The organism is Pseudomonas sp. 22072 (assembly GCF_052046095.1).
Taxonomy (GTDB): Bacteria; Pseudomonadota; Gammaproteobacteria; order Pseudomonadales; family Pseudomonadaceae; genus Aquipseudomonas; species Aquipseudomonas paracarnis.
In genome coordinates this window covers 113924-171594 of the sequence record NZ_JBQEQE010000003.1, presented here as the reverse complement: position 1 = coordinate 171594, position 57671 = coordinate 113924, and the positions used below count along the sequence as shown (strand labels likewise).

46 protein-coding genes and 1 tRNA gene (1 of these 47 cut by a window edge) are annotated in these 57671 nt (G+C 61.5%); 28 read left to right on the top strand and 19 right to left on the bottom strand.

Going from position 1 to position 57671, the window contains the following annotated elements; genetic code table 11:
- Both ACTJLA_RS04430 and treR read right to left on the bottom strand, forming a co-directional pair.
- Positions 1-521: the 5' portion of an APH(3')-II family aminoglycoside O-phosphotransferase gene (locus ACTJLA_RS04430; RefSeq protein WP_089042367.1), read on the bottom strand. It extends 250 nt beyond the left edge of the window; 521 of the gene's 771 nt are visible here — the first part of the coding sequence; it begins with the start codon at positions 519-521; the stop codon falls past the left edge of the window.
- Between the two features lie 14 nt (positions 522-535).
- Positions 536-1240, bottom strand: a complete 705-nt coding sequence (gene treR / locus ACTJLA_RS04425; protein ID WP_034128011.1) for a trehalose operon repressor — start codon at positions 1238-1240, stop codon at positions 536-538.
- A 254-nt stretch (positions 1241-1494) separates the two neighbouring features.
- Here treR and treP point away from each other — a divergent pair, with 254 nt between their 5' ends.
- The 5 genes from treP to ACTJLA_RS04400 all read left to right on the top strand — a co-directional run bounded on the left by treP (position 1495) and on the right by ACTJLA_RS04400 (position 9120).
- Complete coding sequence (treP, locus tag ACTJLA_RS04420) at positions 1495-2937, top strand: PTS system trehalose-specific EIIBC component (protein ID WP_440840691.1); 1443 nt, start codon at positions 1495-1497, stop codon at positions 2935-2937.
- 122 nt (positions 2938-3059) lie between these two features.
- On the top strand, positions 3060-4706 hold the full coding sequence (gene treC / locus ACTJLA_RS04415) for an alpha,alpha-phosphotrehalase (RefSeq protein WP_054897801.1): 1647 nt from the start codon (positions 3060-3062) through the stop codon (positions 4704-4706).
- A gap of 168 nt (positions 4707-4874) precedes the next feature.
- The gene (locus ACTJLA_RS04410; protein ID WP_054897800.1) at positions 4875-6095 is read left to right on the top strand and encodes a maltoporin; all 1221 of its coding nucleotides are present in this window, start codon (positions 4875-4877) and stop codon (positions 6093-6095) included.
- Between the two features lie 209 nt (positions 6096-6304).
- Positions 6305-8839: a phosphoenolpyruvate--protein phosphotransferase gene (gene ptsP, locus ACTJLA_RS04405; RefSeq protein ID WP_252949943.1), complete on the top strand. Its 2535-nt coding sequence runs from the start codon at positions 6305-6307 to the stop codon at positions 8837-8839.
- A gap of 2 nt (positions 8840-8841) precedes the next feature.
- Positions 8842-9120, top strand: coding sequence for a PTS transporter subunit EIIB (locus tag ACTJLA_RS04400; RefSeq protein ID WP_034128006.1), 279 nt, complete (start codon positions 8842-8844; stop codon positions 9118-9120).
- A 104-nt stretch (positions 9121-9224) separates the two neighbouring features.
- Here the strand turns inward: ACTJLA_RS04400 and mltF are convergent, their stop codons facing one another.
- A complete protein-coding gene (mltF, locus tag ACTJLA_RS04395) occupies positions 9225-10685 on the bottom strand; it encodes a membrane-bound lytic murein transglycosylase MltF (protein ID WP_060763567.1) in 1461 nt (486 codons plus the stop codon).
- A 286-nt stretch (positions 10686-10971) separates the two neighbouring features.
- Between mltF and purL the strand changes: the two genes are divergently transcribed.
- From purL to ACTJLA_RS04380, 3 genes are all read left to right on the top strand, one after another.
- Positions 10972-14868: a phosphoribosylformylglycinamidine synthase gene (gene purL / locus ACTJLA_RS04390; protein ID WP_034128004.1), complete on the top strand. Its 3897-nt coding sequence runs from the start codon at positions 10972-10974 to the stop codon at positions 14866-14868.
- A 4-nt stretch (positions 14869-14872) separates the two neighbouring features.
- Positions 14873-15184: a hypothetical protein gene (locus ACTJLA_RS04385; protein ID WP_054897795.1), complete on the top strand. Its 312-nt coding sequence runs from the start codon at positions 14873-14875 to the stop codon at positions 15182-15184.
- Between the two features lie 309 nt (positions 15185-15493).
- Complete coding sequence (locus ACTJLA_RS04380) at positions 15494-15787, top strand: DUF6124 family protein (RefSeq protein WP_229999976.1); 294 nt, start codon at positions 15494-15496, stop codon at positions 15785-15787.
- A 246-nt stretch (positions 15788-16033) separates the two neighbouring features.
- Here ACTJLA_RS04380 and nagE read toward each other — a convergent pair whose 3' ends face one another.
- From nagE to ACTJLA_RS04345, 7 genes are all read right to left on the bottom strand, one after another.
- Entirely contained in the window at positions 16034-17731 is a 1698-nt protein-coding gene (gene nagE / locus ACTJLA_RS04375) for an N-acetylglucosamine-specific PTS transporter subunit IIBC (protein WP_259037996.1), read from the bottom strand.
- Positions 17732-17757: 26 nt separating this feature from the next.
- The gene (ptsP, locus tag ACTJLA_RS04370) at positions 17758-20271 is read right to left on the bottom strand and encodes a phosphoenolpyruvate--protein phosphotransferase (RefSeq protein WP_440840751.1); all 2514 of its coding nucleotides are present in this window, start codon (positions 20269-20271) and stop codon (positions 17758-17760) included.
- A gap of 30 nt (positions 20272-20301) precedes the next feature.
- Entirely contained in the window at positions 20302-21324 is a 1023-nt protein-coding gene (locus ACTJLA_RS04365) for an SIS domain-containing protein (RefSeq protein WP_087149524.1), read from the bottom strand.
- Entirely contained in the window at positions 21305-22411 is a 1107-nt protein-coding gene (nagA, locus tag ACTJLA_RS04360) for an N-acetylglucosamine-6-phosphate deacetylase (protein WP_440840686.1), read from the bottom strand. The genes ACTJLA_RS04365 and nagA overlap by 20 nt, the downstream gene beginning before the upstream one ends.
- 22 nt (positions 22412-22433) lie before the next feature.
- The gene (locus tag ACTJLA_RS04355; protein WP_032895423.1) at positions 22434-23180 is read right to left on the bottom strand and encodes a GntR family transcriptional regulator; all 747 of its coding nucleotides are present in this window, start codon (positions 23178-23180) and stop codon (positions 22434-22436) included.
- Positions 23181-23442: 262 nt separating this feature from the next.
- Complete coding sequence (locus ACTJLA_RS04350) at positions 23443-23946, bottom strand: L,D-transpeptidase family protein (protein ID WP_014719790.1); 504 nt, start codon at positions 23944-23946, stop codon at positions 23443-23445.
- A gap of 36 nt (positions 23947-23982) precedes the next feature.
- Positions 23983-24531 (bottom strand): NUDIX hydrolase, encoded by a 549-nt coding sequence (locus ACTJLA_RS04345; RefSeq protein ID WP_034128643.1) that lies wholly within the window; start codon positions 24529-24531, stop codon positions 23983-23985.
- A 147-nt stretch (positions 24532-24678) separates the two neighbouring features.
- On the opposite strand from ACTJLA_RS04345, the gene ACTJLA_RS04340 reads away from it, so the two are divergent.
- The 5 genes from ACTJLA_RS04340 (at position 24679) to purT (ending at position 27921) form a co-directional block, all read left to right on the top strand.
- Complete coding sequence (locus tag ACTJLA_RS04340; protein ID WP_032895425.1) at positions 24679-25281, top strand: CoA pyrophosphatase; 603 nt, start codon at positions 24679-24681, stop codon at positions 25279-25281.
- A gap of 35 nt (positions 25282-25316) precedes the next feature.
- The gene (locus ACTJLA_RS04335; protein ID WP_034115859.1) at positions 25317-25841 is read left to right on the top strand and encodes a gamma carbonic anhydrase family protein; all 525 of its coding nucleotides are present in this window, start codon (positions 25317-25319) and stop codon (positions 25839-25841) included.
- Positions 25838-26053, top strand: coding sequence for a DUF1289 domain-containing protein (locus tag ACTJLA_RS04330; protein WP_054898907.1), 216 nt, complete (start codon positions 25838-25840; stop codon positions 26051-26053). The genes ACTJLA_RS04335 and ACTJLA_RS04330 overlap by 4 nt, the downstream gene beginning before the upstream one ends.
- A gap of 148 nt (positions 26054-26201) precedes the next feature.
- On the top strand, positions 26202-26669 hold the full coding sequence (locus ACTJLA_RS04325) for a preQ0 transporter (protein ID WP_440840682.1): 468 nt from the start codon (positions 26202-26204) through the stop codon (positions 26667-26669).
- Positions 26670-26739: 70 nt separating this feature from the next.
- Positions 26740-27921, top strand: coding sequence for a formate-dependent phosphoribosylglycinamide formyltransferase (purT, locus tag ACTJLA_RS04320; RefSeq protein WP_054898906.1), 1182 nt, complete (start codon positions 26740-26742; stop codon positions 27919-27921).
- A gap of 121 nt (positions 27922-28042) precedes the next feature.
- Here the strand turns inward: purT and ACTJLA_RS04315 are convergent, their stop codons facing one another.
- From ACTJLA_RS04315 to ACTJLA_RS04305, 3 genes are all read right to left on the bottom strand, one after another.
- A complete protein-coding gene (locus ACTJLA_RS04315; protein WP_003193968.1) occupies positions 28043-29353 on the bottom strand; it encodes an MFS transporter in 1311 nt (436 codons plus the stop codon).
- A gap of 365 nt (positions 29354-29718) precedes the next feature.
- A complete protein-coding gene (locus ACTJLA_RS04310; protein WP_440840679.1) occupies positions 29719-30957 on the bottom strand; it encodes a transporter associated domain-containing protein in 1239 nt (412 codons plus the stop codon).
- A gap of 12 nt (positions 30958-30969) precedes the next feature.
- Entirely contained in the window at positions 30970-31782 is an 813-nt protein-coding gene (locus tag ACTJLA_RS04305) for a cytochrome C assembly family protein (protein ID WP_003193966.1), read from the bottom strand.
- Between the two features lie 232 nt (positions 31783-32014).
- On the opposite strand from ACTJLA_RS04305, the gene ffh reads away from it, so the two are divergent.
- The 6 genes from ffh (at position 32015) to ACTJLA_RS04275 (ending at position 36083) form a co-directional block, all read left to right on the top strand.
- Positions 32015-33391 (top strand): signal recognition particle protein, encoded by a 1377-nt coding sequence (ffh, locus tag ACTJLA_RS04300; protein WP_003193965.1) that lies wholly within the window; start codon positions 32015-32017, stop codon positions 33389-33391.
- Positions 33392-33642: 251 nt separating this feature from the next.
- On the top strand, positions 33643-33894 hold the full coding sequence (rpsP, locus tag ACTJLA_RS04295) for a 30S ribosomal protein S16 (RefSeq protein WP_003175899.1): 252 nt from the start codon (positions 33643-33645) through the stop codon (positions 33892-33894).
- A gap of 5 nt (positions 33895-33899) precedes the next feature.
- Positions 33900-34436 carry a ribosome maturation factor RimM gene (gene rimM / locus ACTJLA_RS04290; RefSeq protein ID WP_003175898.1) on the top strand — a complete coding sequence of 179 codons (537 nt, stop codon included), beginning with the start codon at positions 33900-33902 and terminating at the stop codon, positions 34434-34436.
- A complete protein-coding gene (trmD, locus tag ACTJLA_RS04285) occupies positions 34418-35191 on the top strand; it encodes a tRNA (guanosine(37)-N1)-methyltransferase TrmD (RefSeq protein ID WP_153475158.1) in 774 nt (257 codons plus the stop codon). The genes rimM and trmD overlap by 19 nt, the downstream gene beginning before the upstream one ends.
- Positions 35192-35236: 45 nt before the next feature.
- A complete protein-coding gene (gene rplS / locus ACTJLA_RS04280) occupies positions 35237-35587 on the top strand; it encodes a 50S ribosomal protein L19 (protein ID WP_003175895.1) in 351 nt (116 codons plus the stop codon).
- A gap of 82 nt (positions 35588-35669) precedes the next feature.
- A complete protein-coding gene (locus ACTJLA_RS04275; RefSeq protein WP_003193963.1) occupies positions 35670-36083 on the top strand; it encodes an acyl-CoA thioesterase in 414 nt (137 codons plus the stop codon).
- Here the strand turns inward: ACTJLA_RS04275 and ACTJLA_RS04270 are convergent, their stop codons facing one another.
- Positions 36084-37892: a cation:proton antiporter gene (locus tag ACTJLA_RS04270; RefSeq protein ID WP_034128639.1), complete on the bottom strand. Its 1809-nt coding sequence runs from the start codon at positions 37890-37892 to the stop codon at positions 36084-36086. It abuts the gene before it with no gap.
- 107 nt (positions 37893-37999) lie between these two features.
- Between ACTJLA_RS04270 and xerD the strand changes: the two genes are divergently transcribed.
- The 6 genes from xerD (at position 38000) to ACTJLA_RS04240 (ending at position 48037) form a co-directional block, all read left to right on the top strand.
- Positions 38000-38896, top strand: a complete 897-nt coding sequence (gene xerD / locus ACTJLA_RS04265) for a site-specific tyrosine recombinase XerD (protein WP_020301360.1) — start codon at positions 38000-38002, stop codon at positions 38894-38896.
- A gap of 148 nt (positions 38897-39044) precedes the next feature.
- Entirely contained in the window at positions 39045-39776 is a 732-nt protein-coding gene (locus ACTJLA_RS04260) for a thioredoxin fold domain-containing protein (RefSeq protein WP_005791088.1), read from the top strand.
- 128 nt (positions 39777-39904) lie between these two features.
- The gene (locus ACTJLA_RS04255) at positions 39905-41209 is read left to right on the top strand and encodes a homoserine dehydrogenase (protein WP_003193959.1); all 1305 of its coding nucleotides are present in this window, start codon (positions 39905-39907) and stop codon (positions 41207-41209) included.
- A gap of 67 nt (positions 41210-41276) precedes the next feature.
- On the top strand, positions 41277-42686 hold the full coding sequence (gene thrC / locus ACTJLA_RS04250; protein WP_072447188.1) for a threonine synthase: 1410 nt from the start codon (positions 41277-41279) through the stop codon (positions 42684-42686).
- Between the two features lie 265 nt (positions 42687-42951).
- Entirely contained in the window at positions 42952-46524 is a 3573-nt protein-coding gene (locus ACTJLA_RS04245; RefSeq protein ID WP_252950018.1) for a transporter substrate-binding domain-containing protein, read from the top strand.
- A 268-nt stretch (positions 46525-46792) separates the two neighbouring features.
- Positions 46793-48037 (top strand): EAL domain-containing response regulator, encoded by a 1245-nt coding sequence (locus ACTJLA_RS04240; RefSeq protein ID WP_181123957.1) that lies wholly within the window; start codon positions 46793-46795, stop codon positions 48035-48037.
- On the opposite strand, the gene ACTJLA_RS04235 is transcribed toward ACTJLA_RS04240, so the two are convergent.
- Positions 48006-48668 (bottom strand): response regulator transcription factor, encoded by a 663-nt coding sequence (locus ACTJLA_RS04235; protein WP_181123955.1) that lies wholly within the window; start codon positions 48666-48668, stop codon positions 48006-48008. The genes ACTJLA_RS04240 and ACTJLA_RS04235 overlap by 32 nt on opposite strands.
- A 207-nt stretch (positions 48669-48875) precedes the next feature.
- On the opposite strand from ACTJLA_RS04235, the gene ACTJLA_RS04230 reads away from it, so the two are divergent.
- On the top strand, positions 48876-49160 hold the full coding sequence (locus ACTJLA_RS04230) for a DUF3509 domain-containing protein (protein WP_020301357.1): 285 nt from the start codon (positions 48876-48878) through the stop codon (positions 49158-49160).
- A 172-nt stretch (positions 49161-49332) separates the two neighbouring features.
- Here ACTJLA_RS04230 and ACTJLA_RS04225 read toward each other — a convergent pair whose 3' ends face one another.
- Entirely contained in the window at positions 49333-50532 is a 1200-nt protein-coding gene (locus ACTJLA_RS04225) for a CaiB/BaiF CoA transferase family protein (RefSeq protein WP_057975079.1), read from the bottom strand.
- A 137-nt stretch (positions 50533-50669) separates the two neighbouring features.
- Between ACTJLA_RS04225 and ACTJLA_RS04220 the strand changes: the two genes are divergently transcribed.
- Both ACTJLA_RS04220 and recJ read left to right on the top strand, forming a co-directional pair.
- Entirely contained in the window at positions 50670-51212 is a 543-nt protein-coding gene (locus ACTJLA_RS04220; protein WP_314545222.1) for a YaeQ family protein, read from the top strand.
- A 127-nt stretch (positions 51213-51339) separates the two neighbouring features.
- A complete protein-coding gene (gene recJ, locus ACTJLA_RS04215; RefSeq protein WP_440840671.1) occupies positions 51340-53049 on the top strand; it encodes a single-stranded-DNA-specific exonuclease RecJ in 1710 nt (569 codons plus the stop codon).
- A gap of 136 nt (positions 53050-53185) precedes the next feature.
- On the opposite strand, the gene ACTJLA_RS04210 is transcribed toward recJ, so the two are convergent.
- The 3 genes from ACTJLA_RS04210 to ACTJLA_RS04200 form a co-directional block, all read right to left on the bottom strand.
- The gene (locus tag ACTJLA_RS04210; RefSeq protein ID WP_314545217.1) at positions 53186-54466 is read right to left on the bottom strand and encodes a virulence factor family protein; all 1281 of its coding nucleotides are present in this window, start codon (positions 54464-54466) and stop codon (positions 53186-53188) included.
- Complete coding sequence (gene mprF, locus ACTJLA_RS04205) at positions 54466-57108, bottom strand: bifunctional lysylphosphatidylglycerol flippase/synthetase MprF (protein ID WP_014719775.1); 2643 nt, start codon at positions 57106-57108, stop codon at positions 54466-54468. The genes ACTJLA_RS04210 and mprF overlap by 1 nt, the downstream gene beginning before the upstream one ends.
- 280 nt (positions 57109-57388) lie before the next feature.
- Positions 57389-57465: transfer RNA gene (locus ACTJLA_RS04200), tRNA-Met, on the bottom strand.
- Positions 57466-57671: the final 206 nt, after the last annotated feature.

Below are 57671 nucleotides of genomic sequence, written 5' to 3'. Positions count from 1 at the left end.
GTCTTTGGCTGAGTTGCCACCAGTTCAGCAAACACATCCTCAGCGCTTTGCCCCAGTCGCTCGTCGTCGAAGTCTGTCTCGTCCACGAGGCCGGCACTGACGTGCTGCTGTGCGCGTGCGATGCGCAGCTGGAGGGAGTGATCGAAGGGGCACAGTGCCACGGGTAACTGGTGCAAAGTACGCAGCGCGGTCGCCAGGATGTTGATAATTTGCTCGGCTGAAAGCTCGCTGGCGCTGGCCAGGTCCTGTCCCGGTACGGTGGTCATCAGCAACCAATGGCGGTGGGCCGCTGTAACTTCATCCAGGACCACAGGCGCAGGCAGACCCATTTGCTGCAGCCATCTGAGTCGATCAATTTCGTCTGCCAACTCACTGTGTTCCTCCAGGAGCTCGGATTTCAGGAACAGATCCGTGCCGCCGTCATGGCGCAGGCGAAAGACGTCAGCGCGCGATTCACCAATGGCCTGTTGTTCAATCAGTGCATGGGGAAATTGTTCCCGCCATTTGTGGGGAATATTCATCGTTGTCTCCGGCGTCAGCGCCGCGCCACATCAGAAAAATAAAACTTATCCAACGTATGCCGCGACTCGGTGTACTCGAACTGCCTTCCATCCTGCAAAAACGTCTGGTTACTCACCACAATCACATGGCTTTGCCCCTCCAGATCCAGATGCGCCTGGTCGTCCTTGCTGCGTGGCAGGGCTTCGATGGTGCGTTGCGCGTAGCTGATCTGCAGCTGCAGCGTTTGCTCGATAAACGCGTAGATCGACTGCTCGGCGATGTCGCGGTCCAGGCCGGGAATCAGGTCGCTGATGAAGTGGTTGATGTCCAGAATCACGCGTTTGCCGCCGATGCGGCGCACCCGTTTGATGCGCGTGATCAGGGTGCCGGGTTCGGCCTCGATGTGTTGCAGCAGTGAGCCTTCCAACGGGATCTGGGTGAACTCGACCACGTCGGTACGTACATCATCGCCCAGGTCAGCGTGGGTTTCGTGGAAGCTGACGATGCCGCCCAGTTGGAACTCGATCGGGTTGGGCGACAACACAAAGGTGCCCTTGCCGTGGATCTTTTGCGCAAAGCCACGTTCCTGCAACTGCTCGATGGCGCGCCGCACGGTGCCACGGCTGGCCTGGTAGGCGTCCATCAGTTCGGTTTCGGAGGGAAGGCGCGTACCGCGTTGCAGGCGCTCGGTGGTGATGCTGGCAAGCAGATCCGTATAGATCTGGTTGTATTTGCTCATGGGATGGCTCTTGCCCGGCGTTATGAAGGTGGACTGCGCGTTCAAGGCAGGAACCTTAGTGGCAGAGGTTGGGTTTGTCCATTGGACACCCGTGCCCGTAGGTGAAAAACCTGACGGAAAGATCGTATGAATAAACAAAAGTGTAACTCGTACAGACGAGTTGTTGATTTAACTCGTACAGACGAGTACTTTTCCCTCCTCGGCGTGCTGCCAACGACTGCCACCCATAAAAACAATCACAGTGGAAAACGAGCATGAGCCACGACTATTCAACGATTGCCCGCGAGATCCTCGACAACCTCGGAGGCCGCGAAAACCTTGAGCAGGCTGCCCATTGCGTGACCCGCCTGCGCCTGGCGCTCAAGGACCCCAGCCTGGTCAACAGCAGTGCCCTGAACCAGGTCGATCTGGTCAAGGGTTCGTTCTTTACCGGCGGCCTGTTCCAGGTGGTGATCGGTCCCGGCGAAGTGGAGAAGGTCTACGCCGCCCTGCGCGAACTGACCGGCCTTGCCGCTTCGACCATTGCCGACGTCAAGAAAGCCGGCGGCGACAAGGCCAACCCCATGCAGCGCCTGGTGCGGGTGTTCTCCGATGTGTTCATGCCGATCCTGCCCGCGCTGATCATTGCCGGCCTGTTGATGGGCGTGAACAACCTGATGGGCGCCAAGGGCATGTTCATCGAAGGCCAGACGCTGCTGGAGGCCTACCCGAATCTGGATGGCCTGTGGAGCCTGATCAACCTGATGGCCAACACCTCCTTCGTGTTCCTGCCGGCACTGGTGGGCTGGTCGGCGGCCAAGCGGTTCGGCGGTAGTGAAATCCTCGGCATCGTGCTGGGCCTGATGCTGGTGCACCCGAACCTGCTCAACGCCTGGAACTACGGCAAGGCGGTAGCCGGCCTCGACGGCCAGAGCCTGCCGTACTTCGATATCTTCGGCTGGTTCCAGATCGAGAAGGTGGGTTACCAGGGGCAGATCCTGCCAATCCTGATGGCGGCCTTTGTCATGAGCGTGATCGAGAAGTGGCTGAGGGCGCGGGTGCCGAATGCCATTCAACTGCTGGTGGTGCCGATCACCACCATCGTGGTCACTGGTGTGCTGGCCCTGGCAATCATCGGCCCGGTGACGCGTCACCTCGGCATCCTGATTACCGAAGGCCTGGTCACCCTGTTTGAAATCGCACCTATGATCGGCGGCGCGATTTTCGGCCTGCTCTATGCGCCGCTGGTGATCACCGGTATGCACCACATGTTCCTGGCCGTCGACCTGCAGCTTATTTCCACCCAGGGCGGCACCTTTATCTGGCCGATGATCGTCATGTCCAACCTGGCCCAGGGCAGCGCCGCGCTCGGGGTGTTCTACATGACTCGCAATGCGCGGGACAAAAGCATGGCCTCGACCTCGGCCATTTCAGCTTACTTCGGCATCACTGAGCCGGCGATGTTCGGGGTGAACCTGCGTTTCAAATTCCCGTTCTATGCCGCTCTGCTGGGCTCGGCGCTGGGCAGCATTTTCCTGTCGTTGAACAAGGTGCAGGCCTCGGCCATTGGCGTCGGTGGGCTACCCGGGTTTATCTCGATCGTACCGAGCGCCATTCCGATGTTCGTGATTGGCATGGTCGTGGCGATGGTCGTGCCGTTTGCGCTGACGTGCATGTTGAGCATGAAGATCGTTCGGCCTGGTTACCGGGTCGCCTGAAGATCGCTATCGCAGGCAAGCCAGCTCCCACNGTGATGTGTGAACACATTCAAATGTGGGAGCTGGCTTGCCTGCGATGAGGCCGGAAGGGCCAACACCCAACTCTACTGAAGGAATCCACCATGCAAACCTGGCAACACTCGGTGATCTACCAGATCTACCCCAAAAGCTTCCACAGCCACGCGGGTAACGCCACCGGTGACCTGCTGGGCATCGTGGACAAACTCGACTACCTCAAGTGGCTGGGCGTGGACTGCCTGTGGGTTACTCCGTTCCTGCGCTCGCCCCAGCGCGACAACGGCTACGACATCAGCGACTACTACGCCATCGACCCCAGCTACGGCACTATGGCCGACTGCGACCTGCTGATCAGCGAAGCCGCCAAGCGTGGTATCAAGCTGATGCTCGACATCGTGGTCAACCACACCTCCATCGAACACGAATGGTTCCAGCAGGCGCGCAGCAGCCTCGACAATCCCTATCGTGACTTCTACATCTGGCGTGACCAGCCGAACAACTGGGAATCCAAGTTCGGCGGCTCGGCCTGGGAATACGAAGCGCAGACTGGCCAGTACTACCTGCATCTGTTCGACCATACCCAGGCCGACCTCAATTGGGATAACCCCAAGGTACGCGCCGAAGTGTTCAAGATGATGCGCTTCTGGCGCGACAAAGGCGTGGGCGGCTTCCGCCTGGATGTGATCAACCTGATCTCCAAGCCCGCCGATTTCCCCGAAGACAACAGCGACGGTCGCCGTTTCTACACCGACGGCCCGAACGTGCACCAATACCTGCAGCAAATGCACCGCGAGGTCTTTGAAGGCCATGACCTGATCAACGTGGGCGAGATGTCATCCACCCGCCTGGAACACTGCATTCGCTACTCGAATCCAGCGTCGAAAGAGCTGTCGATGACCTTCAATTTCCATCACCTGAAAGTCGATTATCCGAACCTGCAGAAGTGGGTGAAGGCCGATTTCGATTTCCTGCAACTCAAGCAGATTTTCTCCGACTGGCAGGTGGGCATGCAGGCCGGTGGCGGCTGGAACGCGTTGTTCTGGTGTAACCACGACCAGCCACGGGTGGTCTCGCGCTTTGGTGACGACGGCGAATACCGCGTGGTCTCGGCCAAGATGCTCGCCACGGCGCTGCACTTCCTGCAGGGCACGCCATATGTGTATCAGGGCGAAGAGCTGGGCATGACCAACCCCGGCTTCGACAGCATTTCGCAATACCGCGATGTGGAAACCCTGAACATCTTCCGCCTCAAGCGCGACGCGGGAGAGTCCGAAGCTTCGAGCATGGCGGCGATCATGCAGAAGTCCCGCGATAACGGGCGTACGCCCATGCAGTGGAGCACCGAAGCGAACGCCGGGTTCAGCCGCGGTGAACCCTGGATCGGCATTCCCGCGAATGCTGCGCAGATCAATGTCAACAGCCAGATGGATGACCCGGATTCGGTGCTGCATCACTACCGCAGGCTGATCGACCTGCGCCGTCGCGAGCCGCTGATACAGCAAGGCGTTTACCGTGCGTTGCTGCAAGACCATCTCCAGGTCTGGGCGTACCTGCGTGAAGGTCATGGCGAGCGCCTGTTGGTACTCAACAACTTCTATGGATCGTCGTGCGAGATCCAACTGCCCGAAGGCGTGATCAACGCCGCAAACGAGCAACGCCTTCTGATCAGCAACTACCCCGATTGCCCGCTGCGCACGAGCACGATGGTGCTACGCCCTTATGAATCCTTCGTGCTGCACCTGACTGGTTGAAATGCCCCCTGTAGGAGCGAGCTTGCTCGCGAAGATCGCCAACGCTAACGCGNGCCCCTCCAGGTGTTGCGTGGAGGTTGCAAATTCTTCGCGAGCAAGCTCGCTCCTACAGGTGATCGCGTCACGCAAGACAGCAAGAAAAAACAATAAAAATAAAAGGAGCACTTCATGAAAACAACAATAAAACTGGGCCTTATTGCTTCCTGCCTCACGGTGCCTTTCGGCGCCCAAGCCCTGGAATTTGCCGGGTATTTGCGCAGCGGCGCGGGCACGTCAACGGGCAGCGGCAAGCAGCAATGTTTCCAACTGCCGGGTGCGCAAACCAAGTACCGCTTGGGCAACGAATGCGAGCAGTACGCCGAGCTGGAACTGCGTCAGGATTTGCTGACCCTCGATGACGGTTCGGTGTTCAGCGTCGATGCCATGGCTTCCCTCTATAACAAGTACGACCGTGCCCTGAAGTTCCAGGGTGAAAACAATGGCTCGGCGCGCATGCCGCAGATGTATGCGCAATGGTCCAACCTGCCCAGCCTCAATGGCGGTTCGCTGTGGGCCGGGCGGCGTTACTACAAACGTAACGACATCCATATTTCCGACTTCTACTACTGGAACCAGAGCGCCACCGGTGGCGGGATCGAGGACGTGTTGATCGGCGGCTTGAAATACAGCTACGCCCTGTCGCGCAAGGACAACCTGTACCAGAAGGAGTACGCCACCCGTCACGACTTCAACGTCGCAGGTTTCAAGACCAACCCCGGTGGCGAACTGGAACTTGGCTTGAGCTACATCGCCAAGGCCGGTGGGCGTGACACCAACAGTGGCTGGGCGCTGACGGCGCAGCATGTACAAGCGGCCTTCCTGGGTGGCAAGAACAAGTTTGCCCTGCAGTACGGCGAAGGCCCCGGCACCGGTCTGGGTTACACCGGCAATACCACGTTGGACAAAAGCAGCAAAAGTTACCGCGCCGTGGAGTTCTTTGATTGGCAAGTGACCCCGCGTTTCGGCGGGCAAGTCGAGGCGGTGTACCAGAAAGATGTGCGCCCGGGGCGCCAGGACCAGAACTGGATGTCGCTCGGTGTGCGTCCTGCGTATGCGCTCAGTGAGCAATTCAAACTGGTCACTGAGCTGGGGCACGATCAGGTCGAGGCCACCGGCGGTACGCGCAAATTGAGCAAATTTACCTTCGCCCCGACCTGGTCGCCCAAAGGCCCTGAGTTCTGGGCGCGGCCGGAAGTGCGGTTGTATTACACCTATGCGTCCTGGAACAAAGCGGCCAAACGTGCGGCCAATGAGCTGGCGGCGGGCTCGGCGTTGTCCGACACCGGCGCCTATGGCACGGCGCGGCATGGGTCAAACGTCGGTGTGCAGGTCGAATATTGGTGGAAGTAAGCCGGGCTCGTGTGGGAGCGGGCTTGCTGTGGCGAGGGAGCTTGCTCCCGCTCGACTGCGCAGCAGTCGCAGGCTTTTGGGGGCGCTTCGCACCCCAGCGCAAGCAAGCTTGCTCGCCACAGCAAGCCCGCTCCCACCTTTGATCTTCGTCATCCTCAACCTTGCATCGACTCAATGATTTTTAAAGAACAACACAAACAGGTGAAGTCATGACCACATCTCAACCCCTGGAACTGCTGGCACCCTTGTCCGGGGTTTTGCTGGCGCTGGATCAGGTCCCCGACCCGGTATTTTCCGGCCGCGTGATTGGCGATGGCCTGTGCATCGACCCCACCTCGCAGACCCTCTGCGCGCCGTTGGCCGGGGTGATCAGCAATATTCAGGACAGCGGACACGCCGTCAGTGTCACCGCCGATAACGGAGTGCAGGTGCTGCTGCATATTGGCCTGGACACCGTGAACCTGGCAGGCCAGGGCTTCACCCGGCTGGTCGAGGAGGGCCAGCGGGTGGAGGCCGGGCAGCCGCTGATCGAGTTCGATGCCGATTATGTGGCGCTCAATGCACGTAGCCTGCTGACCTTGATGCTCATTGTGAGCGGCGAGCCGTTTGTGCCATTGGTGGCCGGTCAGGCGCTGGTCGAGTCCGGCCAGCCTCTGGTGCAGGTCTCACCGGGGCCGATGCCCGCTGAGGTGGACGAGGAAGAGGGCAATGCGCTGTTTTCCAAGCCAGTGACATTGCCCAATGCCAGCGGCCTGCACGCCCGCCCTGCGGCGGTGTTTGCCCAGGCGGCGAAGGGGTTCAGTTCCAGCATTTTCCTGCACAAGCAAACCCTGAGCGCCAATGCCAAGTCGCTTGTGGCGATCATGGCGCTGCAGACCTCCCAGGGCGACAGCGTGCAAGTGAGCGCGGCGGGGGAAGATGCCGAGGCGGCAATCCAGGCGCTGGTGGCGTTGCTGCTCGACGGCTGTGGCGAGACGCTGCCGGTAGCGGTCGAGGCGATCAACGAGCCCGCCACGCCTGCGTCTTCTGCGTCCGTGTTGCGAGGCGTCTGCGCGTCGCCGGGCTCGGCGTTCGGCCAGGTTGTCCAAGTGGCTGAACCGGCGCTTGAGATTCCCGAAGCCGGTGCCGGAGAAACCTTCGAACGTACCGCATTGGCCCGTGGCCTGCGGGCGGCAAACGAGGCGCTGCAAGCGTTGCAGGCCAAGGCGGCCGGCAGTGCCCAGGCCGAGATCTTCCGCGCCCACCAGGAACTGCTTGAAGACCCGACCCTGCTTGAACAAGCCCATAGCCTGCTGGCCGAAGGCAAGAGCGCGGCCTTTGCCTGGAATACGGCCACGGTGGCGACCGCCAGGCTCTTCGAAGGCTTGGGTAAAACGCTGCTGGCTGAGCGTGCGGCGGATTTGGCCGACGTCGGCCAGCGCGTGCTCAAGTTGATCCTGGGGGTGCCGGAGCGTTCCATGGAGCTGCCGGAGTGCGCCATTCTGGTCGCCGAACAATTGACCCCCTCACAAACCGCCGGCCTGGATACCAGCAAAGTGCTGGGCTTCGTCACGGTCGCCGGTGGCGCTACCAGCCACGTGGCCATCCTCGCCCGGGCCCTCGGCCTGCCATCCCTTTGCGGTGTACCCAGTCAAGTATTGGCCTTGGCCAACGGCAAGCGGGTACTGCTCAACGCCGACAAAGGCGAGCTGCAGTTGGAACCGAACCTGGCTGAAATCGAGCAACTGCAGGCGGTTCGTCAACAGCAAAAGCTACGGCTGCAGCGTGAAGTGGCACAGGCCTCACAGGCGGCGGTCACCCGCGACGGTCATCACGTCGAGGTCACAGCCAACGTCGCCTCATTGCAGGAAGTGGAACAGTCACTGACCCTGGGCGCTGAAGGCGTGGGTCTGCTGCGTTCGGAGTTCCTCTATCTGGAACGCAACCGTGCCCCGAGCGCAGAGGAGCAGGCCGACACCTACAGCGCCATCGCCCGCGCCCTTGGCACCGAGCGTAATCTGGTGGTACGTACCCTGGATGTGGGCGGCGATAAACCCTTGGCCTATGTGCCGATGGAAAACGAGACCAACCCATTCCTTGGCCTGCGCGGTATCCGCCTGTGCCTGGAACGCCCCGAACTGCTGCGTGAACAGTTGCGTGCGATTCTTGCCAGTGCAGGCTTGGCGCGGCTGCATATCATGTTGCCGATGGTCAGCCTGCTGTCGGAGCTGCACCTGGCGCGCAAAATGCTCGAAGAGGAAGCGCAGACGCTTGGCCTGAGTGAACTCCCCAAGCTGGGCATCATGATCGAAGTGCCGAGCGCAGCGCTGATGGCGGATGTATTCGCGCCCCATGTGGATTTCTTCTCCATCGGCACCAACGACCTGACCCAGTACACCCTTGCCATGGACCGCGACCACCCGCGCCTGGCCAGCCAGGCCGACAGTTTTCACCCGGCCGTCCTGCGCCTGATCGACATCACCGTCAAGGCGGCCCATGCCCATGGCAAGTGGGTGGGCGTATGTGGTGCGCTGGCGTCCGAAACCCTTGCTGTGCCGGCGTTGATCGGCCTGGGTGTGGATGAGCTGTCGGTCAGCGTGCCGCTGATCCCCACCATCAAGGCCACCGTGCGCGAACTGGACCTGCACGACTGCCAGATCATTGCCCGCCAAGTGCTGGGCCTGGAAGAAGCCGATCAAGTGCGCGAGGCCCTGCGCCTGTACCACGCGGCCACCGTTGAAACCTCACCTGTCGTGGAGCACTGAGCATGTTCGAGAAATTGCAGCGGGCGTTCTGGAAAGCCCTGACGCCTGATTTGGTGGCCGAGACGGTCGCACCGACGACGCCGAGCCTGTTGTCGGCCGATGTGGTGAGTGCATTGGGCGGGGAGGGCAATGTCACGTCACAGCAGCGCGTGGCACTCACGCGGGTGCGCGTGCAATTGAAGGAGGTGGGTGGGTTGGATGAGTCGGCGTTGAAGGCTGCCGGTATACCCGCAGTGATGGTACTGCCGGGCGGCGTGGTTCATCTGCTCACCGGCCTATAAGGCGACGATGATCAGATGTGGGAGCCGGGCTTGCCCGCGATAGCGGTGTGTNTCGCGGGCAAGCCCGGCTCCCACAGGGATTTGCAGTGTGCGGGCTGTCGTGATCAGAGTTGTGGGCTGTCTTGCGGTGGCTTGGTCTTGTCCACGCCCGGCACATGCAGGTTGCCTTCCACCACCTGGTTACCCTCCAACTGCGGTTGGGTCACCCAGGTGAGGATGTCGTAGTAACGTCGGATGTTCGCCACAAAATGCACCGGCTCGCCGCCGCGGGCGTAGCCGTAGCGGGTCTTGCTGTACCACTGCTTCTGCGACAGGCGTGGCAACATCTTCTTCACGTCCAGCCACTTGTTCGGGTTCAGGCCTTCTTTCTTCGCCAGGAGGCGCGCGTCGTCCAGGTGGCCGGTGCCCACGTTATAGGCAGCGAGGGCGAACCAGGTGCGGTCGGGCTCGGCGATCTTGTCGTCCAGCTCATCCTTGATTCTGGCCAGGTACTTGGCGCCGCCCATGATGCTCTGCTTGGGGTCCAGGCGGTTGGACACGCCCATGGCTTGCGCGGTGTTCTGGGTCAGCATCATCAGGCCGCGCACGCCGGTCTTGGAGGTGACCGTCGGTTGCCACAGCGATTCCTGGTAGCCGATGGCTGCCAGTAACCGCCAATCGACTTTCTCGGCCTTGGCATAGGCGCGAAAGTGCTTCTCGTACTTGGGCAGGCGTTGTTGCAAGTGCTGGGCAAAGGTGTAGGCGCCGACATAGCCGAGGACATCGACGTGCCCGTAGTAGCGGTCCTTCAGGCGTTGCAGGGTGCCATTCTTCTCGACCTTGTCCAGGTAACTGTTGATCTCGTTGAGCAGGCTGTTGTCGTCGCCTGCTGCTACGGCCCAGCTTTGATTGCTGGCATTGCCGAGGTCGAAGGCCACGCGCACGTTGGGGAAGTACACCTGGTTCATGGCCACTTCGTTGGAGTCCACCAGGGTCAGGTCGATTTGCCCTTCGTCGACCATGCGCAGCAAATCCACCACTTCCACCGCGTCGGATTCTTCGTACTCAATCGCCGGGTTCTGTTTTTTCAGCGCCGCCAGTTGCTCGGCGTGGGTGCTGCCCTTGAGCACCATGATCTTCTTGCCCACCAGGTCGGCGGCGTTGGTCGGGCGCGATTGGCCGTTGCGGTAGATGATCTGCGGGGTGACTTCAAGGTACGGGTGGGAGAAGCGCACCTGCTGCTGGCGCTGGTCGCTGCTCACCAGGCCGGCGGCGGCGAGTACCGGGCCGTTGGGTTTGCCCAGCCGGCTGAACAGGTCGTCGAGGTTGTCGGCCGTCTCGATTTCCAGCTTCACCCCCAGGTCGTCGGCAAAGCGCTTGACCAGTTCGTATTCGAAGCCGGTTTCACCGTTGCGATCCTGGAAATACGTAGCGGGACTGTTGCGAGTGACCACCCGCAATACGCCATCCTCCTTGATTCGCTCCAGTGTGCTGGGTTTATCAACACAGGCACTGAGCATCAGGAAGAGCAAGGTGGCGATGAGCCATTTGGCGCATCGCAGGCGCGAAACAGTTGGGAAGAACATCTGCGCAGTATACGCAAACGGCTCACGGCGCCATATCTCGACAGCGGTGCACTTGTCTGCTAGCCAGCCTGAAACTGTGCTGCAACCCGCAGAAACGGGGCTTGGCGAGCGATTGTGACGGTTAAAATAACTGCGCCGAATGCCCTGGATAACGCCGTGATCGCAGGCAAAGCGTGCCAACTGACGTTCGGCGGCGGCCACCGGTAGCGTTTCGGGTGCCGTTGGCGAAGGTTTACGCTAGAATGCACGGCCTCAAAGCACACCCCTTCCCGAGGCTGTCCCGAAGATGTTGATCCTGCGCGGCGCTCCTGCCCTTTCTGCCTTTCGCCACAGCAAACTCCTTGAGCAACTGAGCCAGAAGGTTCCAGCTGTTACAGGCCTGTACGCTGAATTTGCTCACTTCGCCGACGTAACCGGCGTCTTGACCGCCGACGAACAGCAAGTGCTGGCACGCCTTCTGAAGTACGGCCCAAGCGTTCCCGTTCAAGAGCCGACTGGCCGCTTGTTCCTGGTTCTGCCACGGTTCGGCACCATCTCGCCCTGGTCGAGCAAGGCCAGCGACATCGCCCGCAACTGCGGCCTGGATAAAATCCAGCGCCTGGAGCGTGGGATCGCCTTCTACGTCGCCGGCCAGTTCAGCGACGCCGAGGCCGAGCTGATCGCCAGCAGCCTGCACGACCGCATGACCCAGATCATCGTCAGCCAGCTGGAACAGGCTGCCGGCCTGTTCAGCCACGCCGAACCCAAGCCGCTCACCGCGATTGACGTGCTGGGCGGTGGCCGCGCCGCCCTCGAGAAGGCCAACACCGAGCTGGGCCTGGCCCTGGCCGAAGACGAGATCGACTATCTGGTCAACGCCTTCACCGGCTTGAAGCGCAACCCCCACGACATCGAACTGATGATGTTCGCCCAGGCCAACTCCGAGCACTGCCGTCACAAGATCTTCAACGCCAGTTGGGACATCGACGGCCAAAGCCAGGAAAAAAGCCTGTTCGGCATGATCAAGAACACCTACGTGATGCACAGCGAAGGCGTTTTGTCGGCTTATAAGGACAACGCCTCGGTGATCGTCGGCTCCGTCGCCGGCCGCTTCTTCCCGGACCCGGAAACCCGCCAGTACGGCGCGGTGCAGGAGCCGGTGCACATCCTGATGAAGGTTGAAACCCACAACCACCCGACCGCGATTGCCCCGTTCCCGGGCGCAGCCACCGGTTCGGGCGGCGAAATCCGTGACGAAGGCGCCACCGGCCGTGGTGCCAAGCCCAAGGCGGGCCTCACCGGTTTCACCGTGTCCAACCTGCAGATCCCGGGCTTTGAACAGCCGTGGGAAGTGCCGTATGGCAAGCCTGAGCGCATCGTCACGGCGCTGGACATCATGATCGAAGGCCCGCTGGGCGGCGCCGCGTTCAACAACGAATTCGGGCGCCCAGCGCTCACCGGCTACTTCCGGACCTTCGAGCAGTCCATCACCACCCCGCGTGGCGATGAAGTGCGCGGCTACCACAAGCCGATCATGTTGGCCGGCGGCATGGGCAACATCCGTGAAGAACACGTCAAGAAAGGCGAGATTCTGGTCGGCTCCAAGCTGATCGTGCTCGGCGGCCCGGCGATGCTGATCGGCCTGGGCGGCGGCGCGGCCTCTTCCATGGCCACCGGCACCAGCTCGGCAGATCTGGACTTTGCTTCCGTACAGCGCGAAAACCCTGAGATGGAACGCCGTTGCCAGGAAGTCATCGACCGTTGCTGGCAGTTGGGTGACAAGAACCCGATCAGCTTCATCCACGACGTCGGCGCTGGCGGTTTGTCCAACGCCTTCCCGGAACTGGTCAACGACGGCGACCGTGGTGGCCGTTTCGAGCTGCGCAACATTCCAAACGACGAGCCGGGCATGGCCCCGCACGAAATCTGGAGCAACGAATCCCAGGAACGCTACGTACTGGCCGTCGGTCCTGAAGACTTCGCACGCTTCCAGGCCATCTGCGAACGCGAGCGTTGCCCGTTTGCCGTGGTCGGCGAAGCCACTGCCGAGCCGCAACTGACCGTCACCGACAGCCACTTCGGCAACAGCCCCGTGGACATGCCGTTGGAAGTGCTGCTGGGCAAGGCCCCGCGCATGCACCGTTCGGCCAACCGTGAAGCTGAACTGGGCGATGATTTCGACCCAAGCACGCTGGACCTGGCCAACAGCATCGAACGCGTGCTGCACCATCCGGCCGTGGCGAGCAAAAGCTTCCTGATCACCATCGGCGACCGCACCATCACCGGCCTCGTTGCCCGTGACCAAATGGTTGGCCCATGGCAAGTGCCGGTGGCTGACGTTGCCGTCACCGCCACCAGCTTCGACGTGTACACCGGTGAAGCCATGGCCATGGGCGAGCGCACGCCGCTGGCCCTGCTGGACGCACCGGCGTCGGGCCGCATGGCCATTGGTGAAACCCTCACCAACATCGCCGCCTCGCGTATCGGCAAGCTGTCCGACATCAAGCTGTCGGCCAACTGGATGTCCGCTGCCGGTCACCCGGGTGAAGATGCACGCCTGTACGACACGGTTAAAGCCGTCGGCATGGAGCTGTGCCCGGAACTGGGTATCACCATTCCGGTGGGCAAGGACTCCATGTCCATGGCCACCCGTTGGAACGAAGACGGCACCGACAAGAGCGTCACGTCGCCGCTGTCGCTGATCGTCACCGGTTTTGCGCCGGTCACTGACATCCGCCAGACCCTCACCCCGCAACTGCGCATGGACAAGGGCACCACCGACCTGATCCTGATCGACCTGGGCCGTGGTCAGAACCGCATGGGCGCCTCGATCCTGGCGCAAACCCACGGCAAGCTCGGCAAACAGGCTCCGGACGTCGACGACGCCGAAGACCTCAAGGCCTTCTTCGCCGTGATCCAGGGCCTGAACGCCGACGGCCACCTGTTGGCTTACCACGACCGTTCCGACGGTGGTTTGCTGACCAGCGTTGTCGAAATGGCCTTCGCCGGTCACTGCGGCTTGAACATCGTGCTCGACAGCGTTGCCGAGGATGCTGCCGAAATCAACGGCATCCTGTTCAACGAAGAGTTGGGTGCGGTGATCCAGGTGCGCCAGGACGCTACCCCAGACGTGCTCGCGCAGTTCAGCGCCGCTGGCCTGGCCGAGTGCGTGGCGGTGATTGGCCAGCCGATCAACAACGGCGAAGTCAATATCTCCTTCAACGGCGACACGGTCTTTACCGGTCAGCGCCGCTTGCTGCAACGCCAGTGGGCCGAGACCAGCTACCAGATCCAGCGTCTGCGCGACAACGCCGACTGCGCCGAGCAGGAATTCGACGTGATCCTGGAAGAAGACAACCCGGGCCTGAGCACCATGCTCAGCTTCGACGTCAACCAGGACATCGCCGCGCCTTACATCAAGAAGGGCATTCGCCCACAGGTTGCCGTACTGCGTGAGCAGGGCGTCAACGGCCAGGTGGAAATGGCAGCAGCGTTCGACCGCGCCGGCTTCAATGCGATCGACGTGCACATGAGCGACATCCTCGCCGGTCGCGTTGACCTCAACGAGTTCAAAGGCCTGGTTGCCTGCGGTGGTTTCTCCTACGGCGACGTGCTGGGTGCCGGTGAAGGCTGGGCCAAGTCGGCCCTGTTCAACAGCCGTGCCCGCGACGCGTTCCAGGGCTTCTTCGAACGCAACGACAGCTTCACCCTGGGTGTGTGCAACGGTTGCCAGATGATGTCCAACCTCAGCGAACTGATCCCGGGCAGCGAGTTCTGGCCGCACTTTGTGCGTAACCGTTCCGAGCAGTTCGAAGCCCGTGTTGCCATGGTGCAGGTGCAGGAGTCCAACTCGATCTTCCTGCAGGGCATGGCCGGTTCGCGCATGCCAATCGCCATCGCCCACGGTGAAGGCCACGCCGAATTCAGCAGCGAAGAAGCGCTGCTTGAAGCCGACCTGTCCGGCACCGTGGCCCTGCGTTTCGTCGACAACCACGGCAAGGTCACCGAAAGCTACCCGGCCAACCCGAACGGCTCGCCACGCGGGATCACCGGCCTTACCAGCCGCGACGGTCGCGTGACCATCATGATGCCGCACCCGGAACGCGTATTCCGCGCCGTGCAAAACTCGTGGCGCCCGGAAGAGTGGAGCGAAGACGGCGCCTGGATGCGCATGTTCCGCAACGCTCGCGTGTGGGTGAACTAAGGCCGTGTACAAGCTCGCCTTCTTCGTGCCCGACAGCCATGTGGAGACGGTAAAAACCGCCGTCTTCGCAGCCGGCGGCGGGCGCATCGGCGACTACGACAGCTGCGCCTGGCAAGTGCTGGGCCAGGGCCAATTCCGCGCGTTGGACGGCAGTCAGCCGTTTATCGGGCAGGTGGGCCAGGTTGAAGTGGTTGAAGAGTGGAAGGTTGAGTTGGTGGTGGCAGATGAATTGATCGTGGCCGCTGTGGCTGCTTTGAAACTCAGTCACCCGTATGAGACTCCGGCGTATGAGGTGTGGCAGTTGGCGGATTTTTGATTCGTGGGCTGTATAAACAAGAAACCCGCTGGGCCCGTTTGGTCAGCGGGTTTTTTGTTGGTTTTAAGTGCCAATCGCAGGCAAGCCAGCTCCCACATTTGACCCCGTTGTCAGACCGTACATCAATCCCATGTGGGAGCTGGCTTGCCTGCGATGGCGTCGGCGCAAGCGCCTCAGAACTTTCCGACAAGCCTTTCAGGTTGTCCGTCGGAACTCGCACAACTAACCTTCTCGAGTCGCTGCCAATTCAGTGACCGGGACTGCAAGCCTGAAAAGTCACTAGGAGCCTATTCCATATGGAGTTTAATGATGATCAGCGACAACTTGCTAACTGGTTCAATCTCATCTCAAGCCGAGTCCCGCCAAGCTGGTGATTCACCGTCCGACCAGATCTTCACCGTACTACCCAGTCTGAACACCGAAACCCTGCTCGCCAATGCCTCCCAAGACCTGGCATCCGTACAGGCACTGGCGGGTAATCTGGCTTTTGAAATCGACGGCCCGCACCGTGATGCGGTGCTGGGGATTCATCGGATGGTAGAGGGTATTCAGTTGATGGTGGATCGAGTACTGGATCTACACGAAGTACCCACCAGTAACTGAATACACCACACTCTGTGGCGAGGGAGCTTGCTCCCGCNCCCTCGCCACAGGGGAAATCAGGCGTTGATCCGGCGAGTCACCAACCGCTCCAACGCTTCACCCAACCCGGACGCCTTGTCACCCATAACTGATCGTTCCCACGCTCCGCGTGGGAACGCATCCTGTGACGCTCAGCGTCACCCTTGCGCAGGGCGGGACGCAGAGCGTCCGGGGCGGCATTCCCACGCAGAGCGTGGGAACGATCGGTCAGGCGTTGATAGGGCGGGTAACCAACCGCTCCAAAGCCTCACCCAAACCTAAAGCCTTGTCACCAATCAACAAGTGCCAAACCCCGCTATCCAGCTGGCTCACACCCTTGCAACCCAGCGCAGTGAGGTCCGCTTCAGACAGCACCGAATCATCCCCCAACTCCACCCGCAACCGGGTCATCGCTACCGCTTCCAGTTGGCGCACATTCTCTCGGCCACCCAGGGCATTCAGCCACTTTTCGGCCTCGTGTACATTCACCGCCACCGGCTTATCCACAGGCGCAACCGCTGCAGGCTTTGCGGCAACAAACCCCGGCATCGCCAAGCGGATTTCATCAGCAATGCTATCGGCCATCGGCCCGACCACCACCTGCAAACTCCCACCATTCCCCGGCCGCACCACAGCCATGGCACCCAGCGCTTTCAACTCTGCATCCACCGCCTTGTTGCGATCCACCATGTCCAAGCGCAGCCGCGTGGTACAAGCACCCACACTCAGCAAGTTCTCGGCGCCTCCCAACGCCTGGATATAAGCCGTCGCACGCTGGTTATCGCTCATCGCTTCAGCCTGCACCACCTGGATGTCTTCACGGCCCGGCGTCTTCAGGTTGAAGCGGCGGATGCAGTAGCTGAACACCGTGTAGTAGATCACCGAGTAGGCCAGGCCTACCGGTACCACCAACCAGCCATTGGTGGACTTGCCCCAGCCCAGCACCATGTCGATAAACCCACCGGAGAAGGTAAAGCCCAGGTGGATATTCAGCAGGTCGGTGACCGCCATCGACAGGCCGGTGAGCAGCGCGTGAATCAGGTACAGGAAGGGCGCCAGGAACATGAAGGCAAATTCAATCGGCTCGGTCACCCCGGTGAGGAACGAGGTCAGCGCCATCGACAGGAAGATCCCGCCCATCACTTTGCGCCGCTCAGGCAAAGCATTGCGGTACATCGCCAGACACGCCGCGGGCAGGCCGAACAGCATCACCGGGAACATGCCGGTCATGAACTGGCCGCCTTTGGGGTCGCCGGCAAAGTAGCGGGTCAGGTCGCCCGTGACCACCGCGCCGGTTACCGGGTCGGTGAAGCTGCCGAACACGAACCACGCCATATTGTTGAGGATGTGATGCAAGCCAGTGACGATCAGCAGGCGGTTGAACACGCCAAACACGAACGCACCGAGGCTGCCGCTTTCCATCAACAGCACGCCGAAGCTGTTGATGCCGTGCTGGATCGGGGGCCAGATCAGGCCGAAAATCACGCCCAGGCCCACCGCGCTGAACCCGGTGACAATCGGCACAAACCGCCGCCCACCGAAGAACGCCAGGTATTCCGGCAACTTGATGTCCTTGAAGCGGTTGTACAGCCCACCGGCCATCAAGCCGCTGGCGATACCGGCGAGCATGCCCATGTTGATGGTGGTGTCCATCACCTTGAGCGTGGAGATCATCACCAGGTAACCAATCGCCCCGGCCAGGCCCGCAGTGCCGTTGTTGTCACGGGCAAAACCCACGGCGATGCCGATGGCGAAGATCAGCGCCAGGTTGGCGAAGATCGCCTGGCCGGCGTCGTGCATCACCGCGATGTTGAGCAAGTCGGTGTCGCCCAGGCGCAGCAGCAAGCCGGCGATCGGCAGGATCGCAATCGGCAGCATTAGGGCGCGGCCCAGGCGTTGCAGGCCTTCGATAAAGTGTTGGTACATGGCGTGTCTCCCTATTCTTGTTGTTTTCAGCTCAGCGGCCAGTGGTGTTGACAGGCTTGGCGAACGGCCTGGGCGCTGCTCAGGTTGAGCAGTTCCTGGCTCAGCTGCCGGCATTGCGCCGCGTCCAGATGGCGAACGCGGTCCTTGATCTCTCCGACCTGCGGCGGGCTCACCGACAGCTCGGTGACGCCCAGGCCGACCAGTACCGGCGTGGCCAGCGGGTCCGACGCCAGGGCACCGCACACGCCGACCCAACGCCCGTGCTTCGCCGCACCGGCGCAGGTGTGCGCGATCAGTCGCAGCAAGGCCGGGTGCAGCGCATCGACGCGCGCGGCCAAGCCTGCGTGGTCGCGGTCCATGGCCAGGGTGTACTGGGACAGGTCATTGGTGCCGATGGACAAAAAGTCCGCATGTTCGGCCAGCTGTTCAGCCATCAGCGCAGCGGCGGGCACTTCGATCATCACCCCCAGTTCGGGGCGCTGGCTCAAACCCAACTCGGCGCACAGTTCATCCAGGCGCTGGCGAATCTGCAGCAGTTCATCCACCTCGCTGACCATCGGCAACAGGATGCGACAACGCGCCAGCGGCGAGACTTGCAGCAGGGCACGCAGTTGCTGGTCGAGCAATTCCGGACGCACTTGGGCCATGCGAATGCCGCGCAGGCCCAACACCGGGTTGGCCTCGATCGGCAGCGGCAAATAGTCGAGCTGCTTGTCGCCGCCCACGTCGATGGTGCGGATGATCACCGACTTGTCGCCCATGGCATCCAATACGGCCTGATAAGCCTGACGCTGTTCCTGCTCATCCGGCGCGGTACGGCGGTCGACGAAGAGGAATTCGGTGCGTAGAAGGCCGACGCCATCGGCACCGTTTTCAAACGCCACTTGGGCCTCGCTGCTGGAGGCAACATTGGCGGCGATTTCAATGTTCACACCGTCGCGGGTGCGTGCCGGTTGTTGCGCCTGGGCCTGCTGTTGCTGGCGACGCAGTTTTTGCGCGTCGCGTATCTGGTGCACTTCAGCATGGCGCGCATCGGTAGGGGCCAGTTCCAGGCGGCCATTGATGGCGTCCAGCACCACGCGTTGGCCCTGAGGCACATCCAGTACCTCGGCACCGAGTGCGACCACGCAGGGCAAGCCTTTACCTCGGGCAAGAATCGCGACGTGGGACGTGGCGCCGCCTTCGGCCATGCAGATACCGGCGGCCTGCTGTTCACTCAGTTGCAGCAAGTCTGACGGGGTCAGTTCATGGGCGCTGACAATCGAACCGGCGGGTAACTCAAAGTGCCAGGCCTCACCCAGCAAGGCCCGCAATACGCGTTGTTGCAGGTCGCGAAGATCGTTGGCGCGCTCGGCAAACAACGGCTTGCCCAACGCCAACAGCACGGCGCACTGGGCCTGGATCGCATCACGCCAGGCGTGGGTGGCAGCGCTGCCGTGGGTGATGGAGTCGGTGGCCGCTTCCAGCAGCGCCGGGTCTTCGAGCAGTGCAAGGTGGGCGGCAAATATGTCTTCTTCCTCGACATTCTTGCGTTGGCGGGCATGGTCGAGGGTGCTGCGGATTTCGTCGCGCACCTGCTCCAGTGCCGTGTCGAGGCGCTGCTGTTGTTCGTCGGCGCTATGGTCGCCGGTGTCTACGGGCAGCTCGATGCCGGACAGGCGGAACAGTGGCCCGCACACCAGGCCGGGCGCTGCACACACGCCTTGCAGCACATCGGCTTCCACACTGGCGCGACGTGGCGCAGCAGTGGCTACCGGGGCGTGATGGGCTTCGCTGACCGCCACGGATAGCGCCGCGACCAGCCCTTGCAACGCCGCCTCTGCGTCTTGGCCACGGCAACTCACTCGTACTTCGTCGCCTTCGCCAATGCCCAGGCCCATCAAGCCAATCAAGCTGTCGCACGACGCCGATTTGTCAGCGAAGTGCAGGTGCGACTGGCTGCTGAAACCCTGGGCGGTCTTGCGGATCAGGGCGGCAGGGCGGGCATGCAAACCGCCTCGATGGGTGATGCGCACGCTGGCGCTGGCCTCGAAGCTGGAGTTATCCACAGCTGCTTGGGCGGTGGCGGTGGTGCGCGCAGCAATCTGCAACAACGGCTCACCGATCTTGACCGTCTTCAGCGTCACGGGCGTCAGCTCAAAGCGGTCACTGTTGGTCAGGATGATCAGGCTCACCAGGCTCTTGCACTGGCGCGCGATGCGGTCCAGATCAAACTGCACTAACGGCTGACCCTCGCTCACCCGTGCGCCGTCCTTCACCAGCAAGGCAAAGCCTTCGCCATTGAGCTCCACGGTGTCGATGCCCACATGCATCAGCATCTCAGCACCGTTATCGGCGCGGATGGTCAGGGCGTGCCCGGTGCGGGCGACGTGGATGATCACGCCGTCACAGGGCGCCTGCAGGCAATCGTTCAACGGGTCGATAGCGAGACCGTCGCCCATGGCGCCGCTGGCGAACACTTCGTCGGGGACGCGGTTCAGGGCCAGCACCGGCCCACTCAAGGGGGCGCTAAGGGTCAATGGATTATTGTTGTTGGGCATGGGCACGGTACTCATCAGGAAAACGCCGCTTTAGTGCGTGCGGGTGACTTTGCTCAGGTGGCGCGGCTGGTCCGGGTCCATGCCCCGTGCCTCAGCAAGGCCTGCGGCCATCACGTAGAAGCTCTGGATAGCCAGGATCGGGTCCAAGCTCGGGTGTTCGGCGCGGCTCAGCGTCAGGTCGCGTTCGGCGATATCGTCCGGCGCAGCCAGCAACACGCGAGCACCGCGTTGGCGCATATCGGCGGCCAGGCTCAGCAGGCCGGCCTGCTCGGCGCCGCGGGGGGCGAACACCAGTAGGGGGTAGTTCTCGTCGATCAAGGCCATCGGCCCGTGGCGCACTTCGGCGCTGCTGAAGGCTTCGGCCTGGATCGCCGAGGTTTCCTTGAGCTTGAGCGCGGCTTCCTGGGCGATGGCAAACCCGGCGCCACGGCCGATCACCATCAAGCGCTGGCTGCCTTTGAGGGCGTCGACGGCCAGGCGCCAATCCTGTCTGGCGGCGTCACGCAGTCCCTCGGGCAGGGCCTGGCAGGCTTGCAGCAAGTCGGCTTCTTGATTCCAGTGGCCGATCAACTGTGCACTGGCGCTCAGGGTGGCGATAAAGCTCTTGGTGGCGGCCACGCTGAGTTCCGGCCCGGCGCACAGCGGCACGTGGAACTCGCAGGCGGCTTCCAGCGGTGAGTCTTCGGCATTGACCAGGGAGATGCTCAAGGCACCACGCTTGCGCAACAAGCGCAGACTGTTGACCAGGTCCGGGCTCTGCCCCGATTGGGAGAAACCAAACGCCACCTGGCCGCTGACTTTCATCGGCGCCTGCAACAGGGTCACCACCGACATCGGCAGCGACGCCACCGGAATGCCCACGTGTTGCATGGCCAGGTAGGCGAAGTAACTGGCGGCGTGGTCGGAGCTGCCGCGGGCGATGGTCATCGCCACTTGCGGCGGCTGGCGGCGCAGGCGGCCGGCGACTTCTTCCAGCATCGGGTCCAGGCGCTGCAGTTGGGCCGCGACGGCGTCGCAGGAGGCCAGGGCCTCTTCAAGCATTTTTGAAGTCAATGGTTTCTCCTTCGACCATTACGTCGGTGAGTGTCAGGGAGCGGTCCAGACGCACGCAGTCGGCAAAGCTGCCCGGTTGCAGGCGGCCGCGTTCTTCCAGGCCCAGGTAGTCCGCAGGAAATTGCGACAGGCGTTGTGAGGCTTCACTGATTGGCAGGCCGATTTTCACCAGGTTGCGCAGCGCCTGATCCATGGTCAGCGTGCTGCCGGCCAGGGTGCCGTCGGCCAGGCGCACGCCGCCCAGGCATTTGGTCACGGTGTGGCTGCCCAGCTTGTACTCTCCGTCGGGCATGCCGGCGGCGGCGGTGGAGTCGGTGACGCAATACAGGCACGGGATCGAGCGCAACGCCACGCGCATGGCGCCGGGGTGCACATGCAGCAAGTCCGGGATCAGCTCGGCGTACTGGGCGTGGGCCAGCGCGGCGCCGACGATGCCGGGTTCGCGGTGATGCAGCGGGCTCATGGCGTTGTACAAATGGGTGAAACTGGTGGCGCCAGCGGCCAGGGCGGCAACGCCTTCTTCATAGCTGCCCAGGGTGTGGCCGATCTGCATGCGCACGCCGCGTTGGCTGAGGGCGCGAATCAGGCCGTCGTGGCCGGCGACTTCCGGGGCGATGGTGATCACCCGGATTGGCGCCAGGCGCAGGTAGGCTTCCACTTCCTGCATCAACGCGGTGTGGGCGAAGTTGGGTTGGGCGCCGAGTTTTCCCGGATTGATGTAGGGGCCTTCCAGGTGCACGCCGAGTACGCGGGCGCTGCCGGCTGGCCGCTGTTCGCAGAACGTGCCGAGCTCACCGAGCACGCGGGAAATTTCTTCCACCGGCGCCGTCATGGTGGTGGCCAGCAGCGAGGTGGTGCCAAAACGCACGTGGGTACGGGTAATGGTCTCGAAGGCGCCCGCACCTTCCATGATGTCGGCGCCGCCACCGCCATGCACATGCAGGTCGATAAAGCCCGGCAACAGGTAGGGCAGGTCGTTGTCGGCCGGGTCGCACGGCGTGCCGTCAATGGCGACAACCTTGCCGTGCTCATGCACCAGGCGACCACGCATCCAGCCGCTGGGCGTGAGGATATTGTCTTCAGTCATGGGCAGTTCTCTAAGTTCGCATTCAGGCGGAGTAGTCATGGCGGCGCAGCTCTGCGACAAAGTCGTAGTAGTCGTTGCGGCAGTAGGTGTCGGTGATCTCAATCGGCGTGTTGTCGGCGGTGTAGCCCACGCGGGTCATCAGCAGCATGGCGGTGCCGGGGGCGATGCCGACCAGCGCGGCGAACTCATCCGAGGCATTGATCGCCTGGATATGCTGCAAGGCGCGCACGATGGGCTTGCCGATGCTTTCCAGGTATTCGTACAACGAATTGCCTATGGCTTGGGGATGGGGCAGCACCGAGGCCGGCATGGCGGTCATTTCAATCGCCATCACCGTGTCGTCGGCTTTGCGCAGGCGCTTGAGGCGCGCCACTTTGTCGGTGGGCGACAGGCCCAGGCGGATCAGTTCTTCATGGGTCGGCGGGGTGATGTCGCGCTCCAGCCACTGAGACGTCGGCACAAACCCCTTGAGCCGCAGCATCTCGCTGAACCCCGACAGGCGCGACAAGGGTTGTTCCAGGCGCGGCGTGATGAAAGTGCCGGAGCCTTGGCTGCGACGGATCAGCCCTTGAGCCAGCAACACTTCCAGCGCTTTACGGGCGGTGACCCGCGAGATGCTCAATTGCTCGCTGAGGGCGCGTTCCGAAGGCAGGGCCTGTTCGGATTTCCACTGGCCGGCATGGATCGCTGCTTCAAGGCTGCGGGCCAGTTGCAGGTACAGCGGCGTGGATTGCTTGTCGTCGGGGCGCAGGGCCAGGATGGGATTCATCTGTCAGGTTTCCGATGCGTTATTGGAATGTTGTCGCCCGGTAATGGCCGAAAACTAATACCACTTAAATACCATGTCAATGCTGCCAAAACGGTGAAAATCCCGGTTTCAGGGCACTTTAATGGGGCTTGGTATCAAGTGGTATTAGAGAGGTCTTTGTGGCACGCACAAGTGCAGGGTCCCGCGCGGTGAACTGGTATTCACCGGCAGGCGCTGCCTGGGGCAGGAATTATTTTCGAATTATTTTACGAACGGCACGCGATTACGGCCGAATCTCGATGAGGGTGCCGTCTTTGACCAGGTTCCACACTTCGCGCATATCCACATTGCGCATGCCGATGCAGCCGTCGGTCCAGTCCAGGGTGTGGAACCACTGTTCCGGGTAGTCTTCGGTGTCGGGGGTGCCGTGGATCATGATCATGCTGCCCGGCTTTACGCCTTCGCGGCGGGCGCGGGCGGCGTCGCTGATGTTCGGGTAGGAAATGTGCATGGCCAGGTTGAAGCGGTCGCTGGTCTTGCGCCAGTCGATCCAGTAGAGGCCTTCGGGCGTGCGGCGGTCACCTTCGATCAGCTTGTGGCCCTTGGGGTTCTTGCCCAGGGAGATGCGATAGGTCTTGAACGGCTTGCCGTCGTTGATCAGCTGCAGCTGGTGGGCGGACTTGAGCACCAGGACTTTCTCGACCGTTTTACCGCCAAGGGTTTGCACCGTGGAGGCCGGGGACAGCGTGGCGAACGACAGGCAGATCAGAGCAAGCAACCAACGCATTGAAACGGTATCCCTTTGGCGACATTGGCCGGCTTGTTATTGGGCGGGCTTGGACAGCGGTGGCACAGATTCGCTACGTACCGGGTATGCCTGTTGGCGACGGTCAGCGAAGAAGCATTCTAAGGTACGCCCGACCGTGCGGAAAGCCAGCTCGGACCAAGGGATATCGGCTTCGTCGAACAGCCTCACTTCCAGGCTTTCCTGGCCAGCGGCAAAGTCCAGGTCGATCAGTTCGGCGCGGTAGAAGATATGCACCTGGCTGATGTGCGGCACATTGATCAGGGTATAGAGGCTCAGGTTGCGCACCCGGGCGCAGGCTTCTTCCAGGGTTTCACGCATGGCCGCCTGCTCGACGGTTTCGCCGTTTTCCATAAAGCCTGCGGGCAGGGTCCAGTAACCCAGGCGTGGCTCGATGGCGCGGCGGCACAACAGCACTTGGTCGCCCCATACCGGCAGGGTACCGGCGACAATATTGGGGTTCTGGTAATGAATGGTCGAGCAGTGGTCGCATACATAGCGCAGGCGTGCGTCGCCTTCGGGAATGCGTTGGGTCACCGGTTTGCCGCACTGGCTGCAGAAATTCATGCTGGGGTTCCTGGACAATGGGCACATCTTGGCTTGGTGCCGGGCGTTCCTGCAAGTTGTCGTTTAGCGACAGCCCTGCGGTTTTGGGGTTGGGCGCGTGCACGCTTTGGTGCATGATGCAAGGTAGCCAACAGACCGAGATGACTCATGCTGGACGAGCTACTTCGCCGGGTAAGCAACCACACCCCCCATACCCTGGAAACCGACGGGCGTTTCCCCGAGGCTGCGGTGCTGGTGCCGATTACCCGCAGTGACGAACCCGAGCTGATCCTGACCCTGCGCGCCAGCGGCCTGTCGACCCACGGTGGCGAAGTGGCCTTTCCCGGCGGGCGCCGCGACCCTGAAGACCCGGACCTGATCTTTACCGCCTTGCGCGAAGCCGAAGAAGAAATCGGCCTGCCGCCGGGGCTGGTTGAGGTCATAGGCCCGTTGAGCCCGCTGATTTCCCTGCACGGCATCCGCGTAACGCCCTATGTAGGTGTGATCCCCGATTACGTCGAATACCTGGCCAACGACGCCGAGATTGCCGCCGTTTTCAGCGTGCCTTTGGATTTTTTCCGACAGGACCCACGCGAACATACCCACCGCATTGATTACCAGGGCCGTAGTTGGTACGTGCCAAGCTACAGGTTCGGCGAATACAAAATCTGGGGGCTGACAGCGATCATGATCGTCGAGCTGATCAACCTGCTCTATGACGATGCCAAGATCAGCCTGCACCAGCCGCCCAAGAGCTTCATCAATCTATAAGCCATCGTTCAAATGGCATGCCGTGAGGAAAAACCATGAAATACCGCCTGGGCGACGCCCGCGTCGAGACCCATCCCGACAGTTGGGTTGCACCGAATGCCACGCTGGTGGGCAAGGTCAAGCTGGAGGAGGGCGCCAACGTCTGGTTCAACGCGGTGTTGCGTGGCGATAACGAGCTGATCCTGATCGGCAAGAACAGCAACGTGCAGGACGGCAGCGTGATGCACACCGACATGGGCTACCCGCTGACCCTCGGCACCGGCGTGACCATTGGCCATAACGCCATGCTGCATGGCTGCACCGTTGACGACTACAGCCTGATCGGTATCAACGCAGTGATCCTCAATGGCGCCAAGATCGGCAAGCACTGCATCATCGGCGCCAACTCGCTGATCGGTGAGGGCAAGGAAATTCCTGACGGCTCGCTGGTCATGGGCTCGCCAGGCAAGGTGGTGCGTGAGCTGACCGAGGCGCAAAAGCGCATGCTCGAAGCCAGCGCCGCGCACTATGTGCATAACTCGCAGCGTTACGCGCGGGATCTGGTTGAGCAGGAAGAATGAGTACGGTTGAACGGCCTGTTGCCTCGCCGTGCGTGAGTATTTGCGCACTGGACGACGACGATATCTGCACCGGCTGTCAGCGCAATGTGGATGAGATTACGCGCTGGAGCCGCATGGACAACGCCGAGCGCCGGCTGGTGCTGGGGTTGTGCCATGAGCGGGCGGTGGCGAGTGGGATAGTGTGGATGACCCCTGGGAAATCTGGCGCCTGACAGGCCGCCATCGCAGGCAAGCCAGCTCCCACCCTTGATGTGTGAATACCTTCAAATGTGGGAGCTGGCTTGCCTGCGATGAGGCCCTGCCAGACGACATCCTTGTAATTGTGTACCCTGTGCGGCATTGCCCACAGGTCCATCCTCCATGTTTTTCCTGATCGCCTATATCAGCAGCGTCGTGCTGATCAACTTCGCCTTCTCCACCGCCCCACACCTGGACGTCATCTGGTCCGCCTGGGGTGGCCTGGTATTTATCCTGCGCGACATGGTGCAAATCCGCTTCGGCCATGGCGCAATCATCGCCATGCTCGCGGCGCTGGTGCTCTCCTATATCACCTCCGACCCGTCCATTGCCCTGGCCAGTGCCACGGCGTTTGCGGTGTCCGAGTGCATCGACTGGCTGGTGTTCAGCGTCACCAAGCGCCCGCTGCATGACCGCCTGTGGATAAGTTCGGCGCTGAGCATTCCCCTCGATACCTTTATCTTTTTCGGCCTGATCGGCGCACTGACCCCAGCGGTGGCGGGCACGGCGTTGGTGTCCAAGTTCGCCGGTGTCACCGTGGTCTGGCTGATCATGGCCTGGCGCATCCGCCGGCGGGCTGTCGCCAACTGAGGCCAATTTTTACAGTTCATGTAAAATGCCCGCCTTTCTCCCCCATGATCCGCTCCCCTGAGGACCTGAGATGACCCGAATCGGAACTCCATTGTCGCCAACCGCGACCCGCGTTTTGCTGTGTGGCTGCGGTGAGCTGGGCAAGGAAGTGGTAATCGAACTGCAGCGCCTGGGCGTTGAAGTGATTGCCGTGGATCGCTACGCCAATGCGCCGGCCATGCAGGTGGCGCACCGTAGCCATGTGATCAACATGCTCGACGGGGCCGCATTGCGTGCGGTGATCGAGGCGGAGAAGCCGCATTTCATCGTGCCGGAAATCGAAGCCATCGCCACCGCCACTCTGGTGGAACTGGAGGCCGAAGGCTTTACCGTCATCCCGACCGCCCGTGCCACGTCGCTGACCATGAACCGTGAAGGCATCCGTCGCCTGGCCGCCGAAGAACTGGACCTGCCGACCTCGCCGTACCACTTCGCCGATACCTTCGAAGATTACAGCAAGGCCGTCCAGGACCTGGGCTTTCCGTGCGTGGTCAAGCCGGTGATGAGTTCGTCGGGCAAGGGCCAGAGCCTTTTGCGCAGCGCCGACGACGTGCAGAAAGCCTGGGACTACGCCCAAGAAGGCGGGCGTGCCGGCAAGGGTCGGGTGATCATCGAAGGCTTTATCGACTTCGACTACGAAATCACCCTGCTGACCGTGCGCCACATCGGCGGTACCACTTTCTGCGCGCCGGTGGGCCATCGCCAGGAGAAGGGCGACTATCAGGAGTCCTGGCAGCCGCAGGCCATGAGCCCGATTGCCCTGGCAGAGTCCCAGCGCGTTGCCAAAGCCGTGACCGAAGCCTTGGGCGGCCGTGGCTTGTTTGGCGTGGAATTGTTCATCAAGGGCGATCAAGTGTGGTTCAGCGAAGTGTCGCCGCGCCCCCATGACACTGGTTTGGTGACCCTGATTTCCCAGGACCTGTCGCAGTTTGCCTTGCACGCGCGCGCCATCCTCGGCCTGCCGATCCCGTTGATCCGTCAGTTCGGGCCTTCGGCGTCGGCGGTGATCCTGGTGGAAGGGCAGTCGACCCAGACGGCGTTTGCCAACCTCGGCGCTGCGTTGAGCGAGCCGGATACGGCGTTGCGTCTGTTTGGCAAACCTGAAGTGAATGGCCAGCGCCGCATGGGCGTGGCACTGGCGCGGGATGAGTCGATTGAAGCAGCTCGGGCCAAGGCGACCCGTGCTTCCCAAGCAGTTGTTGTAGAGCTCTAGGCCGCCACGCTCGTTCCCACGCTTTGCGTGGGAATGCCTCTTGTGACGCGCTGCGTCGCGCTTGGGGACGCAGAGCGTCCCTAACTGCATTCCCACGCAGAGCGTGGGAACGAGCATGGGGTCAGGCGACCTTGTTCAAGTCGTTATCCCGCGTCTCTTTCAGGCACAGCACCGCAATCAAACTCAGCAACGCGGCCGCCGATACATATCCCCCGACATAACTCAAACCACCCATCGCCACCAGCTTGGTCGCGAAGAACGGCGCCGCCGAGGCCCCCACGATCCCACCCAGGTTATACGCTGCCGATGCACCGGTATAACGCACGCGGGTCGGGAACAGTTCTGGCAGCAGCGCGCCCATCGGTGCGAAGGTCACGCCCATCAAAAACAGCTCCAACGCCAGAAACAGCGCCACGGCCCAGGTCGAGCCATGGGTCAGCAGCGGCTCCATGGTAAAGCCCGACAGAATCGCCAGGACCGCGCCTACAATCAGCACCGGCTTGCGCCCGTAGCGATCACTGGCCAGGGCGGCCAGCGGTGTCGCCAGCCCCATGAACAGCACCGCGAAACACAGCAGGCCGAGGAAGGTTTCACGGCTGTAGCCCAAGGTGGAAACGCCATAGCTCAACGAAAACGCCGTGGTGATATAGAACAGCGCATAGCACACCACCATCGACGCGGCGCCCAGCAGTACCGGCAGCCAATGCTGGCTGAAGAGTTCCACCAGCGGCACTTTCACTGGTTTTTCCTTGGCCACTGCATTGGCGAACACCGGCGTCTCATGCAGTTTCAGGCGCGCATACAGGCCCACCATCACCAGCGCAGCGCTGAGGATGAACGGAATGCGCCAGCCCCAGCTGCGAAATTGCTCGTCATTCAGGCTCATGGCCAAAATCAGGAACAAACCGTTGGCCGCCAGGAAGCCTATCGACGGGCCCAGTTGCGGGAACATGCCGAACCAGGCGCGCTTGCCCTTGGGAGCGTTCTCGGTCGCCAGCAAGGCCGCGCCGCCCCATTCTCCGCCAAGGCCCAGGCCCTGGCCGAAGCGCAATACGCACAAGAGGATCGGTGCCCAGGCACCGATGCTGTCGTAGCCCGGCAGCAAGCCGATCAAGGTAGTACATACACCCATCAGTAGCAGTGAAGCCACCAGGGTTGATTTACGGCCGATACGGTCACCGAAGTGACCGAACAACGCCGACCCCAGAGGGCGGGCGATAAAAGCGATACCGAAGGTCAGGAACGATGCCAGCATCTGCGCGGTGCCGGAGGTCTGTGGGAAGAACACCGGGCCGATCACCAGGGCGGCAGCCGTGGCGTAGATGTAGAAATCGTAGAACTCAATGGCGGTGCCGACGATGCTCGCGGTGGCGACGCGGGCGGTCGAGTTGGCAGGTGCGGCGCTCGCAGCCTCTTGGTAGGTGGTGCTCATGACGTTATCCCTGACGGTTATTGCGCGTTTGGACGCGGATTATTATTGGTCGAACACCCATGGATCAGGGCTGTGCGCGGGGCGGCTCGGGATGGGAGCAAACACCGGTCGGACATGGTAAGGCAGTGCCAGGACACGCTGGGTGCGGATAGCACGCGGTCTGGCGGGGCTTGGGTAAGCCGCAGGGATTATAGGAAGGGGCCTAAGGATCCAACAAGGGGCTGGCGAGGATCGATGGCCTGGAACTGGATCAATGTGGGAGCTGGCTTGCCTGCGATAGCATCACCTCGGTTCAACTGAAGGACCGAGTCGCCTGCATCGCAGGCAAGCCAGCTCCCACATTGACCGGGTTGAGCCTGCTGAGGTCAGGCAGCGACTGGCACGTGGCTGGTATGCCAGATCAATACTTTGCTCACCCGGTTGTCTTCGGTCTCGAGGATTTCCAGGCGATAGCGGCCGACTTTCAGGCAGACCGCGCAATCGGGGATGGTTTCCAGCGCTTCGGTCACCAGGCCGTTGAGGGTTTTGGGGCCGTCGCTGGGCAGGTGCCAGCCCAGGCTCTTGTTCAGTTCGCGGATCGAAGCGGCGCCATCGATGATGTAGCGACCATCGGGCTGGGCTTCGATATGCGGGTTATCCACCGCCTGATCGCTTTCGAATTCGCCGACGATCTCTTCCAGAATATCTTCCAGGGTGACAATGCCCAGCACTTCACCGTACTCGTCCACCACCATGCCCAGGCGCCGCTGCTGTTTGTGGAAATTCAGCAGTTGCAGCTGCAACGGCGTGCTTTCCGGCACAAAGTAAGGCTCGTGGCAGGCGGCGAGCAGGGCCTCTTTGGTCAGGCTGGCGTCGGGCAGCAGGTGTTGGATCTGCCGGGTATTGAGCACGGCCTGCACCTGGTTGATGTCGCTGTGAAACACGGGCAGGCGGGTGCGCGGCGAGGTGCGCAACTGTTCGATGATGTCTTCTATCGACTCATCAAGGTTGATGCCGTCCACTTCGCTGCGCGGCACCAGGATGTCGTTGACCGTGATGTTGTCCAGGGCATGGATACCTGGCAGGCCGGGAGTGCGGTCGGCGTCGGTGTCGGGCTCTGGGTCGTCATCATGGTCGGGCAGGGGCTCGTCGCTGTTTTTCACCACGCCGGATTTGCGCGCAAACGGGCGCAATAACAGCTGGCTGATGCCATTGAGCAACCAGGCCAGCGGGTAAAGGATTTTCAGCGGCACGCCCAGCAATGTATTGCCAAAGCCCAGCACTGCTTGGGGGTGACGGGTAGCCAGGGTGCGAGGCAGGTAGTCGGCCAGCACCAGCAGCCCTGCGCAGGAAATCAGCCAGCCTAGCCAGGGCCCGTTCTCTGCCCAGGCATAGATCGCCAGCAGGGTGCAGAGAATCACCACGGCGGCGCGGCACAGGCTGTTGCACAGGATCAGGCTATGGCGCGGGAAACTCAGGCGTGCGGCCGCCTTGTCGCCCTGGCGTGTGCCAGGGCGCAGGGCCAGCAGGTGTTGTTGCGCGGCTTCAATGGCGGTAAACAGTGCTGCCCATAGAATCAGCAGGGCAATTACGGCGAGCATCGGCCCTAAGGGCAAGTTGTCCATGATCACTGCCCGTCAGATATGCAGGATGTATTCGCGAACCAGCTTGCTGCCGAAATAGGCCAGCATCAACAGGCAGAAACCGGCAAGGGTCCAGCGGATGGCCTTGTGCCCACGCCAGCCGAGGCGGTTGCGCCCCCACAGCAGCACGCTGAACACGACCCAGGCCAGGCACGCCAGCAAGGTTTTATGGACCAGGTGCTGGGCAAACAGGTTTTCGACGAACAGCCAGCCGGAGATCAGCGACAGCGACAGCAGGGTCCAGCCGGCCCACAGGAACCCGAACAGCAGGCTTTCCATGGTTTGCAGCGGCGGGAAGTTCTTGATCAGCCCGGACGGGTGCTTGTGCTTGAGCTGGTGATCCTGCAGCAGCAGGAGCAGGGCCTGGAACACCGCGATGGTGAACATGCCGTAGGCGAGGATCGACAACAGGATGTGGGCGAGGATGCCCGGCTCCTCGTCGATCACCTGTACGGTGCCGGTGGGGGTGAACTGCGCCAGCAGCACCGTGAGCATTCCCAGGGGGAATAGCAGCACCAGCAGGTTCTCCACCGGAATCCGGTAGCAGGCCAGCAGCGTCAGCGCGATGACGGCCGCGGCGATCAGGCTGGCGGCGCTGAAAAAGTCCAGGCCCAGGCCGACCGGGGTCATCAGGTGGGTGAACAGGCTGGCGGCATGGGCCAACAGAGCCAGCACGCCAAGGCCGACGAGCAGACGTTTGTCCGCTTTGGCGCCTTGGGCCAGACGAGTGCCCTGATAGAGGGTCGCAGCGGCATACAGGATGGCGGCGGCGAGGCTGGGTAGCAAACTGGGTGACAAGGGGAGCATAAATCCTGGTAGGCAAGCCCGAAAGGCGTTGAGTTTGGCACACACCTGCGCTGCAAGAAAGACTCCCGGGCCAGACAGCGGGTGTGCATGGGCGCAGTCTTCGCTATAATCCGCGACCTGCCCATGCCGCAGGCTCGCCGAGCGCTGTGATTAATAGCGATTTGCCAGAGCCTGGGCCGCCATTACCTCGGTCTACCTGCATTTCGATGAGTAGGGCCTGAAAGGATCGCGCATGTTTGAAAACTTGACTGACCGTCTCTCGCAGACGCTGCGCCACGTTACCGGCAAGGCCAAGCTGACCGAGGACAATATTAAAGACACCCTGCGTGAAGTGCGCATGGCGTTGCTGGAAGCCGACGTGGCTTTGCCGGTGGTGAAGGACTTCGTCAACTCGGTCAAGGAGCGTGCGGTCGGCACCGAAGTGTCCCGCAGCCTGACCCCGGGCCAGGCCTTTGTGAAGATCGTCCAGGCCGAACTCGAAAGCCTGATGGGCGCGGCCAACGAAGACTTGAACCTCAGTGCCGTGCCGCCAGCCGTCGTGCTGATGGCGGGCCTGCAAGGTGCGGGTAAAACCACCACCGCCGGCAAACTGGCGCGCTTCCTTAAAGAGCGCAAGAAGAAATCCGTGATGGTGGTATCGGCCGACGTGTACCGTCCGGCGGCCATCAAGCAGTTGGAAATGCTCGCGGGCGAAGTGGGCGTGACCTTCTTCCCGTCCGACCTGAGCCAGAAGCCGGTCGACATCGCCAACGCGGCTATTAAAGAAGCCAAGCTCAAGTTCATCGACGTGGTCATCGTCGATACCGCCGGTCGCCTGCACATCGACGAAGAGATGATGGGCGAGATCAAGGCGCTGCATGCCGCGATCAACCCGGTCGAGACCCTGTTCGTGGTCGACGCCATGACTGGCCAGGATGCGGCCAACACCGCCAAGGCTTTTGGTGACGCACTGCCGCTGACCGGCGTGATCCTCACCAAGGTCGACGGCGACGCCCGTGGCGGTGCCGCGCTGTCGGTACGTGCCATTACTGGCAAGCCGATCAAGTTCATCGGTATGGGCGAGAAGAGCGAAGCGCTCGAGCCGTTCCACCCTGAGCGTATCGCCTCGCGCATCCTTGGCATGGGTGACGTGCTCAGCCTGATCGAGCAGGCCGAAGCCACGCTCGACAAGGACAAGGCCGACAAACTGGCCAAGAAGCTGAAGAAGGGCAAGGGCTTCGATCTCGAAGACTTCCGCGACCAGCTGCAACAGATGAAGAACATGGGCGGCCTCGGCGGCCTGATGGACAAGCTGCCCAACATCGGCGGTGTGAACCTGGCGCAAATGGGCAACGCCCAGGGCGCGGCAGAGAAACAGTTCAAGCAGATGGAAGCCATCATCAACTCTATGACCCCGGCCGAGCGCCGCGACCCTGAGCTGATCAGCGGTTCGCGCAAGCGCCGGATCGCCATGGGTTCCGGCACCCAGGTGCAGGACATCGGTCGCTTGATCAAGCAGCACAAGCAGATGCAGAAGATGATGAAGAAATTCTCCGCCAAGGGCGGTATGGCCAAGATGATGCGCGGCATGGGCGGTATGTTGCCCGGCGGCGGCATGCCTAAAATGTAAAGTATTCGAGTGGGAGCCCAGCTCCCGCTCCGACCCACAGGGATGTGGGATCTCCAGCAAACCCGCCGTTGGCGGGCGCTGACTCGCCGTTTTAACCGACGGCTCTATAGCAGATCTGAATGGCACGCTGATAGGCGCCAGAAAAAGACATTTGCAAAAGTCCGGATATTCCTTAGAATATGCGGCCTTTCGGGCACCTATGCCCGCTGTGCATTTAGATTTGCAGCACCGACTACAGGAACGATGTTCACATGCTAACAATCCGTCTTGCCCTTGGCGGCTCCAAAAAGCGCCCGTTTTACCACTTGACCGTAACCGACAGCCGCAACCCGCGTGACGGTTCGCACAAGGAACAGGTTGGTTTCTTCAACCCTGTTGCTCGTGGTCAAGAAGTTCGTCTGTCCGTGAACCAAGAGCGCGTAGCCTACTGGCTGAGCGTTGGCGCACAGCCATCCGAGCGCGTTGCAAAACTGTTGAAGGACTCGGCTAAGGCCGCAGCCTGAGCAATATGAACGCGACGCCAGCTGTTGCTGATGATTTGATCGTTATCGGCAAGATTTACTCTGTTCATGGCGTTCGCGGCGAAGTGAAGGTGTATTCCTTTACGGATCCGACTGAAAACCTGTTGCAGTACAAAACCTGGACGCTCAAGCGCGAGGGTAGTGTGAAGCAGGTTGAGCTGGTCAGTGGACGCGGGAGCGACAAGTTCCTGGTCGCAAAGCTCAAGGGTCTTGATGATCGTGAAGAAGCTCGTCTTCTGGCCGGTTATGAGATCTGCGTGCCGCGCAACCTGTTCCCTGAATTGACCGACGGCGAGTACTACTGGTACCAGCTGGAAGGTCTGAAGGTTATTGATCAACTCGGGCAATTGCTGGGGAAAATCGATCATCTTCTGGAAACCGGCGCCAATGATGTAATGGTGGTCAAGCCTTGCGCTGGCAGCCTGGATGACCGTGAACGCCTGTTGCCCTATACCGAGCAATGCGTGTTGGCCGTCGACCTGGCCGCGGGCGAGATGAAGGTGGAATGGGACGCGGACTTCTAAGCGTGGCTAATTTGCGCATTGAAGTGATCAGTTTGTTTCCCGAGATGTTTTCCGCCATCAGCGAGTACGGCATCACCAGTCGGGCGGTGAAACAGGGGCTGTTGCAGCTCACCTGTTGGAACCCGCGAGACTACACGACGGATCGACATCACACTGTGGACGATCGCCCATTTGGCGGTGGCCCGGGCATGGTGATGAAGATCAAGCCCCTGGAAGACGCGTTGGTTCAGGCCAAGGCAGCCGCCGGGGAGAAGGCGAAGGTAATTTACCTGTCCCCTCAAGGCCGTCAGCTGAAACAGGCGGCGGTACGCGAACTGGCGAATGAGGAAAGTTTGATCCTGATTGCCGGTCGCTATGAAGGCATTGACGAGCGTTTTATTGAAGCTCATGTCGATGAAGAGTGGTCGATTGGGGACTATGTCCTGTCTGGCGGCGAGCTGCCGGCGATGGTCCTGATAGATGCGGTTACACGACTGCTGCCCGGAGCTTTAGGGCATGCGGACTCCGCGGAGGAAGATTCCTTCACGGATGGTTTGCTGGATTGCCCGCACTACACCCGTCCGGAGGTGTATGTGGATCAGCGTGTTCCCGACGTATTGCTAAGTGGCAATCACGCACACATCCGGCGTTGGCGTTTACAGCAGTCCCTTGGTCGGACCTATGAACGACGCGCCGATCTTCTGGAAAGCCGCTCGCTTTCTGGAGAAGAGAAGAAGCTGCTCGAGGAATACATCCTCGCGCGGGACGATAGTTAACAACGTATCGATGGTAGGTCCATTGACTTACCTTAGGAGCACAGCATGACTAACAAAATCATCCTTGCACTCGAAGCAGAGCAGATGACCAAAGAGATCCCTACCTTTGCCCCGGGCGACACCATTGTCGTTCAGGTGAAAGTGAAGGAAGGCGACCGTTCGCGTCTGCAAGCGTTCGAAGGCGTGGTAATCGCCAAGCGTAACCGTGGTGTGAACAGTGCTTTCACTGTTCGTAAAATCTCCAACGGTGTTGGCGTAGAGCGTACTTTCCAGACCTACAGCCCGCAAATCGACAGCATGGCCGTCAAGCGTCGCGGTGACGTACGTAAAGCCAAGCTGTACTACCTGCGTGACCTGTCCGGTAAAGCAGCTCGCATCAAGGAAAAACTGGCTTAAGTCCAGCTTCCCGATGCAGAAAAAAGCAGCCTACGGGCTGCTTTTTTGTGCCTGAAATTTGCCTATCTGCCGGTATTGACCCATGACCACCCGCCTCGAAGAAATCCAACGCCGTACCGACCTGTCCGTCACCCACGTGACCAAGGCCGTGTTCCCGCCCACCACCAACCACCACAACACCCTGTTCGGCGGCACCGCCCTGGCATGGATGGACGAAGTGTCGTTCATCACCGCCACGCGTTTCTGTCGCTTGCCTTTGGTGACGGTCTCCACCGACCGTATCGACTTCAACCACGCGATCCCGGCCGGCTCTATCGTTGAGCTGATCGGTCGGGTGATCAAGGTCGGCAACACCAGCCTCAAGGTCGAGGTTGAAGTGTTCGTCGAGAGCATGAGCGCTGATGGCCGTGAAAAGGCGATCCAGGGCGTGTTCAGCTTCGTCGCGATTGACGCAGATAAACGCCCTGTCCCGGTACTGCCTGGCTTTGTTGACTGATTACTCGGTGGTGCTGGCCTGCGGTTGAATGACCGCCAGCAAGGTCCAGCCCGCTACAGGCTTCAAATTGCTCTCGGGCGAGACCACATGCACCCAGCCGCTGGTGTCCCGGGCAAACAGCAAGGTAGCCCGCTCGCCGTGCAACGCCTGGTACTGCTCCCAGCCAAAGCCGTCGGTGAGGTTGGTGCTATACAGTTCGGCGCCCTGGCCCAACAGGCTGGCCAGTTTGGTGTAGCTCAAAGGTTGGCTGCCCAGCAAATGGCCACGGTGTTCATGGCTGGCCTTGTGCTTGTCGGTGCGACGGTTTTCCTGGCTGCTGGCCAGGGCGAACAGGCGATGGCCGAAGTCATGGCGAAAACGCATGGTGGCCAGGGCATTCAGTTCGCCAGAAGGCGAGAGCGCGAGCAGATGCCCCAGGCCGACCAGGTCCAGATGGGACTCGGCATGCTGGGAGGCCGGGTTACCGAAGTAGGTGGGCAAGCCTTCCATACGACTGGCGCGGATGTTTTCCCAGCTTGAGTCGGTCAGCAGTACGCGGCTGCCCAACTGCTGCAACGCCTTGCCGAGCGCCCGTGCCGGGCCGTTCGCACCCACGATCAGGAAGCCGCTGGGCGCCGGCTCGGCGACTTTCAGCAGGCGGGCCAAGGGGCGTGCCGTGGCGCTTTGCAGCACCACGGTGCCGATGATCACCGCGAAGGTTAGCGGAACGAGCAACAACGCGCCTTCGTGGCCAGCCTCATCCAGACGGATCGCAAAGATCGCTGACACCGCCGCCGCCACAATGCCCCGTGGGGCGATCCAGGCCAGCAGTGCGCGTTCGCGCCAGTTCAACCCCGAGCCAAAGGTCGAAAGCGCCACGTTCAACGGGCGTGCAATGAATTGGATGATCAACAGCAGGATCAACACGAACGGGCCCAGGGCGATCATGGCGTTCAGGTCCAGGCGTGCCGCCAGCAGGATAAACAGCCCGGAAATCAGCAACACACTGAGGTTTTCCTTGAAGTGCAGGATGTGCCGTACATCCACGCCTTTCATGTTCGCCATCCACATGCCCATCAGCGTGACCGCCAGCAGGCCGGACTCATGCATCACCTGGTTGGAGGCGATGAAGATGCCCAGCACGCCCGCCAGTGTCGCCAGGTTATGCAGGTATTCCGGTAGCCACTGGCGGCGCATGATCTGCCCCAGTACCCAGCCACCGGCGATGCCGAACAGGCTGCCGCAAAGGATAACGCCGCCGAAGGTCAGCAGGCTGTGGCTCAAGCCGTCGCCTGATGCGCTGGCGATGATGAAGCTATACACCACTACCGCCAGCAGCGCGCCAATCGGGTCGATGACGATGCCTTCCCAACGCAGGATATTGGCGATGGAGGCTTTGGGGCGCACCACACGCAGCATGGGCACGATCACCGTCGGGCCGGTGACCAGTGTCAGGGTGCCGAACAGCAGCGCCAGCATCCAGTCGAAACCCAGCAGCCAGTGGGTGGCCAAGGTGATCACCGCCCAGGTCGAGAGTGCGCCGACGGTGACCAGCCGGTGGACGACGCTGCCGATTTCCTTCCATTCCGACAGGTGCAGGGTCAGGCTGCCTTCAAACAGGATCAGCGCGACCGCCAACGACACCAACGGCATCAACAGTGGGCCGAACATTTCCTGCGGGTCGAGCCATCCGAGTATCGGCCCTGCCAGAATCCCGCTCAGCAGAAGAAACAGAATCGCCGGCAGTTTCAGGCGCCAGGCCAGCCACTGGCAGCCGAGTGCGGCCACGCCAATACCGCCAAAAGCCAACAAAATCTGTTGTTCGTTCATTAAAGCTTCCTGTTCCTTGAATTAGCGGGCTATGAAAGACTAATGGCTCTTGTCACAGTTCCTTAAATAATACGCGTATTGCCTTGTGCTAAGTCGCTTGAGTGCCCATGCCTGCCATTGACCATCCCCTGATCGACCGCTTCCTCGACGCCCTCTGGTTGGAAAAAGGCCTGTCGGACAACACACGCCAGGCGTACCGCAGCGACCTGGCGCTGTTCAACGGCTGGCTGCAGGAGAAAAACCTCGAACTGATCAATGCCGGGCGCGAGTTGATCCTCGATCACCTGGCCTGGCGCCTGGAGCAGAACTACAAACCGCGCTCCACTGCGCGATTCCTCTCCGGCGTGCGTGGCTTTTATCGCTACCTGCTGCGGGAAAAACTCATTGCCGTCGACCCGACCCTGCAAATCGACATGCCGCAACTCGGCAGGCCGTTGCCCAAATCCTTGTCGGAAGCCGACGTCGATGCCCTGCTCGCGGCCCCGGACCTGAGCGAGGCCATCGGCCAGCGCGACCGTGCCATGCTGGAGGTGCTGTATGCCTGCGGCCTGCGCGTCACCGAACTGATCAGCCTGACCCTGGAGCAGGTCAACCTGCGCCAGGGCGTGTTGCGCGTGATGGGCAAGGGCAGCAAGGAGCGGCTGGTGCCCATGGGCGAGGAGGCGATTGTGTGGGTCGAGCGCTACATGCGCGATGCGCGCCACGAGCTGCTTGGGGGGCGCCCCAGCGACGTGCTGTTTCCCAGCCAGCGCGGCGAGCAGATGACCCGCCAGACCTTCTGGCACCGCATCAAGCACCAGGCCAAAGTGGCCGGGATCGGCAAAGCGTTGTCACCCCACACCTTGCGCCATGCGTTCGCCACCCATTTGCTCAACCACGGTGCGGATTTGCGCGTGGTGCAAATGCTGCTTGGGCACAGCGACTTATCCACAACCCAGATCTACACCCATGTGGCACGCGCACGTTTGCAGGACATGCACGCCAAGCACCACCCGCGCGGATAAAACCGTCAGAAATGGCCCATTTTAGCTGTCGCGGTCTGCCCTCCCGCCCAACTGTGGTAGGCTTTGCCGGTTCGCAAAGGGGACGGCACCCGTTGTGTTCCAGATCAGTATTCTGCTCCCGTCCCTGCCTCTGCCTTCAGGAGTTCCCATGCGCTTGACCCAGATTATTGCCGCCGCAGCCATTGCGTTGGTTTCCACCTTTGCGGTCGCCGATGATGCGGCCGAGCAAACCATTCGCAAGAGCCTGGCCAACCTGGCGCTCGACACGCCTATCGAAAGCATCAGCGCCAGCCCCATGGCCGGCCTGTATGAAGTCAAGCTCAAGGGCAGCCGTGTGCTGTACGCCAGCGCCGATGGCCAGTACATCGTGCAGGGCTACCTGTTCCAGCTCAAGGACGGCAAGCCGGTCAACCTGACCGAGAAGGCCGAGCGCCTGGGCGTGTCGAAGCTGATCAACGGTATCCCGGTGGCGGAAACCGTGGTGTACCCCGCCATTGGCGAAACCAAGACCCACATCACCGTGTTCACCGACACCACGTGCCCTTACTGCCACAAGCTGCACGCTGAAATCCCGGCGCTGAACAAGCTGGGCGTGGAAGTGCGCTACGTTGCCTTCCCGCGCCAGGGCCTGGGTTCGCCGGGTGACGAGCAGTTGCAGGCGGTGTGGTGCTCGGCCGACAAGAAAGCGGCCATGGACAAGATGGTCGATGGCAAGGAAATCAAGTCGGCCAAATGCGCCAACCCGGTCTCCAAGCAGTTCGCCCTGGGCCAGTCCATTGGTGTGAACGGTACACCGGCCATCGTTTTGGCCGACGGCCAGGTGATTCCGGGCTACCAGCCGGCGCCGCAAGTTGCCAAACTGGCACTGGGTGCCAAGTAAGCATTTATCGTTGAGCCTTTGACGATCATGGCCCGCCGAACCGTCGGCGAGTCATTAATTGAGAGCCGCAGTTGTGCGGCTGTTTTCACGGCCGACCTAGCGTCGGCCGTTTCATGGGGAGTTCTTCAGTGAAACCGGTCAAAGTAGGCATCTGTGGGTTAGGGACCGTCGGTGGCGGTACCTTCAACGTACTTCAGCGTAACGCTGAAGAAATTTCCCGCCGCGCAGGTCGCGGGATTGAAGTGGCGCAGATTGCCACGCGTTCGCCAAAGCCTCAGTTCGAAACGACCGGTATTGCGATTACCAACGATGTGTTCGCCGTAGCCACCAACCCTGAGATCGATATCGTTATCGAGCTGGTAGGCGGCTACACCGTGGCCCGCGAGCTGGTGCTCAAGGCCATCGAGAACGGCAAGCACGTGGTCACCGCCAACAAGGCGCTGATCGCCGTGCACGGCAACGAGATCTTCGCCAAGGCCCGCGAGAAGGGCGTGATCGTAGCGTTCGAAGCCGCGGTGGCCGGTGGTATCCCGGTGATCAAGGCGATCCGTGAAGGCCTGTCCGCCAACCGCATCAACTGGGTAGCCGGCATCATCAACGGCACCGGTAACTTCATCCTCACCGAAATGCGCGAGAAGGGCCGTACCTTCGAAGACGTGCTGGCCGAAGCCCAGGCCCTGGGTTACGCCGAAGCCGACCCGACGTTCGACGTGGAAGGCATCGACGCCGCCCACAAGCTGACCATCCTGGCCTCCATCGCCTTTGGTATCCCGCTGCAGTTCGACAAGGCCTACACCGAAGGCATCACCAAGCTGACCACCGCCGACGTCAACTACGCCGAAGCCCTGGGCTACCGTATCAAGCACCTGGGCGTGGCGCGCAGCACCCCGGCGGGCATCGAGTTGCGGGTTCACCCGACGCTGATCCCGGCCGACCGCCTGATCGCCAACGTCAATGGTGTGATGAACGCGGTGATGGTCAACGGCGACGCCGCCGGTTCTACCTTGTTCTACGGCGCCGGTGCCGGCATGGAGCCGACCGCGTCGTCGGTGATCGCCGACTTGGTGGACGTGGTTCGCGCCATGACCAGCGACCCGGAAAATCGCGTGCCGCACCTGGCCTTTCAGCCGGACTCGCTGTCGGCCCACCCGATCCTGCCGATCGAAGCCTGCGAAAGTGCCTACTACCTGCGCATCCAGGCCCAGGACCATCCAGGCGTGTTGGCCCAGGTAGCCAGCATCCTGTCGGAGCGCGGTATCAACATCGAGTCGATCATGCAGAAGGAAGTCGAGGAGCAAAACGGCCAGGTGCCGATGATCCTGCTGACCCACCGCGTGCTCGAACAGCACATCAACGATGCCATCCATGCCCTCGAAGCCCTGCAAGGCGTGGTCGGCCCGGTGGTGCGCATTCGCGTCGAGCACTTGAACTAACCGATTTGTTCCAGGGGCCCCGTCCATTCGGCGGCCCCTGTTCGAGAATGTTTTAGAGGAGCCAGTCATGCGTTACATCAGCACCCGCGGCCAGGCACCGGCCCTGAATTTCGAAGACGTTCTGCTGGCAGGCCTTGCCACCGACGGCGGCCTGTATGTGCCGGAAAACCTGCCACGCTTCACCCAGGAAGAAATCGCCTCCTGGGCCGGCCTGCCGTATCACGAGCTGGCTTTCCGAGTGATGCGCCCGTTCGTGACCGGCAGCATTCCGGATGCGGACTTCAAGAAGATTCTGGAAGAAACCTATGGCGTGTTTTCCCACAACGCCATCGCGCCCCTGCGCCAACTGAACGGCAATGAGTGGGTACTGGAGCTGTTCCACGGCCCGACCCTGGCGTTCAAGGACTTCGCCCTGCAACTGCTCGGTCGCCTGCTCGACTACGTGCTGGAAAAACGTGGCGAGCGCGTGGTGATCATCGGTGCTACCTCCGGCGATACCGGCTCGGCGGCCATCGAAGGGTGCAAGCACTGCGAAAACGTCGACATCTTCATCCTGCACCCGCACAAGCGCGTGTCGGAAGTGCAACGTCGGCAGATGACCACCATCTTCGGTGAGAACATCCACAACATCGCCATCGAAGGCAACTTCGATGACTGCCAGGAAATGGTCAAGAACAGCTTCGCTGACCAGAGCTTCCTCAAGGGCACACGCCTGGTGGCGGTGAACTCGATCAACTGGGCGCGGATCATGGCCCAGATCGTCTACTACTTCCACGCTTCGCTGCAGTTGGGCGGCCCGGCGCGTTCGGTGTCGTTCTCGGTGCCGACCGGCAACTTCGGCGACATTTTTGCCGGTTACCTGGCGCGCAACATGGGCCTGCCGATCAACCAGTTGATCGTCGCCACCAACCGCAACGACATCCTGCATCGCTTCATGAGCGGCAACCAGTATGTGAAGGAAACCCTGCACGCCACGCTGTCGCCGTCCATGGACATCATGGTGTCGTCGAACTTCGAGCGCCTGCTGTTCGACATGCACGGTCGTAACGGCGCAGCCCTGGCCGAGTTGATGAACAGCTTCAAGCAAGGTGGCGGTTTCAGCGTCGAGCAAGAGCGCTGGACCGAAACCCGCAAGCTGTTCGATTCCCTGGCCGTGGACGATGCGCAGACCTGCGAAACCATCGCGCAGGTCTATGCCGAGACCGGCGAAGTGCTCGACCCGCACACGGCTATCGGCGTGAAAGCCGCCCGCGAATGCCGCCGCAGCCTGGATATTCCAATGGTGATCCTCGGTACCGCACACCCGGTCAAGTTCCCGGAAGCGGTCGAGAAAGCCGGCATTGGCAAGGCGCTGGATCTGCCGGAACATTTGACCGACCTGTTCGAGCGCGAAGAGCGCTGCACCGTGTTGGCCAATGACCTGAAGGCGGTGCAGGCGTTCGTCAGCCAGCATGGCAATCGGGGCAAGCCGCTCTAATCAAGAATGGGGTAGCGGGTTTGTGTGGGAGCTGGCTTGCCTGCGATGCAGGCGCCTCGGTACGACTGAATACCGAGGCGTCTGCATCGCGGGCAAGCCCGGCTCCCACATTCAGCTAACTCACCCGCTGACCATGAGGCGGATATCAGGCTGCTACAGGTATGCATTCAGCTTTTTTGCAGTCGGCCAAGCCCGTCCTCGTGACGGGCTTTTTCATTCTGGCGAGCCATACTTGCCCAGTCGCCCAATCAAGGAAACCCAACCGGTGCAGGTTTTGATCCAATGGACGTTGAAGCTGGTGTGCCTGTTGTGGCTCATCCAGGTGCCCATGAGCCTGGCCGCCGTCAGCCTGCCGTTCAAACTGGTGCCGGCGTTTATCCCGCTTGAACCTATGCCGCTGGCGCCGACGGAGCAGCAGTGGTTGGCGGCGCATCGGACACTCAAAGTGGGCATCTCGATAGATGACTACCAGCCGATCGATATCACCCGTGACCGCAATCGCTACCAGGGCATCAGCGCCGATTATTTGAGCCTGGTTGGCGCACGGCTGGGTGTGCCCATGCAAGTGCTGGGCTTTTCCGAGCGCGCCCAGGCGGTCGAAGCGCTGCGCAACGGCACCATCGACATACTCACCAGTGCCAATGGTTACGAGCGTGACGTACCCGGCCTGCAATTCACCCCGGACTACATGCCCGACCGCTCGGTGGTGGTGCTGCGTCGCGACGATACCCAAGGCGACGATCTGGCCGGCAAGAAGCTGGTGTTGCTCGACGGCTACGCCAACGTGCAGAAGGTTCACGCGGCGTATCCCGACAGCCACATCATGCTCGCCCCTAACCTCTACAGCGGCCTCGAAGCCTTGAAGCAAGGTGACGTCGATGCGTTTATCGGCAACGAAGTGATTGTGCGCGCCTATAAATCGCTGCGGCCTTACCTGGGGTTGCAGATCAAGGAGCAGAGCCGGCTGGCGCCCATCGGTTTTGCCTTCGCCACCCGCCAGGCAGATCCGTTGTTGGGGGCCATGATGAATCGCGCGCTGGCAAGCCTCGACGAGTCGGTGCAGCGTGAAATCCTCGCGCGCTGGACCACCGGGCTCGGCGTCGGTATCAGTGGTGAGCGCATTGCGTTGTCGGCGTCGCAACAGGCCTGGGTGCGCGAGCATCCCCATGTCGTGGTGGTGGCCCAGCAGATGTCTCCGTACATATTCAAGGATAAGGATGGCCACTGGGTTGGCTTGAATGTGGATTTGTTGCATCGCATCACGCGCATGACCGGTTTGCAATTTATCTTTGAAGAGGTGCACTCCACCGCGCAAACCCTGGAATGGCTGGAAACAGGCAGGGCGCAGATGAACACGACCCTGGCCGTTAACCGCGAGCGCAGCACAGTGCTCAACTTCAGCCATGGGTATGGTGGGTCCGGCTGGGTGTTTGTCGAGCGTGCCGATGCCGCGCCGCTCACCGGCTTGAAGCAGTTGGACGGCAAGGTGCTGGCGCTGCCGGCACGTCATGTATTGGAAAATGATATTCGCCATGCGCATCCGAACATCACGTTGCGCCTGGTGGACAATTACAACCAGGCCCGTGAGCTGGTACGACGGGGCGAGGCGGCCGCTACCATTCAAACTGAAGTGGAAGTGCAGAGTTACCCGGAAGATGGCCTGCGTATCGGCCGCAGTGTCGATGGCAAGTGGTCGTCCAACTGCCTGTCGGTGCGCAAGGACCAGCCTGAGCTGCTGAGCATTCTGAACAAGGCCCTGGAGGCGCTGCCGGTGGCTGAGTTGAGTGCCTTGCGCTTGCGTTGGATCGGTGCCGTGGCGATTCCGCTGCCGGCCTGGCAACGGGTACCGCCATGGGCCTATTGGACGGTGGCCACGGCGCTGCTGTTTGTGTTGGTGTCGCTGGTGTGGAACAGCCGGCTCAAGCGCCAGATTCACCAACGGCTGGAGGCCGAGCAACGGCTCAATGACCAGTTGGCGTTCAAGCGCGCACTGCTCGACGGCATGCCCAACCCGCTGTTCGTCCGCGACCTGGACGGGCGCCTGGTGACCTGCAATAAAAGTTATGAACAGCAATTGGCGACCCGGCTGGAGCTGATCCAGGGCCTGACGCTGATGGAGAGCAAGGTCGTGCCCGACGCCACAGCGGCGCGGCTGCACGAAGGCCACATGGAGCAATTGGCCACGCAGCAGCCGTTGTTTGTCGACCGGCAATTGGAGCTCAACGGCGGCAGTTATCACGTCTACCAGTGGACCGTGCCTTTTTTTGATGCCCAGGGCCGTCTGCAGGGATTGTTGGGCGGTTGGATCGATATCAACGAACGCAAAGACCTGGAGCGCCAGTTGATGGACGCTCGCCAGGCCGCCGACGAAGCGAACTACGCCAAAAGTGCATTTCTCTCGGCCTTGAGCCACGAGATTCGCACCCCCATGACTGCCATCATTGGCTTGCTCGAACTGGAGCAAGAGCGTTGTCTGGCAAGCGGCCAGCCGGTTTCCGAGGCGCTGCAGGTGGCCCATCGTTCGGCGCGCGAGCTGATTGCGCTGATGGGCGACAGCCTGGACTTGGCCAAGATCGAAGCCGGCCACCTGCAACTGGCGCCACAGACCACTGAGTTGAAGCGCTTTTTCGAGGGTATCCAGAGCCTGTTCGAAGCCACGGCGCAAAAGAAGGGCCTGCATCTGACCCTGGCGTTTGATCCGGCTGCTCAGGGTTATTACTGGTTCGACCCGCTGCGGTTACGCCAGGTGATGCACAACCTGTTGGGCAATGCGCTCAAATTTACCGAGCGGGGCGGGGTTCACCTCAGCGTGACCTGCCAACGGGATGAGACCGATAGCGAATACCTGCACCTGTGCGTCAAGGACAGCGGCCCAGGCATCAGCGCCGAGCAACAGCCGCGGGTGTTCAAACCGTTTACCCAAGTGAGCGCCCTGACCGCTGCGCAACACGGCGGCACCGGTCTGGGCCTGAGTATCTGCAAGCAACTGGTGGAATTGATGGGCGGGAGCATTCACCTCGACAGCGTGGTGGGTGAGGGGACGGCGGTGTGCATTGACCTGCGCCTGGACCGGGTCAGCACCGATGATGTGCCGGCAACGCCCACCGCGACGTTGTCACCGACGGGGCGTAGCCTGTCGGTACTGGTGGTGGATGATTTGGCGGCCAACCGCCTGGTGCTGGCGCAGCAGTTGCAGTTCCTCGGTCACCAGGTTGTCGCTCTGGAGTCGGCCGAGGCCGCGTTGCAACGTTGGCGTGAGCAGCGTTTTGACGTGCTGGTCACCGATTGCCAGATGCCCGGCATGTCCGGTTATGCCTTGAGTGCGGCGATACGGCGCCTCGAAGCCGAGGAGCAACGGCCTCGTAGCGCGCTGGTGGGTTGCACCGCGAACGCCATGAAAGATGAACAACGCCGCTGCGAGGACGCCGGTATGGATGAGCTGCTGGTCAAGCCGGTGACCCTGGAACACTGGACCCAAGTGCTGGCCCGCGTGGCGCCCCAGCGTTCGTTCGATATCCAGGCCCTGCGCACCATGACCCAGGCCGATGGCCCGGTGCTGCAAAGCATGTTGCAGGAACTGGCCAAGAGCCTGGACCACGAACACGAGGTATTGGCGGGAGCCCTGGCCGAGCGCGACGTGGCACGCTTGAATGCATCGCTGCACCGGCTCAAGGGCATTTGCTCGCTGGTGGACGCACTGCCACTGGCCAAGGCCTGTGTCGCCCTTGAGCAATGCGCCCGAGAGCAGCGCGGCGCCGAGCTTGAAGAACCCTGGTTGCGCTTGTCCGAGGTGCTCAAGGCGTTTCGTCGCGACCTGCAACCCTATCTGGATGCCTGACACCTTAATGCCGATCAGCTAAGCGAACGCAATGCTCAAGGCAACGACGATCAAATGTGGGAGCTGGCTTGCCTGCGATAGCGGTAGTGCAGTAACAGATGTAGTGACTGACACACCGCCTTCGCAGGCAAGCCCCACAGGAGATCTGCGCTTGACCGACAAGGCTTGCCCCTCCCACATTTAAGCAAGCTTTTAGGACACGTCCTATGGGGTACACCACAGCATGTGGCTACTGTGCAGCACTTTCCCTGTACCGACATCCCTACCCATGCGATCCCTGAACGTCCTGATCCTCGAAGACAACCCGTTTCAACTGATGGCTCTGCACCAGATGCTCAATGCCAACGGCGTGTTCAATGTACGGGCCGCGGAAACGGTTGAAACCGCCCGCCAGTCTCTGGACAGCAAAGGCCCGGTGGATATCGCCATCTGCGATTTGTACCTGGAGCAGGGCGATGGCCTGGAATTGATCCGCGAGTTGGCGGAACGCCGCCTGGCCCAAGTATTGATCCTGCTCAGCAACGCCGAGCCCGACGTGCTGGAAGGTGTGGCGAACATGGCCTGCCAATTGGGACTCAAAGTCTTGGCGTGTTTGCCCAAGCCGGCTTCGGCCAAGTTGATCGGGCAACTACTGAGCGATTGCCAGGTTCATTTTCGCCCGGGGCCACCGGTGCTGTCCTGGGAGCGCGTGCGCCAACTGTTGGGCTTGAGCGAGCGGGAACAACTGCCGCCCTCGGCGGATGTCAGCCAGGCGACTATCGCAGCCTGTGGCAGGGTCTGGTACCAGCCCATCGTCAGTCAGGCCGGTGTGTTGCAAGGGGTGGAGGCGCTGGCGCGTTGGCAGTTGCCGGACGGTGAGCTGTTGCTGCCTGACGAGTTCCTGCCGGTACTGGAGTTTGCCGGCATGGAAGAGGCGTTTACCTGGCACGTGCTGGAGCAGGCGCTTGGCCTGGCGAACCAGGTGATGGGCGAAAGCGGCCAGGTGCTGCCAGTGGCCGTGAACATCCCCGGGCGCATGCTGGAGCGCGAGCACTTTCCCCAGGTGCTGCAAGGTCTGCTGCAGTTGCACGGTGTACCCGCCCATAGCCTGACGCTGGAGCTGGTGGAAACCTCGACCTTGAAAACCGACAGCGCCCATGTCACCGGCTTGCTGCGCTTGCGCATGTTGGGTTGCCAGTTGTCCATCGGCGACTTCGGCATGAGCGGCACCAGCCTGCAGCATTTGCTGGAACTGCCTTTTACCGAGCTGAAAATTCCCCCGGCGTTTGCCTGCGGGATGGCCAATGATGACCGCAAGGCCGCTGTGGTGGCGGGCGCCATGAGCATGGCAGCGCGCCTGGACGTTGCCGTGGTGGTCACCGGCGTGGAAACCGCCGCCGACTATCACGCTGTGGGCGAACTGGGCGCGGCGTGGCTGCAAGGCTGCTTTATCGCCCGGCCGATGGACGCCGCGGCGCTCAAGCAATGGATCGCGTTCCAGGCTAGGCCAGCCCGTGTTCCTGCACGTAAATAAACAGGGCGGCATCGTTGGCCAGCCCCAGCTTGCGCATGGCGCTGACTTTTTGCGCGCTGACGGTCTGCTTGCTGCGATGCAGGTGCGCGGCGATCTCGCCCACCGTCATGCCACTGGCCAACAGGCGAATCACCTCCAGTTCCCGGGGTGACAGGTGCTCCTGGGAATGCAGGCGATCAGCGCCGACTTCCCCGGCCAGGCTCAGCGCCTGGCGGATGGTCTGGGCCACATAGGTGCGTTGTTGGCGCACCTGGCGGATCGCCTGGGGCAGCTCATCGGCCAGGCTGGCCTTGCTCAGCAGGCCCATCACACCCAATGCCAGGATGGAATGAAACAACCCGGCATTGTTGAGCATGGTCACCACCACAATGGGCAGGTGCGGATAGTGCCGGCGCAGTTGCTCGATCAAGCGCAGCCCGTCGGCTTGGGGCTCGACGGGCATCATGAAGTCGGTCACCACCACATCGCAGGCACAGTGTTGCAACAACGCACTGAGGGCCTGGGGGGAATTGGCCTCGCCGACGATGCTGATATGCGGGTCACGTTCGAGCACGGCGCGCAGGCCAATCAGGAAAATCGGGTGATCGTCGGCAATCACGATACGCAAGGGCGGTTCAGACACAGCTCTCAAGGCAGGCTCCCGGGACAATCCAGGGATTCTAGCCTGTGCGCCGTTGTTTTTTCTCTGTCATCTTTTCCGTGCATGCTCGTTTTCCTCAAGCAGTGGATTACACAAAAGGTAGAACTTTCTGCTTTGAGCACGGGTCACTTGAATGTCAGCCTCTTCGTGACATTTTTGTTTTTCGAACCTTTTTCGAATGATTGAGTGGTGATCGAGATGGAAAGTATCAACCTATTGCTCAGCCAAGCACTGAGCCCTTATCAGGTTACGCTGACCTCTGCCGGTATGCGCGACGACTGCCTGGTAACCGTGAAGAACCCCGGTGGCGCCATCGTGGTTGAACGTGAAGTCGATCGTGCGCAATTGAGCGACAAGCGCGCGCTGGTGGATGTGGTGGATTGCCTGCTCCGCGACCTGAAAATCGCCGAAGGGCGCCTGGAACCTTCAGTCATCGCTGCCTTGCGCAACGCCTCCCAAACCCGTGGCGGCGCACTGGCATGAAACATTATTTTTCTTCGGAACCTTCCTACAAGGTGGTCAGTCAGAGTTTGTAACAGCAAGAGCAGGCATTGTGCTCCGGTGTTTGTCGCTTGCTGTGCGGGTCTTTTTGTAGACCACGTTTAACCCCGAGTTGTCTCCCCACTGCTCGGGGTTTCTTTTTGCCTGGGATTTGTCAGATCGCGCCATCCTCGCGCAGGCGAGTGATAGCCGCCGCGTCGTAGCCCAGGGCATTGAGCACCTGGCTGTTGTGTTCACCCAGTTGCGGGCCGACCCATTCGCAACTGCCCGGTGTGTCCGAGAGCTTGGGCACGATGCCGGGCATCTTGAAATCCTTGCCGCCCGGCAACTGCGCCTTGAGGAACATTTCCCGGGCCAGGAATTGCGGGTCGCCCAGCATGTCTTCGGCGCTGTAGATGCGGCTGGCGGGCACCTCGGCTTTATTCAGATGCTCAATCACCTGGTCGAGCGACAGCGAATTGACCCAGCGATCAATCACGCCGTACAGCTCGTCGCGGCGACTATCACGCCCGTCATTGCTGACCAGTGCAGGGTCGTTCGCCAAATCGTCACGGCCGATCACGCGCATGAAGCGCTTGAAGATTGCATCGCCATTGGCGCCGATCTGCACATGCTTGCCGTCTGCGGTGGTGTGGATCGAGGACGGGGTGATGCCGGGCATGATGTTGCCGGTGCGCTCACGGATAAACCCGAACACATCGAACTCGGGGATCATGCTTTCCATCATGGCGAAGATGGCCTCATACAGCGCCACATCCACCACTTGGCCCAGGCCGCCGTTGACTTCGCGGTGACGCAGCGCCATCAGCGCGCCGATCACTGCCCACAACGCGGCAATCGAGTCGCCGATGGAGATACCGGTGCGCACGGGCGGGCGGTCCTCGAAGCCGGTGATATAGCGCAAGCCGCCCATGGACTCGCCCACCGCGCCAAACCCCGGCTGGTCCTTCATCGGGCCCGTCTGGCCGAAGCCCGAGAGGCGCACCATCACCAACTTGGGGTTGAGGGCGTGCAGGGTTTCCCAGCTCAGGCCGAGTTTCTCCAGCACGCCTGGGCGGAAGTTTTCGATCAGGATGTCGGCGTCGGCCAACAGTTGCTTGAGGATCGCCAGCCCCTCAGGGTGCTTGAGGTTGAGGGTCAGCGACTGCTTGTTGCGCGCCTGCACGAACCACCACAGCGAAGTGCCTTCATACAGCTTGCGCCATTTGCGCAGCGGGTCGCCGCCGTCCGGGGATTCGACCTTGATCACCTCGGCGCCGAATTCGGCGCAGATGCGCGAGGCAAACGGGCCGGCGATCAAGGTGCCCAGTTCGATGACTTTCAGGCCGGCAAGTGGTTTGGCAGTGAGCGACATGGGGATCCTTACAAGCGCGGGACGATGATGTACTGCTTTTTAACATAGGCGAGCCGCGCGGATGCAGCGCAGTATTCGTTCAATGCCCTCGCCATCGGTTAGACTGGCCGCCTTTCCTTGTCTTTAGAAGCCCGTTCATGGCCCAGCCGTCCACGACCTACAAATTCGAACTCAACCTCACCGACCTCGACCGCTCGGTGTACGAGAGCGTCAAACAGACCATCGCCCGCCACCCTTCGGAAACCGAAGAGCGCATGACCGTGCGCCTGCTGGCCTACGCCCTTTGGTACAACGAGCAATTGGCGTTCGGGCGTGGCCTGTCGGATGTAGACGAACCGGCCCTGTGGGAAAAAAGCCTGGATGATCGTGTTTTGCACTGGATCGAAGTCGGCCAGCCGGATTCCGACCGCCTCACCTGGTGCTCGCGCCGCACCGAGCGCACCAGCCTGCTGGCCTATGGCAGCCTGCGCGTGTGGGAAGGCAAGGTGGTGCCGGTGGCCAACAACCTGAAAAACGTGCATATCGCTGCCGTGCCCCAGGAAGTGTTGGAGACCCTGGCCAAGGACATGCCGCGGGTGATCAAGTGGGACGTGATGATCAGCGAAGGCACGATCTTTGTGACCGATGACCGTGGCCAGCATGAAGTGCAACTGCAATGGCTGGTCGGCGAACGCGGTTGAAAAGGTGGGAGCTGGCTTGCCTGCGATGGCATCCACTCGGCGTGCCTNGCCAGCGCCCACATTTGATCTTGTTGCGTTCACTATCTGTGTTTAACCGATGTATTAGAAGAGAAGCTCCCGTCACCCCATGCGTATCGATCCCCGCCCATTGCCCGCCGTCCTGCCTTTTCTCGGTGAACTGCCGCCGCTGTTGACCCGCCTTTACGCCGCACGCGGGGTGCAGTCGGAGGCCGAGCTGGACAAGAGCCTGGCGCGGTTGATTCCCTATCAGCAGCTCAAGGGCATCGACGCCGCGGTGGACTTGCTGGTGACGGCCTTGGAGCAGCGTCAGCGCATCCTGATCGTCGGTGACTTTGACGCCGATGGCGCCACAGCGAGCACCGTAGGCACCCTGGGCCTGCGTTTGCTCGGGGCGGCCCATGTCGACTACCTGGTGCCCAACCGCTTCGAATACGGCTACGGCCTGACCCCGGAAATCGTCGCGGTGGCGCTGGAGCGCGAGCCGCAGTTGCTGATCACCGTGGACAACGGTATCTCCAGCGTCGAAGGCGTGGCGGCGGCGAAAGCGGCGGGGTTGCAGGTGCTGGTGACCGACCACCACTTGCCCGGCGATGAACTGCCGGCCGCTGACGCCATCGTCAATCCTAACCAGCCGGGCTGCACATTTCCCAGCAAGGCCCTGGCCGGCGTCGGCGTGATCTTCTATGTATTGATGGCCCTGCGTGCACGGTTGCGCAGCCTGGGTTGGTATGACAACAAGCCCCAGCCGAACATCGGTGAACTGCTTGATCTGGTGGCCCTGGGCAGCGTCGCTGACGTGGTGCCGCTGGACGCCAACAACCGCATCCTCGTGCACCAGGGGCTGGAGCGTATTCGGGCCGGTCGGGCGCGGCCGGGGATCAAGGCGATCCTGGAAGTGGCCAAGCGTGATCATGCGCGTATCACCTCCACCGACCTGGGTTTTATCCTCGGCCCGCGCCTGAATGCCGCCGGGCGCCTGGACGATATGAGCCTGGGCATTGAATGCCTGCTTACCACGGACTTCGCCGCCGCACGGGAAATGGCCGCGCAACTGGACGGCATGAACCAGGACCGTAAATCCATCGAGCAAGGCATGCAACGCGAGGCCCTGGCCCAGCTCAAGGACCTGCCGGTGGAGTCGATGCCGTACGGTCTGTGCCTGTTTGACCCGGAGTGGCACCAAGGGGTGATCGGGATCCTCGCGTCACGTATGAAGGAGCGTTATTTCCGCCCGACCATCGCCTTCGCCGATGCCGGTGATGGCCTGCTCAAGGGCTCTGGACGCTCGGTGCAAGGCTTTCATATCCGCGATGCGCTGGCGGTCGTCGCCAGCCAGCACCCCAACCTGATCACCAAGTACGGCGGCCACGCCATGGCGGCGGGGCTGACTTTGCCCGAGGCCAACTTCCCATTGTTTGCGCAAGCCTTCGATGCCGAAGCGCGCCGGCAACTGCGCGAAGAAGACCTCACCGGTCGCCTGCTTTCAGACGGCACCCTGGCGGTGGAAGAGTTTCACCTGGAACTGGCCCGCGCCCTGCGCCATGCCGGCCCGTGGGGGCAGCACTTTCCCGAGCCATTGTTTCACGGGGTATTCCAGTTGGTGGAGCAGCGGGTGGTGGGTGAGCGGCATTTGAAAGTGGTGCTCAAGAGCGAATGCGGGTCGGTGAAGCTCGATGGCATCGCCTTTGGTGTGGACCGCGAAGTGTGGCCAAACCCGACGGTGCGTTGGGTGGAATTGGCCTACAAGCTGGATGTGAATGAATTTCGTGGCAATGAGACGGTGCAACTGATGATTGCGCACATCGAACCGCGCTAGTTTTCATCAACACCACGTACCACTGTGGGAGCGGGCTTGCCCGCGATGACGGAGTGTCAGTCAACGCTACTGTGACTGANGCCACCGCTATCGCGGGCAAGCCCGCTCCCACATTGGGTCTTGGATTAAGCTGGAATTATTCGGCTTTGGCCTGATGCTTGACGATAATATCCACCAACCGCTTGGCCAGCGCCGGGTAGTTCTCATCGAAGTGATGCCCGCCCGGCAGCTTCATGGCTTCGCCCACGGCGGTCTTGTCAGTGCAGCCACTCTCGTCGACTTCTTCGGCGCCGTAGATGCACACGACTTTCTCTGGTGGCAGCTTGGCCATTTCCGGGCCGGTGGCGGCTTCTTTGCCGGCGTTGCCCAGCCAGCCTTCCACTTCGATTTCAAAGCTGCCGGTGCGGGCGAAGGCCAGCAGGATGATCGCGTCCACCCGTTGCTGTTCGTTCTCTGGCATACGGTTGTAGATCGCCGGCAATACGTCGGCGCCGAACGAGTAACCGGTCAGCACGAAGCGCTTGGTGCCCCACTTTTGCCGGTAGTGTTGCATCAGCTCGGTGAGGTCCTTGGCACTTTGCTCCGGCGTCTTGTGCTGCCAGTAGTAGCGCAGGGTGTCGATGCCCACCACCGGGTAGCCGATCTTTGCCATCTCGCCCGCCACGTCGCGGTCCAGGTCGCGCCAGCCGCCGTCACCGGAGAGGAACAGGGTCACGGTGTCCTTGGCTTGGCCGGCAGGCACTTCCACCACCGGAATCGCCAGGCCGCCGTTGTCCGAACCGACCAGTTGCTTGCGCAGTTCGTTATTCAGCACCTGTGGGTAATGAATGTCGTAGTCGCTGATGCTGGTGGTGGCGCGCGGTGTGTCGCGTACGAAACTGGCGCTTTCATCGTCGGGGTTATCGTTCCACGCCACCAGCCAGCTGCCATGGGCGGCGGTTTTCGGCAGCGGGTCGTTGCAGCCTTCCTGTTTCAGGGCGAAGCCCACGGAGATGGCGTTGGCCTTGTCGTCGTTCTGGGTGGCCAGCCAGCGCCAGGCGAGTGCGGCGCCAGGGCCAATGCCGCTGACCAAGGTTGCCGGGCCTTTCAGCTGGGCCAGGGCGCCTTGCAGGGCTTTTTCCTGCAGTGCGCAGTCATCTTTTGGCAGCACCACCTGAACCAGTTGCGCTGAACCGCCCTGGCTCAGGGCAATCAGTTGGCTGTCGGTCAGGGTTTCGTCGGTCATCACCGCCACGGCCACGCGGGCTTTTGCGTTGCTGGCCGGGGTTACGCGGGTCATTACCGAACCGTCGGCCTGGGGCAAGTGCTCCAGGGTCGGTTGCGGAGCAGGGCGGTTCCAGTACCAGAAGCCACCCGCCGCGATCAGCGCAAGCAGCACCACTAAAGCCAATACATACCGCCAGGAGCGTCGAATCATCAGCGTTTCACCAATCCAGTCAAGCCGCCCGCGATCAGGGCGGCGGTATCGGCCAATGCCACCAGCGGATCCAGTCCTGCGGGCACGGCCATGTAACGGGGTTCCCAGTCGGGCTGGAACTTGTCTTTGAAGCGGCGCAAACCTTGGAAGTTATACAGTTGCTCGCCACGGCGGAACACCATCGAGCCCAGGCGCTGGGTCAGCGGTGCGCCACGGCGCGGTTGCAAGCCCGACAACGGCACCATGCCGAGGCTGAAGCGCGCGTAGTCGTGGCTCTTATAATGTTGAATCAGGCCCACCATCATGAACTCCATGGTCAACTTGGGCGCGTCCGGGTGGGCACGCATCAGGTCGAGGCTGGCCAGATCATGATTGTAGGTTTCGAGCAAATTGGCGAAGGCCACCGGGCGCCCTTCGAAGCGAATGATCGCGATACGAAAGTGCTTGAGGTAGTCATCGCTGAAACGGCCCAGGGAGAAGCCCTTTTCCCGCACATTCTTACCTGTAAGCCAGGCATCGGAGATGACTTTTAATTCATCCATCGGCGCCTTGCCCGGTTCGCAGATTTCCAGGGACAGGCCGTCCCGGGTGCCACGGTTCCAGGTGTAGCGCAAATCCTTCATTTCTTTGCCCTTGGCTTCCAGGTCAAAGCGCTTCAGGTCGACGCGGGCTTCTTCACCCAGTTTGATCGCGGTGAGGCCGATGTCCATGTAATACGGCAGGTTCTCGGCGCGTACCTGGTAAAACACCGGACGGGCGTGGTGGATGTCGCACAGGTCGCGGAACTGCCAGATCATCTCGGCGCGCGGTTGGGTCGGGCCGATCGGGTCGTACAAAGCCACCAGGCTACGCCCGCGACGGGCATACATCAGGAAGGCTTCATCGTTGGGATGAAACAGCAGCGCCTTGTCGCCGGTGAGCGCCAGGCCGCCGTCAGGTTGGGACGAGGCCATCAGGATCTTGCTCGCGCGCTCCAGTTCTTCCGGGGTCGGCAGGTGGATGACCGGGCGTGCCGTGCGCAGCAGCCAGGTCAGCGACACGATCACCAGCAACACGGCGGCGCCGAGCAGCGAACGCAAACCACGCGGGGCGTTGGCGTCGAGGGTGAACTGCCACCAGAGTTGGTGACTGTAGGGCACGTCCTGATAGGCAAACAGCAGCAGCCAGATCGAGGCGCCGAGCACACAGACACTGGCCACCAGGTACAGCGGCGAAAACGGTAACTCGGTCAGGCGACTGGCGCGGTAGAACGAGCGCCGGAAGATGGCCAGCAGCACTGCAGTCATGGTCATCAGGCTGGCTTCTTCCCAGTCGAAGCCTTTAAGCAGCGAGAGCAGGGCGCCAACCAGCAGCAACACCATAGTCAGCATCCAGGCGGCCGACAACCGCCGGCGCAGGCCCTGGGCGAGCAACAGGCACAACACACCGATCAGGCTGGCACCGAAGTGCGACGCGTCAATCAGACGATGGGGAATCAGGAAGCCGATGTTTTCCAGGCGTGAGTCGATCTCTGGCGTGGCGCCGGAAAACAGCAGGACCACGCCGGACAAAAAAACCAGGACGGCCAATACTGGCGCTGCCAGCCCCGACGCTACCCGCAGGCTTTGCTGGGTCTGGAACAGGCGCTGGGCCTCGTTGACCAGCAGGAATACACAAGCGATCAACAGTGGCAGCACCACGTAGATCATGCGGTACAGCAGCAAGGCAGCAGCCAGGGGCGCGGCACCGAGTTTGTCGGCAAAGGCCGCCAGCAGGATCGCTTCGAATACGCCCACGCCGCCCGGCACATGGCTGAGCACACCGGCGGCCAGGGCCAGCAGGTACACCAACAGGAACGGGCCGAAGGGCGGCGCTTCGGGCAACAGCAGATACAGCACGGTAGCGGCTGCGGCGACGTCCAGTGCGGTGATGATCAGTTGCAGGAAAGTCAGGCGTCGGCCAGGCAGGCGCAGGGTGCGGCGCCCGGCCTTGACCAGCAGGTTGTCGGGGTAGGGCTGTTCCGGCAGGCGGCGGCGATAGATGCCGATGCACAGCAGGGCCGACAACAGCAGCACGGCGCCGGCAATGCCGCCGAGCAGGCTTTGCGATAAATGCAGGTAAGTGGAGGCGGCTGGCAAGTTGCTCAACGTGGCCAGCGCGGCCAGCGGCGGCAGCGCACAGCCCAGGGCCAGGCTGGCGAACACGGTCATGTGCGCCACTTCCGAGGCGCCGATGCCATGGCGTGCATATAAACGGTAACGCACCGAACCGCCCGAGAGCATCGACAAACCAATGGCGTTGCCGATAGCAAAGGCGGTGAAGCCACCCAGGGCCAGGGTCTTGGCGGGCAATTGCACGCCGGCATAACGCGCGCCGGAGAATTCATAGCCGAGCAGGATCACAAAACCGGCGACTGCCGCCGCAAAGGCCCCCAATAGGGCAGGCTTGGGCACTTCCAAGATCGAATCGTGCAGGGCGTAGAGGTCCAGCTCCAGCAGCAGGTGCCGGCAGGCGATCAGGGCGATTGCAAACAGCAGGAGCGTCACGGCCAGGCCGATGGGCTGGCGGTACTTGCTCAACAGGTCCAGCCACCGCAAACGGGTGGGAGTGATCGGTTGTTCTGCTGTGACGGTGTCTTGTGGTTCAGACGAGTTGGCGCGCATCAATCACCTCGTGGATTGTGCGCGACAGGATGGAGGTATCCAGCCAAGTTACCAATCCCTATGGACAAAATAATTACAAATATTAACGCGGATCACCGGGCGCGGCGACTGCGGCCATTGGTCGTAGAGGGGTAGCGCTTGAGCATTGAGCATAGCGTGCAATGAGATGGACTCTGCAAACCGTCTACGGTTTCATGAAAGATGCCATGCCATTGTTTCAGAAGAACTTTTTCGCCAGATACAAAAAAGGCCACTCTTTCGAGTAGCCTTTTTTGATGTTTGGTTGCGGGAGCCGGATTTGAACCGACGACCTTCGGGTTATGAGCCCGACGAGCTACCAGACTGCTCCATCCCGCGTCTGTGGGCGGCATTCTACAGCCCAATGGCGGGGTGTCAACCGTTAATGAGCCGATCACTGAAATAAGCGCTAATTATTCTGAAATCAAGGTGTTGGGCGCATTCTGCAAGGGAAAACAAGCGCGCACAAAAAAGGCCACTCTTTCGAGTAGCCTTTTTTGATGTTTGGTTGCGGGAGCCGGATTTGAACCGACGACCTTCGGGTT

What these genes read in the sequence shown, in the direction of transcription:
- ACTJLA_RS04305 (WP_003193966.1), bottom strand. Translation starts at nt 31,782, where the DNA reads ATGCTCCCCTTGTCACCCAGTTTGCTACCCAGCCTCGCCGCCGCCATC.
- purL (WP_034128004.1), top strand. Translation starts at nt 10,972, where the DNA reads ATGTTGATCCTGCGCGGCGCTCCTGCCCTTTCTGCCTTTCGCCACAGC.
- ACTJLA_RS04350 (WP_014719790.1), bottom strand. Translation starts at nt 23,946, where the DNA reads ATGCGTTGGTTGCTTGCTCTGATCTGCCTGTCGTTCGCCACGCTGTCC.
- ACTJLA_RS04240 (WP_181123957.1), top strand. Translation starts at nt 46,793, where the DNA reads ATGCGATCCCTGAACGTCCTGATCCTCGAAGACAACCCGTTTCAACTG.
- ACTJLA_RS04345 (WP_034128643.1), bottom strand. Translation starts at nt 24,531, where the DNA reads ATGAATTTCTGCAGCCAGTGCGGCAAACCGGTGACCCAACGCATTCCC.
- rimM (WP_003175898.1), top strand. Translation starts at nt 33,900, where the DNA reads ATGAACGCGACGCCAGCTGTTGCTGATGATTTGATCGTTATCGGCAAG.
- ACTJLA_RS04210 (WP_314545217.1), bottom strand. Translation starts at nt 54,466, where the DNA reads ATGATTCGACGCTCCTGGCGGTATGTATTGGCTTTAGTGGTGCTGCTT.
- treC (WP_054897801.1), top strand. Translation starts at nt 3,060, where the DNA reads ATGCAAACCTGGCAACACTCGGTGATCTACCAGATCTACCCCAAAAGC.
- purT (WP_054898906.1), top strand. Translation starts at nt 26,740, where the DNA reads ATGACCCGAATCGGAACTCCATTGTCGCCAACCGCGACCCGCGTTTTG.
- mltF (WP_060763567.1), bottom strand. Translation starts at nt 10,685, where the DNA reads ATGTTCTTCCCAACTGTTTCGCGCCTGCGATGCGCCAAATGGCTCATC.
- rpsP (WP_003175899.1), top strand. Translation starts at nt 33,643, where the DNA reads ATGCTAACAATCCGTCTTGCCCTTGGCGGCTCCAAAAAGCGCCCGTTT.
- ACTJLA_RS04330 (WP_054898907.1), top strand. Translation starts at nt 25,838, where the DNA reads ATGAGTACGGTTGAACGGCCTGTTGCCTCGCCGTGCGTGAGTATTTGC.
- ACTJLA_RS04315 (WP_003193968.1), bottom strand. Translation starts at nt 29,353, where the DNA reads ATGAGCACCACCTACCAAGAGGCTGCGAGCGCCGCACCTGCCAACTCG.
- treR (WP_034128011.1), bottom strand. Translation starts at nt 1,240, where the DNA reads ATGAGCAAATACAACCAGATCTATACGGATCTGCTTGCCAGCATCACC.
- treP (WP_440840691.1), top strand. Translation starts at nt 1,495, where the DNA reads ATGAGCCACGACTATTCAACGATTGCCCGCGAGATCCTCGACAACCTC.
- trmD (WP_153475158.1), top strand. Translation starts at nt 34,418, where the DNA reads ATGGGACGCGGACTTCTAAGCGTGGCTAATTTGCGCATTGAAGTGATC.
- recJ (WP_440840671.1), top strand. Translation starts at nt 51,340, where the DNA reads ATGCGTATCGATCCCCGCCCATTGCCCGCCGTCCTGCCTTTTCTCGGT.
- rplS (WP_003175895.1), top strand. Translation starts at nt 35,237, where the DNA reads ATGACTAACAAAATCATCCTTGCACTCGAAGCAGAGCAGATGACCAAA.
- ACTJLA_RS04400 (WP_034128006.1), top strand. Translation starts at nt 8,842, where the DNA reads ATGTTCGAGAAATTGCAGCGGGCGTTCTGGAAAGCCCTGACGCCTGAT.
- ACTJLA_RS04355 (WP_032895423.1), bottom strand. Translation starts at nt 23,180, where the DNA reads ATGAATCCCATCCTGGCCCTGCGCCCCGACGACAAGCAATCCACGCCG.
- ACTJLA_RS04230 (WP_020301357.1), top strand. Translation starts at nt 48,876, where the DNA reads ATGGAAAGTATCAACCTATTGCTCAGCCAAGCACTGAGCCCTTATCAG.
- ACTJLA_RS04310 (WP_440840679.1), bottom strand. Translation starts at nt 30,957, where the DNA reads ATGGACAACTTGCCCTTAGGGCCGATGCTCGCCGTAATTGCCCTGCTG.
- ACTJLA_RS04270 (WP_034128639.1), bottom strand. Translation starts at nt 37,892, where the DNA reads ATGAACGAACAACAGATTTTGTTGGCTTTTGGCGGTATTGGCGTGGCC.
- ptsP (WP_440840751.1), bottom strand. Translation starts at nt 20,271, where the DNA reads ATGCCCAACAACAATAATCCATTGACCCTTAGCGCCCCCTTGAGTGGG.
- ffh (WP_003193965.1), top strand. Translation starts at nt 32,015, where the DNA reads ATGTTTGAAAACTTGACTGACCGTCTCTCGCAGACGCTGCGCCACGTT.
- xerD (WP_020301360.1), top strand. Translation starts at nt 38,000, where the DNA reads ATGCCTGCCATTGACCATCCCCTGATCGACCGCTTCCTCGACGCCCTC.
- ACTJLA_RS04410 (WP_054897800.1), top strand. Translation starts at nt 4,875, where the DNA reads ATGAAAACAACAATAAAACTGGGCCTTATTGCTTCCTGCCTCACGGTG.
- thrC (WP_072447188.1), top strand. Translation starts at nt 41,277, where the DNA reads ATGCGTTACATCAGCACCCGCGGCCAGGCACCGGCCCTGAATTTCGAA.
- ACTJLA_RS04260 (WP_005791088.1), top strand. Translation starts at nt 39,045, where the DNA reads ATGCGCTTGACCCAGATTATTGCCGCCGCAGCCATTGCGTTGGTTTCC.
- ACTJLA_RS04340 (WP_032895425.1), top strand. Translation starts at nt 24,679, where the DNA reads ATGCTGGACGAGCTACTTCGCCGGGTAAGCAACCACACCCCCCATACC.
- mprF (WP_014719775.1), bottom strand. Translation starts at nt 57,108, where the DNA reads ATGCGCGCCAACTCGTCTGAACCACAAGACACCGTCACAGCAGAACAA.
- nagE (WP_259037996.1), bottom strand. Translation starts at nt 17,731, where the DNA reads ATGTACCAACACTTTATCGAAGGCCTGCAACGCCTGGGCCGCGCCCTA.
- ACTJLA_RS04335 (WP_034115859.1), top strand. Translation starts at nt 25,317, where the DNA reads ATGAAATACCGCCTGGGCGACGCCCGCGTCGAGACCCATCCCGACAGT.
- ptsP (WP_252949943.1), top strand. Translation starts at nt 6,305, where the DNA reads ATGACCACATCTCAACCCCTGGAACTGCTGGCACCCTTGTCCGGGGTT.
- ACTJLA_RS04220 (WP_314545222.1), top strand. Translation starts at nt 50,670, where the DNA reads ATGGCCCAGCCGTCCACGACCTACAAATTCGAACTCAACCTCACCGAC.
- ACTJLA_RS04225 (WP_057975079.1), bottom strand. Translation starts at nt 50,532, where the DNA reads ATGTCGCTCACTGCCAAACCACTTGCCGGCCTGAAAGTCATCGAACTG.
- nagA (WP_440840686.1), bottom strand. Translation starts at nt 22,411, where the DNA reads ATGACTGAAGACAATATCCTCACGCCCAGCGGCTGGATGCGTGGTCGC.
- ACTJLA_RS04275 (WP_003193963.1), top strand. Translation starts at nt 35,670, where the DNA reads ATGACCACCCGCCTCGAAGAAATCCAACGCCGTACCGACCTGTCCGTC.
- ACTJLA_RS04325 (WP_440840682.1), top strand. Translation starts at nt 26,202, where the DNA reads ATGTTTTTCCTGATCGCCTATATCAGCAGCGTCGTGCTGATCAACTTC.
- ACTJLA_RS04380 (WP_229999976.1), top strand. Translation starts at nt 15,494, where the DNA reads ATGATCAGCGACAACTTGCTAACTGGTTCAATCTCATCTCAAGCCGAG.